This window comes from Pseudaeromonas pectinilytica, assembly GCF_054780855.1.
The window spans coordinates 56,230-99,087 of record NZ_BAAGVN010000361.1 but is presented as its reverse complement, the minus strand read 5'-3'; the positions used below and the strand labels follow the sequence as shown (position 1 = coordinate 99,087).

Here is a 42,858-nt window from a genome sequence, read left to right as displayed (position 1 = left end):
TGTGTAAAAGCCAGGCCAAAGAAGTATGCAATCAGAAAACCTAATAAAAACAATGCCAGTCAGCGTTAACTGACTGGCATTAGAGCCGAGGCTCCCCTTGTCGTTCCTGATATTCACTAGGCTAAACCACAAAGAATTTGGCATTCACCCAGGCAATAGTGAAATAGGCCGAGAGCAGTGCGGAAAGCGCTAGGATCAGCGGCCGCATGATGGGTTTATTGCGAACAAACAACACCATCACCAACATGGTCGGATAAAGGCCAAACAAATAGCGCGGGAAGGCATTGGTACTGGTCACGATGGGAACCATAGTGCAAATCAGCATAAACACAGCTTCCGCGTAGCGACGCTGATACAGCAGATAACCATTCATCGCCCAGCCTAGGGCTATCACCACCGATAAGTAGTACTTCCGTCCCCCGGTTTCGAAACCATCCAGCCAATAGTGGAACGGATTATCAAACATCCGTCCCCAGGCTAGCTGGATATTTTTGAAGGCAAAGCCATCACCGACATGCAGATGCAGATAGAGCATGTAGCTGAACAGGGCAAACGGAATAACCCACAGTGTTAGCAACACGCGCCAGGTTCGATCGCCAAACCGCACCAACTCGCGCCAACCATAGGCTTGCAGCGCCAGAATGAGCACCGGAAACACCACCATGACCCCGAGATTTCGCGTCGCAGCCATCAAAGCACCCGCCACGCCGACCCAGAGCCAGCGATGTCGATAAGCAAACAAGAACACGGCTAGCGTAAATAGTAAAAAGCTGGACTCGGTATAGGGGGCAATGAAATAGATGGAGAATGGCGAAAAGGCCAACAACCAAACCCCGAAACGCGAGGTCTCCAGATCCTGCCCCAGTTGCCGCAAACAGAGAAAAAACAACGGCAGGGTAAAGAAGAATGCCAGGTTAGTCAGCAAGTAAAACGCATTGAGGGTACCAATACCCAGCAGCTCACCCACCCAATAGCCTGCCATCGGAAAACCAGGCAGGAAGGCCCAGTTGGCCGCATGGCCTGTAGTCAAACCATGGGGATAAGTGTCATAGCCAACATCCGCGATACTCTGGAACCAGCCGCAGTCAAATTGACAGAACATGCTGGGAATATCGGTCTCCAATGCTGTTGCTATATTCACTGCATCGCTGTAATCAGTCTCGACATTGTAGTGCATGGCACCAAAGTAGCCGATGGCGTACAGCACTACGCGACTGACCACGAAGGCAATCACAATCAATAGCCAATCCCGCCGCCCAATGGCCAAGCGTTCTGGGATGACCTGAACATTTTCCAAATGCATTTGGTGGCTTAGCTCCTAATCAGCAAACACCCAGACGCGCGAGAGCAAGTAGGTCAGTATGGTTACCGCCAACGTTGCAATCACGACCGGCAACAGACCCGACAGCCCGGCAAACAGCAAACCGCTGAGCAACAGATTTCTGACAGCCAACGAAAACAGGGCCACCAGCAAAAATTTGCCGATGGCACCATGCTTTTGGAAGGTGATGTAACGATGACCGAAGAAGGAAAACCAGAAGGCAACAAAAAATGCCGTGGTGGTCACCAGATGTTCGGAAATCGTCGGCCAAACACGAAACAATGCCACTGAGGTGCCCAAATCGACGAGGGTAGCTCCCCCGCCAACTAGGCCAAAGCGAAACAGTCGCCAAAACTCTTCACGGGAGATCATTCCGCTGTCGGCTCCGTTACCGGAGCTGTGCGCGAGTATTGGCCATAGACGCCTTCCACCACAAACACTGGACGTTGTTTGACTTCCAGGAACATGCGTCCCAAATACTCACCGAGCACACCGATAGATATCAGCTGCATGCCACCGAGGAACAGAATCACACTCATCAAGGAGGCATAACCCGGCATGTCGATCCCGAAGAAGATCACCTTGGTGATAATCACTAGAATATAGAGGAAGCTCAGCATGGCGACACCGGCACCGACATAGCTCCATACCCGCAGCGGCCAACTGGAGAAGCTGAAGAAGCCATCCAGCGCAAAGTTCCACAACTTCCAATAGTTGAACTTGGTTTCACCCGCAGCGCGGGCCGGGCGCTCATACGGAACACCAATCGAGTTGAACCCCGCCCAGGCGAACAATCCCTTCATGAAGCGGTTGCGCTCCGGCAGTTGCTTGATCACCTCGACCACGCGGCGATCCATCAGTCGGAAGTCACCCGCGTTTTCCGGGATCTTGGTGGTGGTGGAGACGGCGTTGAACAGGCGATAGAAACCACCTGCGGTCAGACGCTTCATCGGGGTGTCCGCATTGCGATCGGAGCGCACACCGTAGACGGTGTCATAGCCTTCTTCTTGCCACAGACGAACAAACTCGAGGATCAACGAAGGCGGATCTTGCAAATCAACATCCATCGGGATCACGGCATCGCCACGAGCATGGCTGAGACCTGCGGTCATAGCCGCTTCCTTGCCGAAGTTGCGCGCCAGATTGATCAGCGTCACGCGGGGGTCTTTTTCAATCACCGACTCAATCACCTGACGAGTCTTGTCACGGCTACCGTCATTGACAAATACAATCTCCAGTTGGTCCCGCAGCGTCGGCAGTTCCTGATCGATCGTGTCGATAAACGTCTGGATGCTCTCTTCCTCGTTATAGGCAGGCACCACCAATGACAACGTAAAGTTTTTCTTCTTGACCATGATGTTCTTATTCCTCATGAGAAAGCTGTAATGACTGGAACCGCAACGGGTGGGATCCGGTCATGGCAATATAATTGGCCTGGAGTGGATCGGCGATGAACAGACCGGCGGGCAGGTGCACCACCAGATGGTGAGGCCCTGTCTGTTGCAGAACCAACTCGCTACGCCATTGTTCACCCACACTGAAACTCAGCCGGGTGTTGGGCTTGAGATTCCGGACATCGGCTTCCAGGCGTAGCTTGCCGGGTTCCCGATGCAGCGTGAAATAGAGTCCGCCCTCACCCGAGAACTCAGAGCCGGTGCCATCGTCTTTGGGCAATGACCAGCCTTGACGACTGAGGATCCAGGCCCGGTCGTTGACCATATCAAATCGAGTCCCAGGAATGTAGGCCAGCGTCTGGTTGCGATTCCAGAAACGGGTCTTCATCTCCAGATAATAGAGACGATAGGCATAACTCACAGAAGGATGGGTCGCCAGATACAAAACGGCGAGGTAATAAGCAGACAATCCCAGGATTGCCAAAATAATGAGCGCTTTAAGTGTTCGCGACATAACAATCGAAAGCTCGATTTCAGGTGGGCCAATCGTAAAGCAGTTGTCGCAGAAACAACAGAGAATGGGCTCGAGTTCACATAAAAAAAAACTCTATTCGCGCTAGAAAGAGGTTCGTGAAATCAGGAATGACCCAGATCATGGTGGATTGCCACGAAAACCGTAATGCTGCATTTCAAATTCAACTAATTGACGTGCCTGTTGGCCCCTCAAAGGATAATCGCCGATGAATATGAACCATGCCCAGCGCCTGATCCTGAGTAATCAGTATGAAATTCTGAAAAAACTCAATCCGGAAAAAGCCGATTATTATCAACGCTGCCAAACCATCATTGAGCATGGTTACTGCCTGCAATTGCTGGAATTGGAAAAAGAGTTTGGTCATCTGGACGAGGCAACCTGCCGGGAGGTCATCGACACGCTGGAGATGCACCACGCGCTGCAGGTCTCCTATGCCAATTTACCAGCCACCGAAGTCCAAGAGCTGGCGACCAGCCGGCTCGACTATATTGGCTATTCCAGAAGCCATGAGAAGGAGCTGGCAGATTACGTCTGCTTCCTGCTGGATGTTGAGGGACGCTTCCCGGAACTGGGTAAATGCTGCTCTTCGCTCACCTCGGAAATTGGCATGCGCGACAAGTACCAACGCATGCTGGCAGCCTGGCGCGATTGCCCACGCCATTACAAACTCTCCATTCAGGAGATCCGCAAGGTTCTGAATGCCTGATAGAGGGTATCAACTCCATAGGAAAGGCGCCGCAGAGGCGCCTTTATTTCATAGCCAATCCACGCGGGGTCATGCCCGGCGCGTACCGCGCGACGTGAACCAACAGGCCAGTTTGATACCGAACAACATGGCGGCGACAAACAACAGGATTTGCCATTGGCCGGTAACGAGTGCCGTGATGGCCGGGCCCGGGCAGATCCCGACCAACCCCCAACCGACACCGAATAGCGCACTGCCTATCAGCAGTCGGCTATCGAGATTTTTCGTCCTAGAGATGTGGAAATCGGATCCATCCACCGCCTTGGCTCTCGGTTTAACCAACCAAAAATAGCCGGGCATAAAGACCAACAATGCGCCGCCCATCACCAAAGCCAGACTGGGATCCCAGTTGCCACCCACATCGAGAAAATTCTGCACCTTGCTCGGTAGCACCATACCCGAGAGCGTCAACCCCAAACCAAACACCATACCGCTCAACCCTGAAATCCAGCGCATAACAGCATATCCTCCGGTTAAGCCCATACATGGCGTATAACATACACAGTCAGCATTCCCGCCAACATGAAACTCAGGGTTGCCACGACGGAACGCAAAGACAGGCGGCCGATGCCGCAAATCCCATGACCGCTCGTACAGCCATTGCCCAGCTTGGCACCAAACCCGACTAAAAATCCGCCGCTCAGCAGCAGAGGCACCGATACAACCGACAGATCCGGAGTTGGCAGCGCCAGCAACCAAACACCACAGGCGCCCCCCGCCAGCAGTCCCAGCACAAACTGCAGCCGCCACATGCGGTCGCCTTTTGCCCCATCCATCAAACCCGCCAATATGCCACTGATGCCCGCAATGCGCCCTTGCAGCCAGAGTAGCAACAAGGCCGCCAGGCCAATCAGGATACCGCCCAACAGGGCACTTACCGGAGTAAAGTGAATCATCCAACATCCTTCATATTGAAAATTAGCCAACTATGACGCCATTAATTAGCAATTGCTTAATTAAAGACTATTCTAAACAGAGGCCTTAGTTTAGTGAAGCCTAATTTATCAATCCTCTCAGGAGCCTTACAGATCATGACCATCGATAATGGCGTACGCATCATAGCTGGCAGCATGGTCCTGCTTTCAGTAGCCCTTACCTACTGGATACACCCAGCGTTTATCTGGCTGACGGTATTCATAGGCCTGAATCTCATCCAGAGCGCCCTGACTGGTTTTTGCCCCGCAACCTGGTTGTTGCGCAGGCTCGGCTGCCACTAACCCAGGACCAAGTTTGAAGAGGCGCCATATTCTGGCGCCCCATTTTTCCCCTGGTGACACTTTCCGTTCCGCTCCTCAATTCCGCCCGCCGCCAGTTGCACCAACTGAGTGCAAAACCCATCGACCTGCACAGCTTTGGCTCTATTTCCGCTGATTTGCCTGGCAAAACCGGCTTGAATGCTGGCATGCCGATTGCGACAGAGAATGAACAAGGAAGGCGTATTCGAGGTGTCAGATGCTCAGGATCCACAACCCAAGCCCCGATCTCTATGACGAGATGTTGCTCGCCGATGGCAGCAGCCGGGCCCACTATTCGCCATTCTGGCAGTGGCTGAAACAAACTGATGAGAAACATATCCAGCACAAGCGCGAAGAGGCCGACCTGCTCTTCCACCGCGTCGGGATCACCTTCAACGTGTATGGCGAACAGGATGGTGCCGAACGTTTGATTCCTTTTGATAACGTGCCACGCATCATTCCCGCCAGCGAGTGGCAAATGCTGGATCGCGGCATCCGGCAACGGGTGACAGCCCTAAATGCGTTTTTGCATGATATCTACCATGAGCAACATATTCTCAAGGCCAAGGTGATACCCGCCGAACAGGTGCTGGCCAATGATCAGTATCAGCCCTGCATGCAAGGCGTCACCCTGCATCGCCGGATCTATGCCCACATTACCGGCGTGGATCTGATCCGGAATAACAATGGCGATTACTATGTGCTGGAGGACAACCTGCGCACCCCTTCCGGCGTTTCTTACATGCTGGAAAATCGCAAGATGATGATGCGTCTGTACCCGGAGCTGTTCTCCCTGCAACGGATAGCGCCAGTAGAGCGTTACCCTTCTTTATTGCTGCAAACCTTGCGCGAGAGTACCCCGGTCGATAACCCTTGCGTGGTGGTGCTTACCCCGGGCCGCTTCAACAGTGCCTATTTCGAACACAGTTTTCTGGCACAACAGATGGGTGTCGAGTTGGTGGAAAATGCCGACCTCTTCGTCAAGAACGGCCGGGTGTTCATGCGCACCACCGCAGGTCCCCGGCAGATCGATGTCATCTATCGTCGCATCGATGATGCCTATCTGGATCCACTGGCCTTCCGTCCCGACTCCATGCTCGGGGTGCCTGGTTTGCTGTCGGTGTATCGGGATGGAGGTGTGGTGCTGGCCAACGCGGTCGGAACCGGGGTTGCCGATGACAAGTCCATTTACCCCTATGTACCGGACATGATCCGCTTCTATCTCAGCGAAGAGCCAATCCTCAACAATGTGCCCACCTGGCAGTGCCGACGCCCCAGCGAGATGTCCCATGTGTTGGCCAACTTGCCGGAGCTGGTGGTCAAGGAGGTTCATGGCGCCGGCGGTTATGGCATGCTGATTGGTCCGTGCGCCACCCAGCAACAACTGGCTGATTTTGCCGAGCGCATCAAGGCCAGACCGGATAATTACATCGCCCAACCCACCCTCTCCCTATCAACTTGTCCCACCTTCGTGGAGTCAGGTGTGGCACCGCGTCACATCGACTTGCGTCCTTTCGTATTGACCGGTCGTGAAATTCGACTCGTTCCCGGCGGATTAACCCGGGTGGCGCTGACCGAGGGGTCTCTGGTCGTCAACTCCTCGCAAGGCGGTGGTACCAAAGATACCTGGGTTCTGGAGGATTCTTTATGCTGAGTCGCACTGCCAGTGAACTGTATTGGATGTCCCGCTATCTGGAGCGCGCGGAGAATACCGCCCGCATGCTGGATGTCACGAATTCAATGTCTCTGATGCCGCAAATCGATGCCGATAATAGTGAACTGATTGCGCCCTTGACCATCACAGGTACTCATGAGCCCTATCTGGCGCGCTATGAGCAGATCAACATGCCCAATCTGCTGGAGTTCTTTCTGCTGGATGAAGCGAACCCCAGCAGCATCTACAACTGCATTCGCGGCGCACGAGACAACGCCCATGCGGTACGGGGTCGCATTAGCGGCGAAGTGTGGGAGAGCCTCAATACTACCTGGCTGGAGATTAAAGCCCTGCGCAAACGCGGCATCGCCGGACTGGATGCCGTCGCATTTTTTGATTGGGTGAAAGAACGCTCCCATCAGGTACGCGGCGCCACCTTCGGCACCATATTGCGTAGCGACACCCTGCGCTTCATCCGTTTGGGGACCTTTATCGAACGCGCCGACAACACAGCGCGGATCCTGGATGTGAAATATCAGGTGATGAAAGAGGATGAAGATCCGGTCCGCGAATTTTATCGCTGGAACGCACTGTTACGCTCGGTCGGTGCCTATGAGGCCTATCAGGAGCTGTACAAGCAGAGCCCGACCCGGGATCAAGTCGCTGAATTGCTCATCCTCCGTAGTGAGGTTCCTCGCTCCCTGCGCGCCAGCGTCGAGGAAGTGGAACAACTGCTCGCTAAAATCGAAGGGGATACCGGGCGCGAACCCCGCTTATTGACCGCGGTCCAGCACGCCAAATTACGCTTTGGCACCATTGGCGATCTCTTTGCTGAAGGACTGCACGATTATCTGAACCAATTTCTGCATGACATCAATGCGATTGCCGAAAGCATTCACCGGGCCTACCTGGAGGCATCCTAATGAAATTGACCATTGAGCATCACACCCATTACACCTATCAAGGTGAAGTGCGCCGCAGTACCCAGTACCTGCGCCTGACCCCTCAGCATTCCAACCGGCAACGCATTCTGTCTTGGGAGCTGGATCTGCCGGAATCGGCCACCTGCACCACCGACAGTTATGGCAATGTGCTGCATGTACTGACGCTGGACCAGCCTCATGAAGCCATTCATATCCATGCCCGTGGTGTCGTCGAGATCCTGGATGCGGAGGAAGAGCCGGATGCAACCCACTCGCCATTGATCTTCTTGCGCCACAGCCCCTTGACCCAACCCGATGCCGCCATCCGTCAGTTGGCCGAACGCTATCACACGCCCGATGATCTGCAATCCGGCCTGGAAGCCCTGATGCAAGCGTTGCTGGAGCGGATGCCCTACAGTCCGGGCAGCACCCGCGTCGACTCGGCCGCCACAGATGCTTTCGCCGCCGGCGAAGGGGTCTGTCAGGACCATACCCATGTCTTTCTGGCCTGCTGCCGCTCGTTAGGTTTGCCAGCTCGTTATGTCAGCGGCTATCTTTACACTCCAGACTCCAGCCATGTCGCCACCCATGCATGGGCCGAAGTCTGGTATCTGGACCACTGGCATACCTTTGATGTCACCAATCAGTGTACGACCCCGACCCAACATCTGAAGCTGGCCGTCGGTATCGATTATCTGGATGCCTGTCCGGTGCGGGGTGTCCGTTACGGCGGTGGAAACGAGGCCATGCTGGCTCATGCCGCCGTCAATCTGATCAGTCAGCAATCCGAACGACAGCAGTAAGATAGAATAATCCGCAGCACTGATGTGCCTGCCTGATAGAGAGAGAGCCATGACCTATTGCGTCGCGATGCGCCTGGCCGATGGCCTGGTGTTTGCCTCTGACTCCCGCACCAATGCGGGGGTCGACCACATAGCCACCTTCCGGAAATTGAATGTGTTTCACCAGCCGGGCGAGCGCTTGCTGGTGTTACAGAGCGCGGGCAATTTAGCCACAACCCAGAGCGTGCTGAGCCTGCTGCGACAACGCTGTCAGGAGGAGAAGTTGAACCTGATGAACGTCGGTTCGCTGTACGATGCGGCGACGCTGGTGGGAAATACGGTTCGGGAAGTTATCTCCAGAGATGGTGGACAACAGCAGAGCAGCGTCAATTTTGGTTGTAACCTGCTGCTAGGCGGGCAGATCCGCGGCAGTGATCCCCGGCTATTCCATATTTATCCGGAAGGCAACTTTATCGAAGCCACGGAAGATACCCCCTATTTTCAAATCGGTGAAAGCAAGTACGGCAAACCGATTATTGACCGGGTGCTGAATTATCAGACCTCGTTGGAGCAAGCCATGCAGTGTGCCCTGATCTCCCTCGATTCCACCCTGCGCAGTAATCTATCCGTAGGCTTGCCACTGGATGTTCTGATCTATCCGCAAGGTAGTTTTTGCGCCGAACAACAATATCGAATCACCGATCAACACCCCCATTTTCAGGCCTTGCGACAGGCATGGTCTGAGGGCTTGTTACATTTATTTCGAGAGCTCCCCCCGCTCGCTCTGGGAACAAAATAGAAGTGATGAAAACCGACTACGGGGCATTCCGGCTGAGATTGCGCAGCACGTCATGGATAAAACGTTATTTTCTGCTTTAATCGGCAGAGGTTCAGACTCGAAAATCAGGATCCCTCGGAATGAAATTGCTATGCCCGCTCCTATTTTTTCTGGCATCGCTGACCAGCCCTCTCACCATAGCCAATCCACTATGCCCGAACCCGTTACGAGTCGGCTGGGATGACTGGCCGCCCTACCATTTCCAGAGTAGCGATGGAGCTATGCATGGCTTTGCGGTCGAGATATTGCAGGCGGTGATGCGTGATATGGGGTGTGAAGTCGTCTTTCGTCCACGCCCCTGGCGTCGCCAGCTGCAAGAAATCCAGATCGGGGAAGCCGATATCGCCATGGAGGCTTACTACAACGAAGAGCGTGCCGAATTTGCTTATTTTTCAGATGCCTACAGCCCGAGTCAAGTCATGCTCTGGATACGCCCCAAGCAATCGCTTCCTGGGACCAATATCGGCACGCTGCTCGATAAGGGCTTTGTACTGGGTATTACCAAAGACTTCTTTTACGGCCCTGAATTTGAGCCCTACCGCCAGCACCAGAATGTCCAAACCGTGTTATCGGAACATATGAATTACGCTAAATTGCAGAAGGGCCGGATCAACGGTTTTCTCGGCGATTGGCTGGCAACCACATGGGGTTTAAAGCAACAACATCTGGATCTCAAAGTACAACCGGCCCCTATCACCATCTATTCGGCACCGACGTTTTTCATGTTCAGTAAACAGAGTATTAAGCCGGCGTTTGTCGCCGCGTTTAACCAAGCGTTACGGCAAATGAAAAAACGGGGGGATTACCAACAGTTGCTGGATAGCTACACCCGCACCGATTAGCCATTTGGATCAGCAGATGTGAAGAAGCTAAAACATCTGCCATCTCGCAGCATAATTTCCCTTGGTGCTCGACTCGCGTCATATAAGCTCAACGACATGGCTGCGCATACGGCTCTGACTGACCTAGGATTGAGAAACGATGAAACCTGAATCTCACGACACCCTTCATTCTGATACACCTGATTCCGATAACGTACAGGCTGCAATCGCCGTCCATCACCTGATCTCCGACCCCAGCATGCCTCCGGAACAAATCATTGAACGCTTGGGAGATATCACCCTGCAAATCCAGCTCGGTGTGCAACAACTGTGGGAAACCATACCGGTGCCGGAACAGATTGATGAGTGGTTAACCCTGACTCAGATCGAAGAGCTGACCTTCTGGCGCCCGCATCCAAAGCACGCCGGAATGCAGCTTGCCGACGCCATTCGCTTGGCTCGATACTTTCTGCAGCACGGTGGTTTTTTCAACAATATGCAGGGGGAAGGCAACTGGTTGTTTGACGGCGATCGCCGCCCTGTCAGCCTGGGGACTGAACTGACCCGGGATCTGTTTTTTGCCTTGCGTCCAATTCTATCTCTCCACCAGGTCGATTTTGATAGCAGCCAACTTGCCGGTTTCCGGACCGATGATGAATCCTATCCCGGTCATCTTTTTCTTGCTGGCGAGTTGTCGGTCTGGGGACTTAAAGGTCAACCACCACGATTCATCCAGACCACCCGTCTCAATGCCATGGAGCTGGATGATCCATTTGCGAATCTGCTGGACGCCGATGATCCGGTATAGCCTTTCCCTGTCGCGCATGCATAAGGCCTCCCAAGGGAGGCCTTTGCTTAGCGCCAATGACGATATCGTGGTTAGTATTCAGCAGTTGCCATCTGGAACGTCTTGAACCCACCGGAAAGGTTCCGCGCGGTAAAACCGGCTAGCGTCAACATCCGGTAAGCGACATGCCCGCGCAAACCAACCTGACAGGTGATCAAAATTTCCTTTTCTTTGGGTAGCTCATGCAAACGGCCCCGTAATTCATCGACCGGGATATTGATAGCACCCGGGATCTGGCCATTGGCTTTCAACTCAGCGGGGTTACGGACATCCAGCACCAATTGATCGGAGCGAAGGTCGAGCACATCTTCGCTATGACAGATCCGTTCATCTCCTTTGATGACGTTTGCCGCCACCATACCCGCCTGATTGATCACATCGCGAGCCGAGCCGAAGGGCGGTGCATAGGTCAACTCCAGATCTTCGAGTTCCATCACACTCAAACCAGCGCGCATGGCCACGGCCAAGACATCAATACGCTTATCCACCCCATCCTTACCGACCGCTTGTGCACCCAAAATGCGACCATTGTGCGGATCGAACAATAATTTGAAGCTGACGGGCTGAGCGCCAGGGTAGTAACTGGCGTGACTGGCTGGATGCACATAAATCTTCTGGTACGCCATGCCCGAGCGAATCAGGCTCTTCTCGTTCAGCCCCGTGCTGGCAACGGCCAAATCGAACACTTTACAGATTGCAGTCCCTTGGGTCCGTTTATACAGAACCTTGCGGCCAAGCATATTATCCGCTGCCAATCGCCCCTGACGATTGGCTGGACCAGCCAGCGGCATCAAACCCGGCTTACCGGTGACAAAGTCAGTGGTCTCAACCGCGTCGCCAACCGCATAAATTGCCGCGTCCGAGGTACGCATGCCCTCATCCACCTTGATGCCACCTCGAGGCCCCAACTCAAGCCCGGCTTGCACCGCCAACAAGGTTTCCGGTTTGACCCCGATCGCCAAAATAAGCAGACCCGTTGTCAAGGTAGATCCATTACTCAAGGAGAGCTGCAACGTATCGACCGCAGGAGTAATCTGGTAATCACCTGTCGCATCAGGCTCAGGAATAGAGACTGGGCACGGTGCCACACTGTTCAGCCCTGTGTTGAGCCGCAGGTCGAAACCATGTTGCACCAGTGTCTGATGAACCAGATTGGCCATCTCCTTATCCACGGGTGCCATCACCTGATCGGCTAATTCCAGCAGGGTGACACGGATGCCGCGCTGATGCAGCGCCTCGACCATCTCCAAACCGATAAATCCTCCCCCCACCACGGTGGCATGGGTCGGCGCGTGCTGCTCCAGAGCGGCGACAATCCGATCCATATCGGGAATATTACGTAGCGCAAAGACTCCAGGGCTATCCAATCCCGGCAGTGGCGGTCGGATCGGCGCCGCGCCAGGGCTCAATAGCAGGCGATCATAGCTTTCGATGTAGAGACGTCCGCTGATCATCTCCTTCACGGTGACTGTCTTGGCCTGCCGATCGATGGCGATGACCTCATGTTGGGTACGAACATCGACATTAAAGCGTCGCTTGAAGCTCATCGGAGTCTGCAACAACAACGCATCTCGTTGCTGAATATCGCCACCGATGTGATAGGGCAAACCGCAGTTGGCAAAAGAAACATACTCGCCACGCTCCAACACTATGATTTCGGCGCTCTCTGAGAGACGGCGAGCACGAGCGGCAGCGGAGGCGCCGCCGGCAACACCACCGACGATGACGATTTTGGTCATATGCTATTCCTTTCATCACGAATGCCGTTACTTTAGGCATTTCTAATTTAGAGTGCAATCATAACATTGCCAGACCGCCTGGATCGGGTATGCTGAAGAGAAGTCGGCCTATTATAGTTCATTGATTTTATGCAACTTCCGGCACCCAGTGTGGCTTCATCTCACCAGACAGCAAGCGGATCCAGCTTACTGCGACTGGACATGCTTACCCGTCAGCTCACCGCCATTGGCTCCTCCGTGGTCCCCGATGCCGTGTGTCCCTTCCCCGGGCAACCCTGGCCTGAGCAATTACCTGCCGACGAGGCCAGCGAAATCAATCAGCTCCTCGACAAGCAGCAGGCTGGCTGTGTGCAGCTAGCACGATACGATACGCTCTGGTTATTGCAATTCATACCCGATCGGCATCCGGAATGGATCCTGGTTGCCCAGCCTTTGTTGGCAACAACGGGGAGTAGTCCGCTACAAGCGCTCGAGTTTCTGGAGCTGGACAAGCAGGCGACGAGCAGCTCGGGAGTAGAACGTAATCGACGGATCTTACACACTCTGTATGCCGCCACCGGCTGTGAACGACTCATTCTGTGGAGTCTGGATAGCCAACTCATGACGCCGCTGTTCATGCTGGGCAACGGCAAAATCCCCTCGCCGCAAACCGTAGATAACCGTTACCTGAAAGCCTTGCGCTCACGAGGCTGTCTCGGTTTTTCGGATCTGTCTCATCAGCCTATGCTCAAGAGCCAGCAGTATCTGGCCGAGGATGACATCCATGCCCGGCTGGACGTACAGTTGCAACAATCGGGGGTTCTTTCTGGACTCATTACGCTGGAATACCGCTCATTTCAACAAAGCTTTCCGGCGCTAACCTTTCAGCTGGCCGAAAAGGCTGCCAGCCTATTGCTGGAGCTCCCTCCATCACCAAACCTGGATCATCTGCAGTGGCTACAGGATTTCAATATTCGCATCGCCAGCCATAGCGGTACCGCCTATTTTGCCCATCTGGCGCAACTGCTCGCGGAGCAGTGTCAAGCCAGTCAAGTCCTCATCTGGCGACAACTACAACGGGAAGGACAAGCTCATCTGGCCAGCGTGGTGCGTTATGATCGCGGTAGCTGGTTACCGGAGCAGGAGCTCTCGCTACAACCTGATGCTTGGCAACTCTTGCTCGATCCGAAGCCGCAGCGTTTGCAGGGCGACTCGCTCGAGGTAGTGCGTCCGTTGCTGGCTGAATATGGCAACTTTGAAGCCTGCTTAAGCTATCCACTACTCGATGAGGATCAGCAGCTTGTCGGTCTGATGTGCTTACTGTTCCGCAATCAGCCTGCCAATAGCGCGCCGCTTGAAACGATTCTCGCCTTGACCGCTCATCGCACCACCGGCGAGCTACTGCGGCGGCGATTTGAAGAGGAGTTGCAATTAGCTCGCGCTGCATTTGAAACACCAATGGCGGTTCTGGTCATTGATGCCTTAGGCTTTATCGAGCGAGCCAATCCTGCCTTTATCGCCATGACGCAATTCGCGCCGGAGGCCATCATTGGTCATCACATGAAGCTGCTACGTCCCAGCTTCTACGATGACGAATTCTATAATTCCTTGCAGCAGACCTTGAAACGACAAAATTATTGGCAAGGCGAGGAAAATATCCTCAAGGCCAACGGCTTCTATTTTCCCGTACGACTGACGATCACCACCATTCGTCGCCATGATGAGATCACCCATTATCTATGCACCATCGACGATATCTCCGAACGTCGCCATAACGAGCAGCAGATCGAGCAACTCGCCTATTACGATGATCTCACCAACATCTACAATCGACGCGCCATGCTGGAACAACTAGAGATGGCACTGCAAGAGGCTCAGGAGCTGGGTCTCTTTGGCGCGCTGTTGTTACTGGATATCGATCACTTCAAAAATATTAATGACTCACTTGGCCATGCCTTGGGCGATCAACTGCTGAAAGCCATCGTGGTGCGTCTCCAAAACAATCTTGGCCAGCAGTTGTTGCTGGCTCGAGCCTCGGCCGATCAATTTGCGCTACTGGCCAAAGATTTGGGATCCAGCCTGATCTCGGCCCGTATCCAGTGTGAATACTTGGTTCAGGAACTCAGCAGCCTGTTCAGCCAACCCTTCGACATCAATGGCATTACCTTACATGTCACCTGTACTCTGGGGATCAGTGTGTTCCCCGACGAGGTCTCTTTTGCCGAGGTCATGCAGCAAGCCGACACCGCAGTACACATTGCCAAACGCCAGAGTGGTGGGGGGCATGCATTCTTCACCAGCGATATGGGCAGAGCCGTGCGGCGTCGGTTGGAGTTGAATAACCAACTCCGCGATGCGCTGCGGCTACATGCATTTCAACTGTACTATCAGCCACAATTCTCGGTCGTCTCGGGTGCTTTGGTAGGTGCCGAAGCCCTCTTGCGCTGGGAGCATCAAGGGACCTTTATCTCCCCCGCCGAATTTATTCCGGTGGCTGAAGAGACCAGTCTGATCAATGAAATAGGCCTCTGGGTATTGCGTCAAGCCTGCACCCAGTTTGTCTATTGGCAAAGCATAGGCATGCCGTTGCCGGCGATCTCCGTCAACGTCAGCGCCCGGCAATTTCATCACCGGGATTTCCTACCGCAACTGGAATTGATCATGCAGGAGAGTGGGATCCCCGCCCCCTGCCTGTTATTGGAACTAACAGAGTCCGTAGTCTTGGAGAACCTGAACGAGACAGTTCACAAGATGCAGGCCATTCGTCAATTAGGGATCCGCTTGTCGATCGATGATTTTGGCACTGGCTATTCGTCACTGGCCTATCTCAAGGAGTTACCGGTCAATGAGGTCAAGCTGGATCGCAGCTTTATCATGCGGTTGGCGGAGGACCACAAGGATCGAGTACTGGTGGCGACCGTACTGGCGTTGGCCGAAGTCATGGATTTTTCAGTCATCGCCGAAGGCGTCGAGACCGAGGAGCAGTTGCAGGTATTGCGCGATCTGGGCTGCGATCATTTTCAGGGGTTCTTACGCTCCCGACCATTACCGGTCCGCGAGTTGGAACAGCAATTTGGTCCGCCCCCCGCCTCACCACACAACCACGAATAGACAGTGTGGCGGTAAAACCGTGAGCCCTGAGCACAGGGCTCACCCTCAGAACTCAAACTTGTAGAACAGATCCAGAGCTTGGTTCAGACCGCTTAAGGCTTGCACATAGAGTCTGGGCATTAATTCATAGCGTAACTTGACCTCACCGATCGAGGTGAAGACGCCCACGCCATATTGCAATTGCAAACCCGGCATCAAATAACCACTGATGCTGACCTGGGTATCATCTCCGCTACCGGTCGAATCCAGGCTGACATCGCTGAACCCAAAATTCTCGACAATTCCCGATACCAGACCATTGGCTTGACTCAATCCCGCCCCCAGCAAGATCCCAGTCATAGCCTCATCGTTCGAGGTGGTACCGCTACTGCTCGAGCTTTTGCCGCGTAACAGGTAGGAGAGTTTTTCGCTTTGCGAGAGTTGAGGCTCGGAATAGATTTCGATCTTCGGCTGACTAGCTGGTCCTGAAACCTTGACCCCGACCGTAATATTCTTGTCTTCCATCGTTTCCGGATCCCGCTCGGCCTTCACCAGCAGATACGGCGCCGTTGGATTACCACTAAACAGTAATTTACCTTCCTGGATCAGCAGATTTTGTCCAAAGGATTTGAAACGTCCATCATTCAGAGCAATCTCGCCATCCACTCGTAGTGGTGTCTCAGGATCCTGAACGACCCGGACTCCGCCCACTAATTTGGTTTTGAGCCCTAAGGCATCCAGTTGCACATCTCCGCCCAGCCCTAAACTGACATCCAACCAGATCGGCAATGGTGCTTTGGGTGGCGGCGCCGTTTTGCGCCGGGGATCCACCACCTCGACATCCTCCGACACGCTGACCGCACTATCGGGTAAGGACTTCACCTTGATACGAGCCCATGGGATCTGCACCTGCCCCTCCAGACGGATGGTGTCGCCCAAGGCTAACGTCAAATTAGAGCTCACCCGGGCTCGTCCGTAGCCCGCCAGACCAATCTCCAGAGTATCGGCCCGCACCCGCAGTTGCCCAGACAGAGGTTCCTGCGACCAGTCCACATCCCCGTTCAAAGCCAGTGTTCCCTTGCCGACCTTCATATCACCCGCGAGGGTTGCCCGGGAACCATCAATCAGCAGCTCAGTATGCAACGCCTTGATAACCGCCAGTTCTGTCGAGGTTTCCACCTCGCCTTCACTGAGCGCCACGCGTCCATAGAACAGTGGTTTACTCAAGGTTCCAGCCATACGGCCTTTGGCATCGATGCGGCCACGGGTTCGCTTTAGTTCGTCAAAGAGTGGCGCTATGCCATACAGACGCAGGTGACTGATCGACAGCTCCCCCCCCAGGCCGCGTTCGCCCATGGGATCTGTAAGCAACAAATTAATATCGGCCTTGCCCAATTGCTGGGAAGAAAAGTGGAGCTCCAGCTTGCCCTGTTGCGCATCCAGTTGGGTTGAGATGGCCAACTGATCATAGGCCGAGGCGAATTCGTCGGCGATCAGCTTGCCGGGCTCGCTCACCAGTTGCAGGTTGGCATGGGGGATCCCCTGCTTCCAACCCACATTTCCTTGCAGGCCAAGCACCCCCACCCAATCCATGCGCTCGGGCAGGAAAGGTTGTAATGTTTGGGTCGCAAAATCGGTCAGTGCCACATTCAGCTCACCCTGTTGCGGCGAGAGTTCGGTAGCATCGACGCAGAACGAAGATTTCTCCGAGCGCCAACATTGACTCCCGAGCACAACACTGGGTGATGATGGAGCAATCGCCAGCGTCAAGGGTGAGACCAAGTGCCAAGGGCCGATGGGTGTCTCCAGTTGTCCCGAGCCCAGTTCACCTTGCCACTGATGTCCAGTCCAACGACCTTGCAGCGCCAACGTGCTGGCGATCGGCTTGCCCTGGAACTGCAACGCGATTTGATGCGATTTTTCCGTTCCCGTAATGGACAGTTCCAGATCCTGCAAACGCTGGCTACCGCTACGCAGTCGACCCAATGTGAGCTTGGCATCCCCCTGCCATAAGGTGCCCAGCGACATAGAGACATCCAAGGCGAGTTGTCGCAACCGGGTTCCGGCTAGGCTTACTTCATCCGCTTGCAGCGATGCCTGGATAACGGGAGTCTGGGCATTACCGGAGAGTGAGAGTTGCCCGCTCATTGCCCCACCGAGCTCGGGATACAAAACCTCGAGTTTCGGGGCTTGCAATGTGCCATGCAATCGCCAACGCGACGCTAACTCGCCATCCAGCAGGAGTTGGTTACCACCACTGTTTAAGGCTATCCGCTCAAAACGCCATGCCATTCGGTCATCACCACTGAGCTTGCCGGAGAGCGTCAGCGGATAACCATTGAGTTGGCCCGAGGCTTGAATAGCCGGTAGTTTCAGCTGCCAATGATCATCGTTCTGTGCAAATTCCGAGGTTACCGAGCCATTGATGCGTCCCGACAGCTCAGGAAGCCACTCCTGCAAATTGCTGCTTTTCGCTTCGAGCTTGCCCAACCAGTGAATTCCCCGAACCCAACTCAGTTTACCGGTTGCCCCGAGATGACTGTGGCCCGTGGTGATGTTAAGCGGCGCCAGCGCAATGCCATCTAGCGACCCCGTCAACGTCACATCAAGCTTGGAAATCGGCAACTCCTGCACCTTGACTTGACTCCGCAACGAAGCCCGATAGTCCGAGAGCCGTCCCGAAGCACGCAGAGTCCCTTTAGTCAGCGCATATTCCGCAGCCTTGAGTGGCCACTGCAATGTTTGCCATTGTGCCTCCGTCTCGAATGGCAGATCTGGAGCTAGCGTATTCAGCCGGGCCTTCATGGTCAGACCTTCCGTCCCCTCGACCACCAGTTTGGTCTGCAGATCCGTCAAGGGGCCAACTGCGCTCAAGCGGGCTTGCCGCCCCACGAGTTGCTTGTCCAACCATGGCACCTTGGAGAGGCCTTGGAGCTCAAACTGCATCGGATAATAGTCCTGGAACGTCATCTGCCCCTTCAAGCGGAGTTCACCCCATGGATGCCACACTTGCAGTTGCGCCACTCGCAGTTCAACGCCCTCAAATCCGGCGCGGGCTTGCACATCGAATAGCCCGGTATCAAATCCTGTTTGATGATAACGAGCGCGCTGAACATTGAACTGCTCGACTTCCAGTGTGAACGGCAGGAACACCTTGGGCAATAATTCGATCTGCTGCTGAACGACGCGAGCATCAAAGGGTTTCGTCAATGGCGGCGCGGTTGTCTCCTTCTTGGTCGCGCTGGATTTTGGCGATGGAAGCAAAGCGACATCGACATCCGCGCCGTCAGCGTGTTCCAGCTGTAATCGCGAACCATGCCAATTGGCAGCCGCTTGCAAACGGCCAACCGCCACCCGGACATCGGGTGTCGTCAGGACAAAGTCGCGAACCAGTAATCGCTTGAGCTGAATACCGAATGGTAACTGGATTAGCTGATCCATCGGCTCTGTCTGCAGTAGCTCCTCGGATTCAGGGTCCGGGAGGGGATCGGCTAGCGGATGGATCTGGATACGCCCCTGATCGAGTTGAACCTCGTCAATCAACAAGCGGCCACTGAGCAAAGCGCCCAATTGCCATTTCAGGCGCAGCTCATCCGCCTGCACATCCAGTAGCGAAGAGCGGTAGTCGAGATGGCGAAACGTCCACCCCTGCCCTAGATGGCCACTGGCCAGCTCACCCTGCAGCGTCGGTTGCGAGCTCTGCAATTGTTGCCATAACAGCTGATTGCCTGCGGCAGTAAAGAGCAGTAATCCCACCAGTACCAACAGCAAGAGCAACAGGCTGCTCAAGGCCACAAATGTCAGCCGCAACCAACTCATAGCTCGGCTCCCAAACCAAAATGCAGACGCCAGGGAATATGGGTTTCCGACACCCCGAATGCCAGATCGAAGCGGATAGGCCCGAATGGCGAAATCCAACGCATCCCCAGACCAGTCCCGACACGCAATGGATCCTGATAATCATTGGTTGCGGTTCCGGCATCTATAAAACTGGCCAGGCGCCACTTCTCAGCCACGGGATGCGCATATTCCAGCGATCCGGTCGTGACATATCGCGCGCCCGTCAACTGACCGCTCGCATCGACCGGCGAGATGGTTTCAAAACCAAAGCCCCGCACTGATTGGTCCCCCCCGGCGAAAAAACGCAAGCTTGGGGGCATCTCATCCAGATTGGAACCTATGATCCCCCCTTGTTCCAGGCGTGTAGTAAAACGCGCGCCCTCCCAGGGTGTCCGCAACCATTTAGTTCGAGCCCACAAGCGGGTAAAACCCAGATCCGAGCCCCAGGCTGGCTGTGAAAACTCAGTAGTGAGCAAGATCCGGTCACCGAATTCCGGATCGATAGCCTTATCGACACGCAAACGGTTGAGGCTGACTCCAGGTATCAACAGCAAACTGTTACCCTCGCTCAGCCCTTGACGAAATGACTCATATTCCAGGCGGGTGAAATAATCACGCTCCCAATTGCCCAGCTTTTTGGTCCAGTAATGGATACCGGCTGAAGTTTTACTGGATCGAGTGTCATTTAAATCCGTGTGCTCATAACCGGTTTGCAGATTGTAGTAATCGTTGATCGGGTCTTTGCCCGGGATCCGGTAGTTGAATTTCAGGTCTTGCTTGGGTTGCGACATCTTAAACTGCGCCGCCAAGCTGTGCCCATGGCTGTTTAGCCAGGGCTTTTCCCAATTTAACTGAACGCGAGGACCTTCGTCCGTAGAATAGCCGACCCCCGTCTCGACTAGGTTATCACTCTTGGGCTCGAGGCCAATGTAGATGGGGACTTGATGATCCCGGGTTTCGTTGAGCAGGGGCCGGACATCCACCTGGCGAAAATAGCGCGTTTCCGATAGTGACTGGCTCAAGGTCGCCAGATCTTGTGCCTGATAAGGGTCTCCGGCTTTGAAGGTCAGCAGCGGGTGGATGAGCCGCAGCGATTCAGTAACCCCAACAATGCGCGCTTCACCAAAATGATAGCGATGACCACTGGAAAACTCGATGACCACATCGGCAACCAGCTCATCGGGATAGACCTTGACCCGGGAGGTCACCAATTCCGCGTCAAAATAGCCGCGATTAGCCGCGCGCGTGGCTAACGCTGACTTAATATCCTCATACTTGCCATGATTCAGCACATCGCCTTGCTTAAGCGGTAATTGCTTGAGGAGTCGGTCAAATGCCTCATCATTGAGTGCATCACCCAGCAGTTGCACCCTAAGCGTCCGGATCGTCACCGGCTTACCTTTGGTCACTTGCACATGCAACAGTGCCGGATTTTGTTCATCTACCTGCAGTTGGATCCGGGATTGATAATACCCTAGCGCCTGCAAGCCCTGTTCGACAGCGGAGCGGATCTGTTTGCCCCGATATTCTATTCGACCGGGTTGGATGCTCGGCAACGCGGCCAAATGAGTCTCTACATTCTCCTTCAGATCACCACTGATGCCATCAATCCGGTAACTGATATTTTTTGCCTGCACCGGCATGCCCCAGAGGGCCAGCAGCAAGCAACCGCCAAGAAGCAAACGATGGGGTAACATCACTACCGGAAGAAAAGCTGAGCGTTTTTTCACGTAATATTTTGCTCGCTGTTAAAAGAATTTATCATGGCGACGCTAGAGTCCAGCCTTTGCCTAACGGATAGTAACACAGAGACTTTCGGCTAACAGCCCAGCCTGGGTCCGCTTGCAGCCATCGAGCAGATGATTGAAAATCGCCCTTTTATAGCCAACGGATCGTGGAATGAAAGCAGCAGCCTTGCATATTCTGGTGAAAAACCGTCATGAATGTGAAGCCCTAAAAGTAAAACTTGCCAAGGGGGCCCATTTTGGTGAGCTCGCTCGCCGTCATTCGCTTTGCCCTTCAGGCAAAAAAGGCGGTGACTTGGGCGAATTCCGGAAGGGACAGATGGCCAAGCCTTTCGATGATGCTGTTTTCAAAGGTGAAGTACTCACGGTATTAGGCCCGATAAAAACTCAGTTTGGTTTTCATCTCATCAAAGTTCTTTACCGCAGTTGACCCCATTAGCCGGCCAAAACAATCGGCTAAACCGACTGCCGCTGGCATTTTGAGTGGTGCCGAGTTAGCCTTGCCTTGCTTATTCTCAGGGCGGGGTGAAACTCCCCACCGGCGGTAATCCATGTTACGACATGGTCAGCCCGCGAGCGCTTTTGTCGATGTTTATTCGGCAAGAGGTCAGCAGATCCGGTGTAACTCCGGAGCCGACGGTTATAGTCCGGATGAAAGAGGATACGACAGCCATTCTTAACGGCAGCCCAACGGGCTTGCCGCTTGCTGCCTTTCCGTGCCCTGATTCAGGTAATCATTTGACATATCAGGATACTTACCATGGATCAGTCTTTACTCTCGCAATTTGGTTCCCCTTTACAACGCATTGACGCCGCCCTCAGCGCTCTCCGTTCTGGGCAGGGGGTTTTAGTCGTCGACGATGAGGATCGTGAAAATGAAGGCGACCTCATCTTTGCCGCAGAAACCATGACCGTCGAACAGATGGCCTTGATGATCCGCGCCTGCTCGGGGATTGTCTGTTTGTGCCTCACCGAGGAACGGGTCCGGCAATTGCAGCTGCCGATGATGGTGGAAACCAATTCCAGTCACTTTCAAACTGCGTTTACCATCACCATTGAGGCCGCCGTCGGAGTTACCACCGGTGTTTCGGCTCATGACCGTCTGACCACCATAACCGCAGCCATTGCCGACAGTGCCGTACCGGCAGATTTGCATCGCCCCGGCCATGTATTTCCTCTGCGCGCCCGACAAGGCGGCGTGCTGGAACGCCGGGGACATACCGAAGCCACAGTCGATCTCATGCGACTAGCCGGTTTCAAACCCTATGGTGTGCTATGTGAGCTGACCAATGATGACGGCAGCATGTCGCGCTTGCCCGACGTCATTCGCTTTGCCAGCAAGCACCAGATGCCGGTGATCAGTATTGAGGATCTGGTGGCATATCGACTTCAGCTGCAGCAACAGGCTAGTTAGTAGCCAAAGTGAAACCCGGCTGGTTATCGACGTTAAGCGTAAATCAGCTATAAAAACAAAGGGCTATCCTAGGATAGCCCTTGTTGTATACCGAGTTGGCAATTACAGCGACTGCTGGCGCAAGGCTTCGATCCGTTGCTCCAAAGGCGGATGGCTCATAAACCACTCGTTCATCGAACGTTTACCGTTGATACCAAAGGCCATCATGGTGCCTTCCAACTGGGGCTCATGACCCTGACGCAGGCGCTCCAGAGCGGCAATCATCTTGTGACGTCCAGCCAACCGGGCTGAGCCGGCATCGGCGCGAAACTCGCGCTGACGGGAGAACCACATAACGATGACGGAAGCCAAGATACCAAAGACCATCTCCAGCACAAAGACGATCATCATGTAGGCAAAGCCACCCAGCGCTGAACCTTGCTCTTCATCATTAGAGCGAAAAAAGTTACTGATGATGCCAGCGACAACCCGGGCAAAGAAGATGACAAAGGTATTCACCACCCCCTGGATCAGGGTCAGGGTCACCATGTCACCATTGGCGATGTGACTGACTTCATGGGCCAAGACCGCCTCAGCCTCGTCACGACTCATGCTGTAAAGCAGACCCGAGCTCACTGCGACCAGTGAGTTATTTTTGCTGGCACCGGTAGCAAAAGCATTCATCTCGGGTGAGTCATAGATACCCACTTCCGGCATGCCAATGCCGGCTTGCTGCGCCTGCCGAGTCACAGTAGCCAGGAGCCAATGCTCCATCTCACTGCGGGGTTGCTCGATAATTTGCACTCCATAACTGCGCTTGGCCACCCACTTGGAGATCAGCAGCGAGATGATGGAACCACCAAAGCCAAACACCGCCGCCATCAACAAGAGGCCACCCATCCCCTGGCGATTCAAACCGAGCCAGCTGGAAAGCACGCTCAGAACGATAGACAGAACCAGTACAACAGCCAGATTCGTTGCCAAAAACAACAACACGCGTTTCATGAAGACTCCTTAACAGATCAGGGACACAAAGACCTTGATTCAGGTATGTCATTGGTAACATAGATATCACAGAAAAGGCAGCAGTCTATACCGGCCTATTCGTCAGGAATAACCTGACACACACGAAAGCTCCGCTTCCAACACAACCACCACTCAAACCAGATGCTGACTCAAACTGATCATAGGGGCGAGGAATAGAATTTCAATGAACAAAGGTGAAACAAAAACACCATGCACATAGGCATGGTGTTTTGAACGCATCTGATGACAGCCTACAACAACGGCGATAGATCCAGATACTGCCCTAGATCTGATTCAAACGGACGAGCCAGGTAGGGGATTTCACCTAAAAATGGCGCTGGTAATAAACTTTTTAGGGTTTCCAGATTCGCTTTGTAATGACTCATTCCAGGGTGAATACGATTCACGCACCAGCCGGCGATGTTAAGCCGATCGTGCTGGATAGCTTCATAGGTCAACATGGCATGATTCAGGCAGCCGAGTTTGGCGCCAACAACCAGAATCACTGGTAAGTTCTCATGACGCACCCAATCCGAGAGAAAATGCCCATGCCCGACCGGTAAGCGCCAACCACCCGCACCTTCAACAAATATCATGTCTGCATCGGTTTCCCTCAAGCGTTTGAGTCCATCACTCAATACATAAAGCTCGATGGGGACGCCACTTTCTTCCGAAGCGATATGGGGAGCAATATGAGGTTCAAAGCAGTAGCCCACCAACTCCTCATAGGCTAACCGTAGCGAGGTATTCTTCTGCAACATCACCACATCCTGGTTACAGAGTCCCTCCTCCATCAGATCGCAACCTGAGGCCACTGGCTTATAGGCTGCTGTCAGCAATCCAAGCTTGTTGGCAGCACGCAATAAAGCAACGGTTGAGACCGTCTTTCCGACCTCGGTATCCGTACCAGTGATGAAAAAAGTTTTTGTCATCGCGTCAAAACTCCGTAGCAAACTTCATAGCTAACTGGTAACAAGCCGGTATTATCTCGTTCATTTTCATAAGCTTTTTCTAACGTCAACCATCGTTGACGCCCAGATAACCCGGGCGCCCGCTGTCCTGTAACCTGATTCGCGCCAATTCCTTTGAGACCCATAAGTAGCTCACGCAACGTCGAATAATGCAAGACATGACGACGGCAGAACCATTGCTCAAGACGAAATCCTTGCTGAAGACACAGAGATTGTAATCGTTCTTCGTCGATAAACCGGTTCACATGATCCAAATCATCAACCTGTTGCCAAGCGCGACACAACTCCGGCAGGCTACCTGCGCTAAGCGTAGCAAACGCTACCCTGCCCCCTGGTCGCAATACCCGGTATATTTCGCCCAGTGCCAGCGGCAAAGAAGCACACCACTGCAAGGCTAGGCTGGAGAAGACCAAATCAAATGCGCTATCCGACAAGGGTAGCTGCTCCGCATCACCACAGATAAAACTGGCGCTGGATACTTTCTGCGTGGCCGCCATCAACATCCCCAACGACAGATCGAGGGCAATGACCTGCTCACTTAAGGGTTGCAGCTTTTGCAAAAAAAAGCCGGTGCCACATCCCAAATCGAGAGCAACCTCATAATTTTGTTGTGATATTAAATGGAGCAGATACTCGCCGATCTGCTGCTGGACAACCGCATGCTGGTCATAATGACTAGCGGCTTTGCCAAATCGGGCAGCCAAATCAAGTTTATCGACCGGCAATGACCAGTCATTCATTCCCATGAGCTCCATCGCAAGCAACCCCGTCGTCACATTGAGCCAACGCCCCCAGCAGGACATCAATATCATCCACCGAATGCCCAGCGGTCAGGGTCAACCGCAGTCGGGCCATCCCGGGCGGAACCGTCGGCGGACGGATCGCCGTGACCCAGCAGCCCAACTCCCGCAATCGGGTCGCCAGTGACAAGGCTCTAGCACTATCTCCCACCAATAGCGGCTGTATCGCCGTCACCGATGGCATGAGTGTCAAACCCAATGCGGCGGCACCGGCGCGAAAATGGGCGATCAGTCGCTGCAAATGAGCGCGTTCGTCATCCGCCTTGATGACCCACTGCAAGGCTGCATGTGTGGCTAGCGCCTGAGAGGCTGGCATATGAGTGCTATAGACGTAATCCCGGGCAAAGTTCAGCAGATAATCGATCAACCGGCGGGAGCCCGCCACAAAGGCTCCGGCGGTACCAAATGCCTTACCAAACGTCCCCACTAAAACAGCGACCCGGGAATGAGCAAGACCCTGTACATCCAGCGTGCCTCGGCCACCCCGGCCATGAGTTCCCAGGCCATGGGCATCATCCAGCATCAACCAGTTACCACTGGCTTCCGCCAACTGGAGCAGTTCCTCGCAAGGAGCCTGATCACCATCCATGCTGAAGACCCCTTCACTGATGATAAGCCCAGCCTTCGGTCGTAATTGGCTCGCCAGATGGACCATATCGTTATGCCGGAAGCGGTTCATGCGGGAAGGGATCAGACTGCCAGCTTCCTGCAAGGAGGCATGGTTGAGGCGATCCTGCCACTGTTGATGCGACGGTTTGAGTAACGCCTTCAACACGGCCTGGTTAGCCGCAAATCCTGACGAAAACAATAAAACAGCCTCGACGTTTAGCCAATCGGCCAGGGCATCTTCCAACTGCTGATGCGCTCCGGTATACCCGGTCACCAACGGCGAGGCACCGGATCCAGCCCCCCAGATTGCCAGTCCCTGCTGCCATGCTGCGACGATAGCGGGCTGGCTGGCAGCCCCCAAATAATCGTTGGAAGAGAAATTCAGGTACCGACGCCCGTTAATCAGCAGCGAAGCACCCTGTCCGGATTGCAAGATCTGGCGTTGACGCAACAGCCCTTGCTCGTGCCTGGCCTGAAGCTCTGACTCCAGTTGAAATGGCATCGCTCACGCCTCGGTTTTGGTGAGTTGTCGCACCACTCTGGGCTTGGAGGCATCGTAAAACAACTCCTGTTCATCCTGCTGTTCCAGTACCGCTTCACGGAGCTCTTGCTCCTGCATCAGATCCGGCTTCTGCACACGCTGTTCAGGACGGATCCCCAACCGGTTGAATAACTGCATATCCGCATTTTCATTGGGATTGGCCGTGGTCAGGAGCTTACAGCCATAGAAAATAGAGTTGGCACCCGCCATAAAACAAAGCGCCTGCATCTGATCATTCATTTTTTCCCGCCCAGCCGACAGTCGAACATGGGAGGCCGGCATCATGATCCGGGCTACGGCAATAATGCGCACGAAATCAAATGGATCGACCTCGGCTTCGTTTTCCAAAGGTGTACCCTTGACCTTCACCAGCATGTTGATCGGTACACTTTCCGGCTGTGGCGACAGGTTCGCCAGTTGTACCAGCAGACCGGCGCGATCGGTGGCACTTTCACCCATGCCGATAATCCCGCCCGAGCAGACCTTCATCCCTGCATCACGGACATGAGACAAGGTATCCAACCGATCCTGATAGCTACGGGTAGTAATGATATCGCCATAGAACTCAGGCGAGGTATCCAGGTTGTGGTTGTAATAATCCAGTCCGGCACCGGCCAGTTGACTGGCCTGCTCGGCGGTCAGCATGCCAAGGGTCATACAGGTTTCCATCCCCATATCCTTGACCTCCTGCACCATCCGCAACAGATAGGGCATATCCCGATCCCGCGGATTACGCCAAGCTGCGCCCATACAAAACCGTGACGACCCCGCCGACTTGGCTTCCCGAGCTCGCTCCAGCACCTTTTCCACTTCCAGCAGACGTTCCGATTCCAGTCCGGTCTGATAGCGAGCACTCTGCGGGCAATATTTACAGTCTTCCGGACAAGCCCCAGTCTTGATCGACAACAGGGTACTGACCTGAACCTCGTTCGGATTGAAGTGCTGACGATGAATAGACTGAGCCTGAAACAGCAAGTCGTTGAAGGGTAAGGCAAACAGGGTTTTGACCTGTTCCATGCTCCAGTTATGGCGGATTTCGGCTTCCATGACAGACTCTCAAAAATGGGATTAGACTTGGCTAGTCTATGGCGGGCCAGTATGCTGTCAACCAAAACATCAGCCAGCGCATTGACAAGCGACCATTAGATGAACAATAGAGATTTTGATCAGCAACACATCTGGCACCCCTACACTTCGTTAACCCACCCCTTACCCACCTATGAGGTAACCCGTGCCGATGGGGTTTACTTGCAGTTAGCCGATGGTCGTCGTTTGGTCGATGGCATGTCATCCTGGTGGGCCTGTGTACACGGTTATAATGTGCCGGAGTTGAATGCGGCAGCTGCAGGACAGTTACAACAGATGTCCCATGTCATGTTCGGGGGCATCCGCCATGAGCCAGCTACTCGTCTGTGCCGTACCTTGGTCGAACTGACGCCAGCAGGTCTGGATCGGGTATTTCTGGCCGACTCGGGCTCGGTGGCGGTCGAGGTGGCACTGAAAATGGCGCTGCAATATTGGCAGAGCCGCGGCCAGCCCCGTGCGCGCTTTATTGCCCTGCGACAGGGCTACCACGGGGATACTTTTGGTGCCATGAGTGTCACCGATCCGGATGGCAGCATGCATCGGCTGTATAAAGGATTCTTACCGGAACACCGATTTATCCCGGCCCCGCAAAGCCGATTCGATGGTGATTGGCAACCGGACGATATCCTGCCGCTACGGGATTTATTGCAGCGGGATCACCAGCAATTTGCTGCCGTGATCCTTGAACCCATAGTGCAAGGCGCAGGTGGCATGCGCTTCTATCACCCGGAATATCTACGTCAAGTCCGCAATCTGTGCGACGAATTCGATGTCCTGCTGATTGCCGACGAAATTGCCACCGGTTTTGGTCGCACCGGTAAACTATTTGCCTGCGAGTGGGCCGGGATCAGCCCGGACATCATGTGCCTGGGCAAAGCGTTGACTGGCGGTTATCTCACCCTGTCGGCCACACTCACCAGCGAGAAGATCATGCGCGGTATCTGCGACGGTGAGGCTGGTGTGCTGATGCATGGCCCGACGTTTATGGCCAACCCACTGGCCTGTGCCATCGCCAATGCCTCGATTGCGCTGCTACTCGACTCCGATTGGCAACAACGAGTCGAGACTATAGCCCGACAGCTGGCGACCGAGTTGGAGCAGTATCGTCACCATCCTGTGGTCAAGGATGTCCGGGTGCTGGGAGCCATTGGTGTCGTCGAGACCCGGACTCCGGTTGATATGGCCCGCTTGCAACGCTTGTTTGTCGACTCAGGAGTCTGGATCCGACCCTTTGGTCATTTGATCTATCTGATGCCCCCCTTCATTATTCAAGCCGAGCAGTTACAGCAACTCACCCGAGCAGTAGGCCAAGCGCTCGATCTGATGGCCGAAGATGAAACGATAAAGCCGTGATTCCAAAGCCCGTCATGGCGGCCCGACCAGAGTTGCCGCCACATCGGCAGGCAGCTCTGGTATAGTAGCCGCATCGTCGGCGGCGCAGGGCTGCCGACCCATGACAGGATCCCGCGATGCGCATCTCGATTGCAGGCAAGGTCTGTTTCGTCCTGCTGATCATCTTTTCATCGGTACTGATTGCCATCACCGCTTACCAAGCTCAACGAGAGCGCGAGTTGGTATTACAGGTGGCCCACAGTCAAGCCAAGCTACTGCTGCAATCCTATCTGGATGGCGCTGCTCTGATGCCGACGGCCGCCGCCCGCCAAGCGCTGGGAGAACGACTCACCCAGCATTCAGAGCTGGTTTCACTACAATTGTTACCCCATGACCCGGCCGGGGCTTCCTCCTCACCCGCCATGCCATCCCCCCATGGCTATCAGGTTGTGGAACGGGGCGCCGATACCCGCTTGGTGCTGATGCAATCACTGGGGCCGGGCTGGTTTACCGCGTGCCAGGAATGTAACCTCCAACACTCCGGGCCGCAGTTTATTCGCCTTGAATATTCATTGAATGCCGCATTCGATGACATCGAAACCCATCTGCTGACAACCGCCTTGTTACTCTGTCTGTTTTTTGGCGCGGGTCTGCTGCTGGCGCTTTATATCATCCGTCGGCAGATTGTAGGTCCCTTGCATCGCATTTCGCTGGCGATGGAGCGCGCCAGTGATCTCGGCGATCACAGCATCCGCCTGCCTGTAGAGCGCAATGATGAGCTAGGTCGTCTGAGTGAAAACTTCAATCAGCTGATGGAGAGCTTGGCCTCATCGCCGCAAAGTCCTCCGGCATCGGGCGTGTCCCGAAGCTAATCCAGCCAGAGCGACAGACCATCTTTTGCTTGAGTCCTGATTCGGCGCAGGTAAGATGATGCGATCAAAAAACCGGACCAGAAGCCCGGTACGACAATAAGTTGGAGAGATAAATCAGATGACCCATGCATCCGTAGATGATGTGCTCAAGGGCAAATTTGCCGTTGGCAGCAGCCTGACCGTGAAAGGCTGGATCCGTACCCGCCGAGATTCCAAAGCCGGGATCTCTTTTTTGGCCATTCATGATGGATCCTGTTTCCATCCGGTACAGGCCGTGGTACCCAACTCCCTGAGCAATTACGAGGATGATGTGCTGCGTCTGACCACTGGCTGCTCCGTGGAGGTCACAGGCGTCGTGGCCGCCTCGCTGGGAGCAGGTCAAGCATTCGAGCTTCAAGCCACCGCAGTGACCGTAGTCGGTTGGGTCGATGATCCGGATACCTATCCGATGGCCGCTAAACGCCACACCATCGAATATTTACGCGAACAGGCTCATTTACGTCCGCGCACCAACCTGATGGGGGCCGTGACTCGTGTCCGTAACTGCCTGGCTCAGGCCATACATCGCTTCTTCCATGAGCAAGGTTTTGTTTGGGTATCGACTCCGCTGATCACCGCCTCTGATTGCGAAGGCGCTGGCGAAATGTTCCGCGTCTCCACCCTGGATATGGAAAACCTGCCCCGCACCGATAAGGGTGGCGTCGACTACAGCCAGGATTTCTTTGGCAAAGAAGCTTTTCTGACGGTATCCGGTCAACTGAATGCGGAAACTTACGCCTGTGCCCTGTCCAAGGTCTATACCTTTGGCCCGACCTTCCGCGCGGAAAACTCCAACACTAGCCGTCATTTGGCCGAATTCTGGATGATCGAGCCCGAAGTGGCCTTCAATGACTTGGAAGCCAACGCCAAGCTGGCGGAGCAACTACTGAAGTATGTATTCCAGGCGGTGCTGAATGAACGCCGTGATGATCTGGATTTCTTTGCCCAGCATGTCGACAAGGAAGCCGTGAGCCGCCTGGAGCAATTCGTCAGCTCGGACTTCGCTCAGGTTGATTACACCGATGCCATCGAGATCCTGAAAAACTGCGGCAAGCAGTTCGACTTTGCCGTCGAGTGGGGTATCGATCTGCAATCCGAGCACGAACGTTATCTCGCCGAAGAGCACTTCAAGGCGCCGGTGGTTGTGAAGAACTATCCGAAGGATATCAAGGCGTTCTACATGCGCTTGAACGATGACGGAAAAACAGTAGCCGCGATGGACGTCCTGGCTCCCGGTATCGGTGAGATCATCGGTGGCTCGCAACGGGAAGAACGTCTGGATGTGCTGGATGCCCGTCTGGCCGAGATGGAGCTCAATAAAGAGGACTACTGGTGGTATCGGGATCTGCGCCGCTACGGCACGGTTCCTCATGCCGGCTTCGGTCTGGGTTTTGAACGTCTGGTGGTGTATGTGACCGGCATGGGTAACGTGCGCGACGTGATCCCCTTCCCGCGAACACCTCGTACCGCAGAGTTCTAATCTCTGTCTCAAGCATCCCAATACCACAAGCCAGCTCTCGAGCTGGCTTGTTTCTTTTCTGAGTGCTCAAAACGACAACGCCGCCCGAAGGCGGCGTTGCATCAGCGGTTGGCGACGCATTACCAGCCAGTGATCTCTTTGAGCGCGGCGCCGATATCGGCCAACGAGCGAACCGTCTTCACTCCCGCCGCCTCCAGGGCTGCAAACTTCTCGGCAGCCGTTCCCTTACCGCCAGCGATGATGGCGCCCGCATGGCCCATCCGTTTTCCTGCCGGCGCGGTAACACCCGCGATGTAGGAAACCACGGGTTTGGTGACATGGGCCTTGATAAAGGCCGCAGCCTCTTCCTCTGCCGTACCACCGATTTCACCGATCATCACAATCGCTTCCGTCTGCGGATCGTCCTGGAACTCACGCAGGATATCGATGAAATTGGAGCCCGGGATCGGATCGCCGCCAATCCCGACACAGGTGGACTGTCCAAACCCTGCATCCGTGGTTTGCTTCACCGCCTCATAGGTCAAGGTTCCAGAGCGCGAGACAATCCCCACCCGTCCCGGCAAATGGATATGCCCAGGCATGATGCCAATTTTGCACTCGCCCGGTGTAATTACGCCCGGACAGTTGGGGCCGATCATGCGCACACCGGTTTCTTCCAGCTTGCACTTCACCTGCAACATATCTAGCGTCGGAATGCCTTCGGTAATGCAGACAATCAGCTGAATACCAGCATCAATGGCTTCCAGGATCGCATCCTTACAGAAAGGAGCAGGAACATAGATCACCGATGCAGTGGCTTGAGTCGCCAGAACTGCATCCCGGACTGTGTTAAAAACCGGCAAGCCCAGATGGGTGCTGCCACCCTTGCCAGGAGAAACACCACCGACCATCTGAGTGCCATAGGCAATCGCCTGTTCGGAGTGAAAGGTACCCTGTGAGCCGGTAAATCCCTGACAGATGACCTTGGTATCTTTGTTGATCAAGACGCTCATGCCACGGCCTCCGCTGCCTTCACTACCTGCACCGCTGCGTCAGTCAGACTCTTGGCAGCAATAATATTCAACCCACTCTGCGCCAGACGCTCAGAGCCCAAATCGGCATTGTTACCTTCCAGACGAACCACGACCGGGATCTTGACGCCTACCTCTTCGACTGCACCAATGATGCCATCAGCAATCAAATCACAGCGCACGATACCACCGAAAATATTGACCAACACCGCCTTCACCTTGTCGTCAGACAAGATGATCTTGAAGGCTTCAGTCACGCGCTCTTTGGTCGCACCACCCCCCACATCCAGGAAGTTAGCCGGGAAGCCACCATGGTGTTTGATGATATCCATGGTGCCCATCGCCAGACCGGCACCATTCACCATGCAACCAATGTTGCCATCCAGCGCCACGTAATTCAGTTCCCACTGTGCGGCATGAGCTTCGCGCTCATCTTCCTGACTGACATCATGCATTTCACGCAGCTTGGGCTGACGATACAGGGCATTGGAGTCGATGTTGATCTTGCCATCCAAACACAGGAGATCACCACTGGCGGTGATCACCAGCGGATTGATTTCTAACAACGCCAGATCGTGGGCCACAAACATCTTACCCAGGCCCAAGAAGATGCTGGTGAATTGCTTGAGCTGTGCCGCATTCAGACCCAGTTTAAAGCCCAGTTCCCGCGCCTGATACGCTTGTGGTCCAGTCAGCGGATCCAGAATTGCCTTGTGGATTAGTTCCGGGGTTTCGTGGGCGACCTTTTCAATCTCCATGCCCCCTTCCGTTGACGCCATGAACACCACGCGACGTGAGGCACGATCCACCACGGCCCCCAGATACAACTCTTTGGCGATCTGGGTGCAGGTTTCAACCAGGATCTTGTTTACCGGCTGTCCTTTGGCATCGGTCTGGTAGGTCACCAGATTCTTGCCCAACCAATGCTCGGCAAATGCCCGAACCTCTTCTTTATTGGTCGCGACCTTGACCCCGCCAGCCTTGCCTCGGCCACCGGCATGGACCTGACATTTAACGACCCACTTATCCTGACCCAAGGCGGTTGCCGCATCGACGGCTTCTTGAGCACTCTCACAGGCCATGCCGGCAGGTACCGGCAGTCCAAATTCGGCAAATAGTTGTTTTGCCTGATATTCGTGCAAATTCATGACACTCAATCCCTGTTGTGAAATTCCGGCGCTCAAAGCGCCGGAGATGAATGTTAGATGTCCAGTAGCAGGCGGGTCGGGTCTTCCAATAACTCTTTGACTGTCACCAAAAATCCAACCGAGTCTCGTCCATCAATGATGCGGTGATCATAAGAAAGCGCCAGATACATCATGGGCAGTATCACGACCTGACCATCAACCGCCATGGGCCGATCCTGGATTTTATGCATTCCCAAGATGGCACTCTGTGGTGGATTGATGATAGGTGTTGACATCAGCGAGCCGAAAACACCGCCATTGGTGATGGTAAAATTACCACCGGAAAGGTCATCCACGGTCAACTTACCATCCCGAGCCTTATCCGCCAATGACTTAATCCCACGTTCAATATCAGCTAATGACATGCTGTCGCAATCACGCAAAACCGGAGTCACCAATCCACGCTCGGTGGAAACAGCAATGCTGATATCGAAATAGTTGTGGTACACGATGTCATTGCCATCAATCGAGGCATTCACGATGGGGTAACGCTTCAACGCTTCGGTCACAGCGCGTACATAGAAGGACATGAAGCCCAACTTGATGTCGTGGCGCTTTTCGAACCGCTCCTGATAGCCCTTCCGGATATCCATGATCGGTTTCATATTGACTTCATTAAAGGTGGTCAACATGGCGGTGGTGTTCTTGGCATCCAGCAAGCGCTCGGCAACCCGCTGGCGTAATCGGGTCATCGGCACCCGTTTTTCTTCACGCATACCAGTTTGAACATCAGCTGTCACGGGTGCAGATACAGAAGGTGGCGCCAGTGTCGTTGCTCCCGGTATGGGAGCAGACACCGCCTGCTGTACCAGATGGCGATTCACATCCTCGCGGCTGATTCTTCCCCCCTTGCCAGTGCCGACAATTAGCGCCGGATCCACTCCTTGCTCTGCCAGCAAACGGCGTACCGAAGGGGTCAGGATATCCGCATTCTTGGCTGAATCCTCCAGGGATCCTGCGGCCGGAGGTGCTGCGGTTGCAGCACCAGGCTGTAACTGTGCCAAAGGTTGGCGAGATGTCACGGTAGCTCCGCGTTCAAACAAGATGTGGGTCAACACACCATCTTCCGGTGCTGGAACCTCGAGCACGACCTTATCGGTCTCGATGTCGACCAGTAGTTCACCGGCTTTAACATATTCGCCGACATTCTTGTGCCAGTCGCCGACTGTGGCATCGGCAACCGATTCGGGTAGGTCAGGAACTCGGATCTCAACACTCATGCTACTTATCCTTGTCAATTTTGGGGCTGACGATATGGGGCTCTCGCGGGCTAAGCCGTTCAAATCAGCCCTAATGCCTCTTCTACCAAAGCTTTTTGTTGTTTCAAGTGCAATGAAATATAGCCCACCGCCGGAGAAGCCGATGCCGGTCGACCGGCATAACGGACTCTTGCCCCTGCGGGCAATGCCTCATTGAAATGGTGCTGACTGCAATACCAGGCCCCCTGATTCTGCGGCTCCTCCTGACACCAGACAAACTCTTTGACATGGGTATAGGGCGCCAGAATATCGGTCAGTTCGGCATGAGGGAACGGATAAAGTTGTTCGATCCGTACTAGGGCAACATGTTTAAGCTCGGCCTTACGCCGGGCATCAAGCAGGTCATAGTAAACCTTCCCTGAACACATCACGACCCGAGTCACAGCCTCAGGTTGGTGTTCATCCTGCTCGCCTATCACATTCTGGAAGCGGCCATGGGCCAATTCATCCAGAGTGGATACCGCCAACGGGTGACGCAGCAGTGATTTAGGGGTGAAGACAATGAGTGGGCGCCGCATTGGACGAACCATCTGCCGCCGCAACATATGGAACACCTGCGCCGGCGTCGTCGGCATACAGATTTGCATGTTGTGCTGCGCGCACAATTGCAGATAACGTTCCGGCCGAGCCGAGGAGTGTTCAGGGCCCTGGCCTTCATAACCATGGGGCAGGAACAGAGTCAGGCCGCACAAACGTCCCCATTTTTGCTCACCAGAAGAGACAAACTGATCGATTACCACCTGGGCACCATTGGCGAAATCACCAAATTGCGCTTCCCAAATCGTCAGACCAGCGGGCGCAGCAGTCGCATAACCGTATTCAAAAGCCAGTACCGCCTCTTCCGAGAGTACCGAATCAAACACCTCGAACGGTCCCTGATCCGCACTGATATGCATCAAGGGCGTATGGGTCGCCGCATCTCGTTGATTATGTAGCACAGCATGGCGATGGAAGAAGGTACCGCGACCAGAGTCCTGTCCCGTCAACCGGACACGGAATCCAGCCTTCACCAAGGTGGCGTAAGCCAAATTTTCAGCAAAGCCCCAATCCACCAGCTTTTCCCCACGGCTCATCAACAACCGGTCGTCATAAACTTTCTGTACCTGACGCTGTAACTCGTGGTCTTCCGGATAGCGACAGAGCAGCTCGCCCAAGGCACTCAGCTCCTCCCGGGCACACGACGAGTCATAGGCGATGTCCCAGTCATGACCCAAGTACTGGGTCCAGTTCTGATACTGCTGTCCCATCGGGCGCCATTCCGGAACCACACACTCACCTTTGTCGAGAGCCGCGCGATAATCGGTAACCAACTGCTCCACATCTGCATCGGTGAAAATACCGCTATAGGCCAGACGCTCCCCATAGAGCTGACGGGTGGTCGGATGTTGCTTGATTTTCTGATACATCAGCGGTTGCGTCGCAGTTGGCTCGTCGGCTTCGTTGTGGCCATTACGGCGGTAACACACCAGATCAATGACCACGTCCCGGTGGAAGGTATTGCGAAACTCCAGCGCCAGTTTGGTGACGAAGATGACCGCATCCGGATCGTCGCCATTCACATGTAAAATCGGCGCCTGCACCATCTTGGCTATATCGGTGCAATACAGGGTAGAACGGGTATCTTGCGGATTCGAGGTGGTGAATCCGATCTGGTTATTGATCACAATCCGTACGGTTCCACCCACGCCAAAAGCCCGGGTCTGGGACATGTTGAAGGTCTCAGCGACCACACCTTGCCCGGACATCGCCGAGTCACCATGGATCGTGATGGGTAATACCTTGAGTCCAGAGGGATCACCCAGGCGATCCAGGCGCGCTCGAACTGAACCGATGACCACCGGATTGACGATCTCCAGATGGGACGGGTTGAACGCCAGCGCCAGATGGACATTCCCACCTTCGGTCGCAAAATCTGACGAGAATCCCTGGTGATACTTCACATCGCCAGTGCCCCAGGACTCACCGTGTTTACCGGCAAACTCGTCAAACAGCTCCTGCGAGCGTTTACCCAATACGTTGATCAGCATATTCAGCCGTCCACGATGGGCCATACCGATCACCGCTTCCTGGGTTCCGACTTTGCCCGCTTCTCGCAACAAGGTCTTGATCATCGGGACCAGCATGTCCCCCCCCTCCAGGGAGAAACGCTTGGCGCCAGGGAACTTGGCTCCCAAGTAACGCTCCAGTCCCTCGGCCGCCGTCAGGTCACGCAGGATTTGTTGTCGTTCTTCACGGGAAAAATTAGGTTGCCCTTCGGCAGATTCCAGCCGGGACTGGATCCAGCGCTTCTCTTCGATGGAGTTCATATGCATGTACTCGGCACCTATGGTCGCGCAATAGGTCTTGTGCAAAGAAGAGAGCAGGTCCCGCAGGCTCATGGTGGGCAAGCCCCCCATGTAGGAGCCAACGTTAAAGCGGGTGTCCATGTCGCCATCGCTGAACTCGTAGTATTGAGGATCTAGCTCAATCACGGGTTCGCGTTGCCACAGGCCGAGCGGATCCAGATTGGCGATCTGGTGGGCACAACTGCGATAGGCATTGATGAGCTGCAATACCCGGATCTGACGGATATCCGTTTTTACCTCGACCATAGACTGGCGAGAATGGCCCGCCATCGCCAAGCGGCGAAAATAGTCACGCACCGGTGTATGGATCTGCTCGCTGGTACCCGCATTCAGGGCATGAAAACGAAGCTGCCATTCCTCGCTGACGGAGGACGGATTCTGCAAAAAAGATTCGTACAAATCTTCAATGTAACTTGCATTCGCTCCCGCCAGGTGGGAGGACTCAATCCAGGCGGTCATTTGGCCGTTTTGCATGCTGTTCCCTTAATTCAGATACTGCCTTGCAGCTTCACTTGGGTAATTTTCTCAACGGGTAGCAACTAGCCCCATGATGAGAGGAATAACCACAAAGGAGACGGTAAGAAGCCGGAACGGACCGATCAGGGTAAATTTTTATTATTGGCTCATGCCGTACTGCTGGCAAACCGCAGATAATCCAGAAAACCTGTTTGATTATCAATAGTTACCTCAGTCATACCACAATACATTTACTATAATGCAGCAACAGGAACCACTAAAAAAAACTGATTGCAAACGCTGTCATCTGGCCTTAAATGCCATTTGCACCATCATCCGCCCGATTCACGGTATAAAACCGTTATTTCACAAAAAGAGCTTCATCGCCATATACCTTGTCATCGAGTATATCCACCCACCCAGTTTCATTACAAACCAACAACATTCATGAAACATCAATTATCCAAGCCAGATCTCAGTCTATGATGAGTTATTAACCAGACGGGGTCAGTTAAATTGACAAGGCCCCCTCATCTGATACAAATACTCCACATCTGGGCCCTGTCTTTTTGCATCTGGTGATGCACGAAGGTTTTTAAGGACAAGGGCTCGCTGCAATTTTAAGCAAAGGAGACGTGCTATGGCTGACAAGATAGCCACCCTACATATTCCGGGCCGAGACCCCATCGAGCTGCCAATTTTGGTCGGCACCGAAGGCCCCGAAGTTATCGATGTGCGCGCTCTGGGCGCCCATGGCTATTTCACCTACGACCCGGGATTTCTCTCGACCGCCTCCTGCGAATCCAAGATCACCTATATCGATGGTGACAATGGCATTCTGTTGCATCGTGGCTACCCGATTGCCGATTTGGCATTGCATGCCGATTACTTGCAGGTCTGTTATCTACTGCTTTCCGGTGAATTACCCAACCAGGAGCAGTATCAGCAATTCTGTGCTCATGTGACTCGCCATACCATGGTCCATGAGCAGATGACCTCGTTGTTCAAGGCATTCCGCCGCGACTCTCACCCCATGGCCGTTATGTGTGGTGTCGCCGGTGCGCTGTCAGCCTTCTATCACGACTCACTGGATATCAATAACCCTAAGCACCGCGAAATCGCAGCTTTCCGTTTGATATCCAAGATGCCAACTCTGGCGGCTATGTCATTCAAATACTCGATTGGCCAACCGTTCATGTACCCACGCAACGACCTCAGTTACGCGGGTAACTTCTTGCATATGATGTTCTCGGTACCCTGCGAAGAGTACAAGGTCAATCCGGTGATCGAACGGGCCATGGATCGGATCTTTATCCTGCATGCCGATCATGAACAGAACGCCTCTACCTCCAGTGTGCGTCTGGCTGGCTCTTCCGGTGCCAATCCATTCGCCTGTATCGCGGCGGGGATTGCCTCCTTGTGGGGACCGGCACATGGTGGCGCCAACGAAGCTTGCTTGAAGATGTTGCAAGAAATTGGCTCTGTTGAGCGCATCCCGCACTTTGTCACCCGAGCCAAGGATAAGAATGATCCATTCCGTTTGATGGGCTTCGGTCACCGGGTATACAAAAACTACGATCCACGAGCCACCGTCATGCGGGATACCTGCCATGAGGTATTGCGTGAATTGAATGTCACCGATCACCCCTTGCTGGACGTCGCCATGGAGCTGGAGCGGATTGCCCTTTCCGACCCCTATTTCGTCGATAAGAAGCTCTATCCAAACGTCGACTTTTACTCCGGCATTATTCTCAATGCCATCGGTATTCCCACCTCGATGTTTACCGTTATCTTCGCCCTGGCGCGGACCATTGGCTGGATCTCGCACTGGATGGAAATGCAGTCTGACCCGGCCAGCAAAATCGGCCGCCCACGCCAGTTGTACACTGGGGCACCAACACGGCATGTGGGTCCGATCAGCGAGCGCTAACCGACCTGAAGAGCGCTGACAGCACTTCGAAAAGACAACGATAAGGGCAGTCCATGACTGCCCTTCTTATTAGTGCTGGCTTCAACATCCGTCTGGTTAACGCTCTGGGGTCAGTTCCGGTGAGTATTGCCCCATCAACTGTTGCAGTTGCTCGACCATGCGCGGTGAGCCAACAAAAAATGGCGAGCGCTGGTGCAAGGTCGTCGGCTCCAGTTCAAGGATCCGGCGAAAGCCATCACTGGCGACGCCTCCCGCCTGCTCCACCAAAAACGCCAGTGGATTGCACTCATAGAGCAGTCTGAGCTTGCCCTGAGGGGCGCTGGTTCCTGATGGATACATATAAATGCCGCCTTTGAGCAAATTGCGGTGAAAGTCCGACACTAGAGAGCCTATATAGCGAGAAGTATAGGGCCGCGAGCTCGCCTCATCTTCGGCCTGACAATACTTCAGATAGTGCTTCACCCCGGCCGGAAACTTCAGGTAATTGCCCTCATTCACCGAGTAGGTGCGTCCGCTAGCCGGGATACGGATCTCTGGATGTGAGAGGTAAAAGCAACCGATGGAAGGGTCTAGGGTAAAACCATTCACCCCTTGCCCTGTGCTATACACCAGCATGGTTGAAGAGCCATAGATGATATAGCCAGCCGCTACTTGCCGATGTCCGGGCTGTAAAAAATCCGCCAGCTGTACCGGCGTGCCCACCGGCGTCACCCGTCGATAGATGGAAAAGATGGTGCCGACGGAGACATTGACATCAATATTGGACGAGCCATCCAGAGGATCCATCAGCACCACATATTTGGATCTCTGCTCGGGTAAGGGCTCGAAACTGACAAAGTTTTCTTCCTCTTCCGAAGCCAATCCACACACCTCACCCCGAGCGGCCAGAGCCGCCTTGAAACGCTCGTTGGCAAACCAATCCAGCTTTTGCTGCTCTTCACCCTGAATATTGTCCTGCCCCGTGCTACCGAGGATGTCGCTAATCCCGGCCTGATTGATTTCCCGATTGACAATCTTGGCCGCCAAGCGGATAGAGGCCAGTAACGAACTCAACTCCCCGGTGGCATGGGGGAAATCCGCCTGCTGCCGGATGATAAATTCCCCAAGGGTGATCCCTTTTTGGCTCTGCATATGCTCACTCCATGAATCCATTGAAATCGCTTTCATCATAGAGCTAAAGCCAGGATGCAGATCAAGAAGAATCGTTTCAGCAAATCAAATAATGCGCAGAAAGGCAGATATTCGCGGTAACGGTTAGTCGTAAACAACAGGGGATATACAGGCTGGATACCAAGTCTTCAGCATCCAGCCACCGCAGAATGAGGGAACGAACGAATGACGGTTTAGCGGGCCAAAAAGGCCTGGACTCGCGCCAGATCCTCCGGTGTATCGACCCCGGCAGGCGGCGTCTCTAGGGCGATGCCAACATGGATCCGCTCGCCATGCCACAGGACTCGCAATTGTTCCAGCGCTTCGATCTGTTCCAGCTCACTGGCTCGCCAGCCCACATATTGACGAATAAACCCGGCACGATACGCATAGATACCCAGATGACGAGCATGAGCGTGGCGCACCACGGGAGGCGTCTGGCCGAAACCATCCCGCTCCCAGGCAATCGGAGCACGGCTGAAATAGAGCGCATACCCTTGGCGGTCCATTACCACCTTGACCGCATTGGGATTAAACAGCTCCTCCTCGCTCATCGGCACGGCGAGAGTTGCCATCGGTGCCGCCGCTTGCGCCAGATTTTCCGCCACCTGACGAATAATGACCGGCGGGATCAAGGGTTCATCCCCCTGAACATTGACGATGATGGTCTCAGGTGGAAAGGCATACTGCTCACAGACCTCGGCCAGACGCTCGGTACCGGACTGATGATGAGGCGAAGTCATACACACCTCGACCCCACTCAACGCCACAGCATTCGCAACCCGTTGATCGTCCGTGGCGACAATGACACGTTCGGCACCCGCCTGCAGGGCGCGTTCAGCAACCCACTGGATCATGGGTTTGCCGTGAATGTCGGCTAATGGTTTTCCTGGCAGGCGCGTTGATTGATAGCGAGCCGGGATCACAACAACAAAGCTCATGATGGCAGCTCTTCCAGACTCAAGGTACGCGCCCGGCTTTCCAGTAACACCGGAATATCATCCTGGATAGGATAGGCCAGACGATCGGCCCGACACACCAGCTCCGCTTTTTCCTTGTCGTAGTTCAGCTTGCCCTTGCACACCGGACAGGCAACGATTTCCAACAACTTATGATCGAGCGCCATAGGGATTGTCCTTTAGTTTGTTCAGGATGAGATCGCGAAACGAGCGAGGCAACTCGGCAGAAACCGGCAGGTACCACCAGTTGTCTCGGGCAAAGCTCCGGCACTTGACTGCATCTTTTTCGGTCATCAGCAAGGGGAGCTCCGCAAATTGCTGCTGCAGTTCGGTAGCCGAATAGTCTTGATGATCGGCATAGCTTACGGTTTGGCGCAGACGATATCCCGCTAACTGCAACGTTTTAAAAAAACGGGGCGGATAACCTATCCCCGCCAAGGCGTCAATCTCGCCCTGAGGCGGCAATGCCTGGCTATCCGGATCCAGAGGACGCGGCGCTTCGGGTTTGAGCTGCATCGGGTACTCACCGACAGCGGCCAGGCCCCCATTACAGATCACCGCATCCACGCGTTTCAAACGCCAGAGTCCTTCCCGCAGCGGCCCCATGGGCAATAAGCGGCCATTGCCATGACGACGCTCACCGTCCAGTACCACCAGTTCGATGTCCCGAGCCAGCGCGTAGTGCTGTAGGCCATCATCACAGACGATAATATTGACCTCGCCACTGGAGAGCAGCAGTTTGACGGCCGCCCGCCGATCCGGATCCACGGCCACTGGGCACTGGCAGCGCTCAAACATCAGCTTGGGTTCATCCCCGCACTCCCGTGCAGTTACATCCGGGGTGACCCGTAACGGATACTGCTTGGCCTGTCCGCCGTAACCCCGACTGACGATCCCGGGCCGATAACCGGCCTCCCGCAGCATTT

At 54.4% G+C, this 42,858-nt stretch carries 37 protein-coding genes and 1 riboswitch (1 of these 38 only partly in view); of the genes, 15 read left to right on the top strand and 22 right to left on the bottom strand.

All coding sequences use genetic code 11. The annotated features are described in order from the left end of the window. Nucleotides 1–121: 121 nt before the first annotated feature. The 4 genes from ACYVG7_RS20635 to ACYVG7_RS20620 are packed head-to-tail and all read right to left on the bottom strand — an operon-like array spanning nucleotide 122 to nucleotide 3,229. Entirely contained in the window at nucleotides 122–1,303 is a 1,182-nt protein-coding gene (locus ACYVG7_RS20635) for a hypothetical protein (protein WP_460884987.1), read from the bottom strand. Nucleotides 1,304–1,318: 15 nt separating this feature from the next. After that, complete coding sequence (locus tag ACYVG7_RS20630) at nucleotides 1,319–1,693, bottom strand: GtrA family protein (RefSeq protein ID WP_460884986.1); 375 nt, start codon at nucleotides 1,691–1,693, stop codon at nucleotides 1,319–1,321. Then, entirely contained in the window at nucleotides 1,690–2,676 is a 987-nt protein-coding gene (locus tag ACYVG7_RS20625) for a glycosyltransferase family 2 protein (protein ID WP_460884985.1), read from the bottom strand. The genes ACYVG7_RS20630 and ACYVG7_RS20625 overlap by 4 nt, the downstream gene beginning before the upstream one ends. Before the next feature lie 7 nt (nucleotides 2,677–2,683). Further along, on the bottom strand, nucleotides 2,684–3,229 hold the full coding sequence (locus tag ACYVG7_RS20620) for a hypothetical protein (protein WP_460884984.1): 546 nt from the start codon (nucleotides 3,227–3,229) through the stop codon (nucleotides 2,684–2,686). A 226-nt stretch (nucleotides 3,230–3,455) separates the two neighbouring features. Between ACYVG7_RS20620 and ACYVG7_RS20615 the strand changes: the two genes are divergently transcribed. Further along, a complete protein-coding gene (locus tag ACYVG7_RS20615; protein ID WP_460884983.1) occupies nucleotides 3,456–3,956 on the top strand; it encodes a YfbU family protein in 501 nt (166 codons plus the stop codon). Between the two features lie 69 nt (nucleotides 3,957–4,025). Here ACYVG7_RS20615 and ACYVG7_RS20610 read toward each other — a convergent pair whose 3' ends face one another. Then, the gene (locus tag ACYVG7_RS20610; RefSeq protein WP_460884982.1) at nucleotides 4,026–4,451 is read right to left on the bottom strand and encodes a DUF6691 family protein; all 426 of its coding nucleotides are present in this window, start codon (nucleotides 4,449–4,451) and stop codon (nucleotides 4,026–4,028) included. Between the two features lie 17 nt (nucleotides 4,452–4,468). Continuing rightward, nucleotides 4,469–4,891 carry a YeeE/YedE family protein gene (locus tag ACYVG7_RS20605; protein WP_460884981.1) on the bottom strand — a complete coding sequence of 141 codons (423 nt, stop codon included), beginning with the start codon at nucleotides 4,889–4,891 and terminating at the stop codon, nucleotides 4,469–4,471. A gap of 135 nt (nucleotides 4,892–5,026) precedes the next feature. Between ACYVG7_RS20605 and ACYVG7_RS20600 the strand changes: the two genes are divergently transcribed. From ACYVG7_RS20600 to ACYVG7_RS20570, 7 genes are all read left to right on the top strand, one after another. Continuing rightward, nucleotides 5,027–5,212 (top strand): YgaP family membrane protein, encoded by a 186-nt coding sequence (locus ACYVG7_RS20600; RefSeq protein ID WP_460884980.1) that lies wholly within the window; start codon nucleotides 5,027–5,029, stop codon nucleotides 5,210–5,212. Nucleotides 5,213–5,447: 235 nt separating this feature from the next. Continuing rightward, entirely contained in the window at nucleotides 5,448–6,884 is a 1,437-nt protein-coding gene (locus ACYVG7_RS20595; protein WP_460884979.1) for a circularly permuted type 2 ATP-grasp protein, read from the top strand. Further along, nucleotides 6,878–7,807: an alpha-E domain-containing protein gene (locus ACYVG7_RS20590; RefSeq protein WP_460884978.1), complete on the top strand. Its 930-nt coding sequence runs from the start codon at nucleotides 6,878–6,880 to the stop codon at nucleotides 7,805–7,807. The genes ACYVG7_RS20595 and ACYVG7_RS20590 overlap by 7 nt, the downstream gene beginning before the upstream one ends. Then, the gene (locus ACYVG7_RS20585; protein ID WP_460884977.1) at nucleotides 7,807–8,610 is read left to right on the top strand and encodes a transglutaminase family protein; all 804 of its coding nucleotides are present in this window, start codon (nucleotides 7,807–7,809) and stop codon (nucleotides 8,608–8,610) included. Before ACYVG7_RS20590 ends, ACYVG7_RS20585 begins: the two co-directional genes overlap by 1 nt. Nucleotides 8,611–8,659: 49 nt before the next feature. After that, nucleotides 8,660–9,388 (top strand): peptidase, encoded by a 729-nt coding sequence (locus ACYVG7_RS20580; protein ID WP_460884976.1) that lies wholly within the window; start codon nucleotides 8,660–8,662, stop codon nucleotides 9,386–9,388. 119 nt (nucleotides 9,389–9,507) lie between these two features. Further along, nucleotides 9,508–10,269, top strand: coding sequence for a substrate-binding periplasmic protein (locus ACYVG7_RS20575; protein ID WP_460884975.1), 762 nt, complete (start codon nucleotides 9,508–9,510; stop codon nucleotides 10,267–10,269). A gap of 139 nt (nucleotides 10,270–10,408) precedes the next feature. Further along, nucleotides 10,409–11,056, top strand: a complete 648-nt coding sequence (locus ACYVG7_RS20570) for a hypothetical protein (RefSeq protein ID WP_460884974.1) — start codon at nucleotides 10,409–10,411, stop codon at nucleotides 11,054–11,056. Between the two features lie 71 nt (nucleotides 11,057–11,127). Here the strand turns inward: ACYVG7_RS20570 and ACYVG7_RS20565 are convergent, their stop codons facing one another. Next, entirely contained in the window at nucleotides 11,128–12,834 is a 1,707-nt protein-coding gene (locus ACYVG7_RS20565; protein ID WP_460884973.1) for an FAD-dependent oxidoreductase, read from the bottom strand. 201 nt (nucleotides 12,835–13,035) lie between these two features. Here ACYVG7_RS20565 and ACYVG7_RS20560 point away from each other — a divergent pair, with 201 nt between their 5' ends. Then, nucleotides 13,036–15,924 carry a putative bifunctional diguanylate cyclase/phosphodiesterase gene (locus tag ACYVG7_RS20560; protein WP_460884972.1) on the top strand — a complete coding sequence of 963 codons (2,889 nt, stop codon included), beginning with the start codon at nucleotides 13,036–13,038 and terminating at the stop codon, nucleotides 15,922–15,924. A gap of 45 nt (nucleotides 15,925–15,969) precedes the next feature. Here the strand turns inward: ACYVG7_RS20560 and tamB are convergent, their stop codons facing one another. Then, the gene (gene tamB, locus ACYVG7_RS20555) at nucleotides 15,970–19,722 is read right to left on the bottom strand and encodes an autotransporter assembly complex protein TamB (protein ID WP_460884971.1); all 3,753 of its coding nucleotides are present in this window, start codon (nucleotides 19,720–19,722) and stop codon (nucleotides 15,970–15,972) included. Then, the gene (tamA, locus tag ACYVG7_RS20550) at nucleotides 19,719–21,473 is read right to left on the bottom strand and encodes an autotransporter assembly complex protein TamA (RefSeq protein ID WP_460884970.1); all 1,755 of its coding nucleotides are present in this window, start codon (nucleotides 21,471–21,473) and stop codon (nucleotides 19,719–19,721) included. Before tamA ends, tamB begins: the two co-directional genes overlap by 4 nt. A 169-nt stretch (nucleotides 21,474–21,642) precedes the next feature. Here tamA and ACYVG7_RS20545 point away from each other — a divergent pair, with 169 nt between their 5' ends. Both ACYVG7_RS20545 and ribB read left to right on the top strand, forming a co-directional pair. After that, nucleotides 21,643–21,918: a peptidylprolyl isomerase gene (locus ACYVG7_RS20545; protein ID WP_460884969.1), complete on the top strand. Its 276-nt coding sequence runs from the start codon at nucleotides 21,643–21,645 to the stop codon at nucleotides 21,916–21,918. A gap of 77 nt (nucleotides 21,919–21,995) precedes the next feature. After that, nucleotides 21,996–22,155, top strand: a riboswitch (FMN riboswitch). 93 nt (nucleotides 22,156–22,248) lie between these two features. Then, nucleotides 22,249–22,902, top strand: a complete 654-nt coding sequence (ribB, locus tag ACYVG7_RS20540; protein ID WP_460884968.1) for a 3,4-dihydroxy-2-butanone-4-phosphate synthase — start codon at nucleotides 22,249–22,251, stop codon at nucleotides 22,900–22,902. 102 nt (nucleotides 22,903–23,004) lie between these two features. Here ribB and htpX read toward each other — a convergent pair whose 3' ends face one another. The 5 genes from htpX to bioB all read right to left on the bottom strand — a co-directional run bounded on the left by htpX (nucleotide 23,005) and on the right by bioB (nucleotide 27,875). Continuing rightward, on the bottom strand, nucleotides 23,005–23,886 hold the full coding sequence (htpX, locus tag ACYVG7_RS20535) for a protease HtpX (protein ID WP_460884967.1): 882 nt from the start codon (nucleotides 23,884–23,886) through the stop codon (nucleotides 23,005–23,007). 272 nt (nucleotides 23,887–24,158) lie between these two features. Then, nucleotides 24,159–24,839: a dethiobiotin synthase gene (gene bioD / locus ACYVG7_RS20530; protein ID WP_460884966.1), complete on the bottom strand. Its 681-nt coding sequence runs from the start codon at nucleotides 24,837–24,839 to the stop codon at nucleotides 24,159–24,161. After that, nucleotides 24,836–25,624: a malonyl-ACP O-methyltransferase BioC gene (gene bioC, locus ACYVG7_RS20525; RefSeq protein WP_460884965.1), complete on the bottom strand. Its 789-nt coding sequence runs from the start codon at nucleotides 25,622–25,624 to the stop codon at nucleotides 24,836–24,838. The genes bioD and bioC overlap by 4 nt, the downstream gene beginning before the upstream one ends. Continuing rightward, nucleotides 25,611–26,789 carry an 8-amino-7-oxononanoate synthase gene (bioF, locus tag ACYVG7_RS20520; RefSeq protein WP_460884964.1) on the bottom strand — a complete coding sequence of 393 codons (1,179 nt, stop codon included), beginning with the start codon at nucleotides 26,787–26,789 and terminating at the stop codon, nucleotides 25,611–25,613. The genes bioC and bioF overlap by 14 nt, the downstream gene beginning before the upstream one ends. A 3-nt stretch (nucleotides 26,790–26,792) precedes the next feature. Next, a complete protein-coding gene (gene bioB, locus ACYVG7_RS20515; RefSeq protein WP_460884963.1) occupies nucleotides 26,793–27,875 on the bottom strand; it encodes a biotin synthase BioB in 1,083 nt (360 codons plus the stop codon). Between the two features lie 99 nt (nucleotides 27,876–27,974). Between bioB and bioA the strand changes: the two genes are divergently transcribed. From bioA to asnS, 3 genes are all read left to right on the top strand, one after another. Beyond that, the gene (gene bioA, locus ACYVG7_RS20510; RefSeq protein ID WP_460884962.1) at nucleotides 27,975–29,267 is read left to right on the top strand and encodes an adenosylmethionine--8-amino-7-oxononanoate transaminase; all 1,293 of its coding nucleotides are present in this window, start codon (nucleotides 27,975–27,977) and stop codon (nucleotides 29,265–29,267) included. Nucleotides 29,268–29,383: 116 nt separating this feature from the next. After that, entirely contained in the window at nucleotides 29,384–30,118 is a 735-nt protein-coding gene (locus tag ACYVG7_RS20505; protein ID WP_460884961.1) for a HAMP domain-containing protein, read from the top strand. 118 nt (nucleotides 30,119–30,236) lie between these two features. Further along, complete coding sequence (asnS, locus tag ACYVG7_RS20500) at nucleotides 30,237–31,637, top strand: asparagine--tRNA ligase (RefSeq protein ID WP_460884960.1); 1,401 nt, start codon at nucleotides 30,237–30,239, stop codon at nucleotides 31,635–31,637. Between the two features lie 119 nt (nucleotides 31,638–31,756). Here asnS and sucD read toward each other — a convergent pair whose 3' ends face one another. Genes sucD through sucA form a run of 4 tightly spaced genes read right to left on the bottom strand, consistent with a single transcriptional unit; the run spans nucleotide 31,757 to nucleotide 37,912 of the window. Continuing rightward, nucleotides 31,757–32,629 carry a succinate--CoA ligase subunit alpha gene (gene sucD / locus ACYVG7_RS20495; RefSeq protein WP_460884959.1) on the bottom strand — a complete coding sequence of 291 codons (873 nt, stop codon included), beginning with the start codon at nucleotides 32,627–32,629 and terminating at the stop codon, nucleotides 31,757–31,759. Next, nucleotides 32,626–33,795: an ADP-forming succinate--CoA ligase subunit beta gene (gene sucC, locus ACYVG7_RS20490; protein WP_460884958.1), complete on the bottom strand. Its 1,170-nt coding sequence runs from the start codon at nucleotides 33,793–33,795 to the stop codon at nucleotides 32,626–32,628. The genes sucD and sucC overlap by 4 nt, the downstream gene beginning before the upstream one ends. 53 nt (nucleotides 33,796–33,848) lie before the next feature. Then, nucleotides 33,849–35,054, bottom strand: coding sequence for a 2-oxoglutarate dehydrogenase complex dihydrolipoyllysine-residue succinyltransferase (gene odhB / locus ACYVG7_RS20485; protein ID WP_460884957.1), 1,206 nt, complete (start codon nucleotides 35,052–35,054; stop codon nucleotides 33,849–33,851). Nucleotides 35,055–35,113: 59 nt separating this feature from the next. Further along, on the bottom strand, nucleotides 35,114–37,912 hold the full coding sequence (sucA, locus tag ACYVG7_RS20480) for a 2-oxoglutarate dehydrogenase E1 component (RefSeq protein WP_460884956.1): 2,799 nt from the start codon (nucleotides 37,910–37,912) through the stop codon (nucleotides 35,114–35,116). Between the two features lie 622 nt (nucleotides 37,913–38,534). On the opposite strand from sucA, the gene gltA reads away from it, so the two are divergent. Beyond that, complete coding sequence (gene gltA, locus ACYVG7_RS20475) at nucleotides 38,535–39,824, top strand: citrate synthase (protein WP_460884955.1); 1,290 nt, start codon at nucleotides 38,535–38,537, stop codon at nucleotides 39,822–39,824. Between the two features lie 96 nt (nucleotides 39,825–39,920). On the opposite strand, the gene fbp is transcribed toward gltA, so the two are convergent. The 4 genes from fbp to lpxK all read right to left on the bottom strand — a co-directional run. Further along, complete coding sequence (gene fbp, locus ACYVG7_RS20470) at nucleotides 39,921–40,955, bottom strand: class 1 fructose-bisphosphatase (RefSeq protein ID WP_460884954.1); 1,035 nt, start codon at nucleotides 40,953–40,955, stop codon at nucleotides 39,921–39,923. Between the two features lie 212 nt (nucleotides 40,956–41,167). Next, nucleotides 41,168–41,914: a 3-deoxy-manno-octulosonate cytidylyltransferase gene (kdsB, locus tag ACYVG7_RS20465; RefSeq protein ID WP_460884953.1), complete on the bottom strand. Its 747-nt coding sequence runs from the start codon at nucleotides 41,912–41,914 to the stop codon at nucleotides 41,168–41,170. Continuing rightward, the gene (locus ACYVG7_RS20460; protein ID WP_460884952.1) at nucleotides 41,911–42,099 is read right to left on the bottom strand and encodes a Trm112 family protein; all 189 of its coding nucleotides are present in this window, start codon (nucleotides 42,097–42,099) and stop codon (nucleotides 41,911–41,913) included. Before ACYVG7_RS20460 ends, kdsB begins: the two co-directional genes overlap by 4 nt. After that, on the bottom strand, nucleotides 42,083–42,858 hold the 3' portion of the coding sequence (gene lpxK, locus ACYVG7_RS20455; RefSeq protein WP_460884951.1) for a tetraacyldisaccharide 4'-kinase. Its footprint extends 211 nt past the window's final position; 776 of the gene's 987 nt are visible here — the last part of the coding sequence; its start codon lies beyond the right edge, outside the window; its stop codon occupies nucleotides 42,083–42,085. The genes ACYVG7_RS20460 and lpxK overlap by 17 nt, the downstream gene beginning before the upstream one ends.

Excerpts from the sequence above, each read along its gene's own strand:
- asnS (WP_460884960.1), top strand. The coding sequence starts at position 30,237 with ATGACCCATGCATCCGTAGATGATGTGCTCAAGGGCAAATTTGCCGTT.
- ACYVG7_RS20600 (WP_460884980.1), top strand. The coding sequence starts at position 5,027 with ATGACCATCGATAATGGCGTACGCATCATAGCTGGCAGCATGGTCCTG.
- ACYVG7_RS20560 (WP_460884972.1), top strand. The coding sequence starts at position 13,036 with ATGCTTACCCGTCAGCTCACCGCCATTGGCTCCTCCGTGGTCCCCGAT.
- ACYVG7_RS20595 (WP_460884979.1), top strand. The coding sequence starts at position 5,448 with ATGCTCAGGATCCACAACCCAAGCCCCGATCTCTATGACGAGATGTTG.
- bioF (WP_460884964.1), bottom strand. The coding sequence starts at position 26,789 with ATGCCATTTCAACTGGAGTCAGAGCTTCAGGCCAGGCACGAGCAAGGG.
- ACYVG7_RS20565 (WP_460884973.1), bottom strand. The coding sequence starts at position 12,834 with ATGACCAAAATCGTCATCGTCGGTGGTGTTGCCGGCGGCGCCTCCGCT.
- kdsB (WP_460884953.1), bottom strand. The coding sequence starts at position 41,914 with ATGAGCTTTGTTGTTGTGATCCCGGCTCGCTATCAATCAACGCGCCTG.
- bioD (WP_460884966.1), bottom strand. The coding sequence starts at position 24,839 with ATGACAAAAACTTTTTTCATCACTGGTACGGATACCGAGGTCGGAAAG.
- ribB (WP_460884968.1), top strand. The coding sequence starts at position 22,249 with ATGGATCAGTCTTTACTCTCGCAATTTGGTTCCCCTTTACAACGCATT.
- ACYVG7_RS20545 (WP_460884969.1), top strand. The coding sequence starts at position 21,643 with ATGAAAGCAGCAGCCTTGCATATTCTGGTGAAAAACCGTCATGAATGT.
- ACYVG7_RS20605 (WP_460884981.1), bottom strand. The coding sequence starts at position 4,891 with ATGATTCACTTTACTCCGGTAAGTGCCCTGTTGGGCGGTATCCTGATT.
- ACYVG7_RS20505 (WP_460884961.1), top strand. The coding sequence starts at position 29,384 with ATGCGCATCTCGATTGCAGGCAAGGTCTGTTTCGTCCTGCTGATCATC.
- ACYVG7_RS20620 (WP_460884984.1), bottom strand. The coding sequence starts at position 3,229 with ATGTCGCGAACACTTAAAGCGCTCATTATTTTGGCAATCCTGGGATTG.
- ACYVG7_RS20460 (WP_460884952.1), bottom strand. The coding sequence starts at position 42,099 with ATGGCGCTCGATCATAAGTTGTTGGAAATCGTTGCCTGTCCGGTGTGC.
- sucC (WP_460884958.1), bottom strand. The coding sequence starts at position 33,795 with ATGAATTTGCACGAATATCAGGCAAAACAACTATTTGCCGAATTTGGA.
- ACYVG7_RS20585 (WP_460884977.1), top strand. The coding sequence starts at position 7,807 with ATGAAATTGACCATTGAGCATCACACCCATTACACCTATCAAGGTGAA.
- ACYVG7_RS20570 (WP_460884974.1), top strand. The coding sequence starts at position 10,409 with ATGAAACCTGAATCTCACGACACCCTTCATTCTGATACACCTGATTCC.
- ACYVG7_RS20630 (WP_460884986.1), bottom strand. The coding sequence starts at position 1,693 with ATGATCTCCCGTGAAGAGTTTTGGCGACTGTTTCGCTTTGGCCTAGTT.
- ACYVG7_RS20590 (WP_460884978.1), top strand. The coding sequence starts at position 6,878 with ATGCTGAGTCGCACTGCCAGTGAACTGTATTGGATGTCCCGCTATCTG.
- ACYVG7_RS20615 (WP_460884983.1), top strand. The coding sequence starts at position 3,456 with ATGAATATGAACCATGCCCAGCGCCTGATCCTGAGTAATCAGTATGAA.
- odhB (WP_460884957.1), bottom strand. The coding sequence starts at position 35,054 with ATGAGTGTTGAGATCCGAGTTCCTGACCTACCCGAATCGGTTGCCGAT.
- htpX (WP_460884967.1), bottom strand. The coding sequence starts at position 23,886 with ATGAAACGCGTGTTGTTGTTTTTGGCAACGAATCTGGCTGTTGTACTG.
- bioC (WP_460884965.1), bottom strand. The coding sequence starts at position 25,624 with ATGGGAATGAATGACTGGTCATTGCCGGTCGATAAACTTGATTTGGCT.
- bioA (WP_460884962.1), top strand. The coding sequence starts at position 27,975 with ATGAACAATAGAGATTTTGATCAGCAACACATCTGGCACCCCTACACT.
- bioB (WP_460884963.1), bottom strand. The coding sequence starts at position 27,875 with ATGGAAGCCGAAATCCGCCATAACTGGAGCATGGAACAGGTCAAAACC.
- gltA (WP_460884955.1), top strand. The coding sequence starts at position 38,535 with ATGGCTGACAAGATAGCCACCCTACATATTCCGGGCCGAGACCCCATC.
- ACYVG7_RS20610 (WP_460884982.1), bottom strand. The coding sequence starts at position 4,451 with ATGCGCTGGATTTCAGGGTTGAGCGGTATGGTGTTTGGTTTGGGGTTG.
- sucD (WP_460884959.1), bottom strand. The coding sequence starts at position 32,629 with ATGAGCGTCTTGATCAACAAAGATACCAAGGTCATCTGTCAGGGATTT.
- ACYVG7_RS20625 (WP_460884985.1), bottom strand. The coding sequence starts at position 2,676 with ATGGTCAAGAAGAAAAACTTTACGTTGTCATTGGTGGTGCCTGCCTAT.
- tamB (WP_460884971.1), bottom strand. The coding sequence starts at position 19,722 with ATGAGTTGGTTGCGGCTGACATTTGTGGCCTTGAGCAGCCTGTTGCTC.
- fbp (WP_460884954.1), bottom strand. The coding sequence starts at position 40,955 with ATGCAGAGCCAAAAAGGGATCACCCTTGGGGAATTTATCATCCGGCAG.
- sucA (WP_460884956.1), bottom strand. The coding sequence starts at position 37,912 with ATGCAAAACGGCCAAATGACCGCCTGGATTGAGTCCTCCCACCTGGCG.
- ACYVG7_RS20635 (WP_460884987.1), bottom strand. The coding sequence starts at position 1,303 with ATGCATTTGGAAAATGTTCAGGTCATCCCAGAACGCTTGGCCATTGGG.
- ACYVG7_RS20580 (WP_460884976.1), top strand. The coding sequence starts at position 8,660 with ATGACCTATTGCGTCGCGATGCGCCTGGCCGATGGCCTGGTGTTTGCC.
- ACYVG7_RS20575 (WP_460884975.1), top strand. The coding sequence starts at position 9,508 with ATGAAATTGCTATGCCCGCTCCTATTTTTTCTGGCATCGCTGACCAGC.